The sequence below is a fragment of the Vibrio aestuarianus genome (genome assembly GCF_028858425.1).
Lineage (GTDB): Bacteria > Pseudomonadota > Gammaproteobacteria > Enterobacterales > Vibrionaceae > Vibrio > Vibrio aestuarianus.
Genome location: NZ_JAKNYQ010000001.1, coordinates 1,841,973 through 1,899,643, shown reverse-complemented (window position 1 = coordinate 1,899,643; position 57,671 = coordinate 1,841,973). Strand labels below are relative to the sequence as shown.

The window sequence follows — 57,671 nt, the reverse complement described above, 5'->3', positions numbered from 1 at the left end:
GATCGACAAAGATCGTGCCGATCTTCGCATCCATGTTCGTTTACACAAAGAGAAAGCCATACTCGGTATCGATATGGTTGGTGGTGGCCTTCATCAACGCGGTTATCGTCCAGAAGCGGGTCGTGCACCGCTTCGTGAAACGCTCGCGGCAGCGATTATCTTACGCAGTGGGTGGAATGAGACTAAGCCACTTCTTGATCCTATGTGTGGTTCAGGAACTTTATTGATTGAAGCCGCTATGATGGCCGCAGGAATGGCACCTGGCGTTAAGCGTGCTAAGTGGGGCTTTGAAGCGCTAGAAGATTTCGATGCAGAGCTTTGGGCCCAAATCAAATCAGAAGCGAATGTACAAGCCAGACGTGGTGTCAAAAAAGTTGACTGTAAGTTTTTTGGCTTCGATAACGATGCTCGTGTATTACAAACCGCTAAAGACAACGCACGTCGCGCCGGTGTTGAAGATTTAATTACCTTCCAACTCGGTGATGCTGCACTAATTAAACGTCCAGCCGACTTTGAAGACGGGGTGGTTATTTGTAACCCACCTTATGGTGAGCGTTTAGGCACACATCCTGGCTTAATTGCGTTATACACGGCATTTGGTGGACAATTGAAAGCAGAATTTGGTGGTTGCCAAGCTTCTATCTTCTCAAGTTCAGATGAATTGCTTAGTTGCTTACGTATGCGCGCTGAGAAGCAGTTCAAATTGAATAACGGTGCGTTACCGTGTCACCAAAAAAACTACTCAATTTCAGCTCGTGTGGTTGATACTGTAAATGGCTCTCAACAAGAATCGCTAGTGGCACCTGATTTCTCGAATCGATTGAAGAAAAATATCGCGAAAATAGGCAAGTGGGCAAGACGTGAAGAGCTCGATTGTTACCGTATCTACGATGCGGACTTACCGGAATATAATGTGGCTATTGACGTATACCTTGATCACTTAGTGATCCAAGAATATGCCGCGCCTAAAGATATCCCAGAAGAGAAAGCGAAACGTCGCTTAACGGATATTATTCGTGCCGCCATTCAAGTGACTGGTACAGAAGCCAACAAAGTCGTACTTAAAGTGCGTGAGAAGCAAAAAGGGCGCTCTCAGTACCAGAAAATGGGGCAAGTTTCAGAAACCATGCAGGTTAACGAATACGGGGTTAAGTTAATTGTTAATTTGCATGACTACCTAGATACTGGGCTGTTCTTAGATCATAAACTGACTCGGCGCCGTTTAGGGCAAATGGCGAAAGGCAAAGATTTCTTAAATCTATTTGCTTATACCGGATCAGCAACTGTGCATGCTGCTTGTGGTGGTGCTAAATCAACCATGACGGTGGATATGTCGAAAACCTATTTAGAGTGGGCTAAAGAGAATTTGAAGCTAAATGGTCAAATTGGCCGTCAGCACCGCTTTGAACAGGCAGACTGCTTGCAATGGTTAGATAACGCCAAAGAGCAATTTGATCTCATTTTTATTGACCCGCCAACGTTTTCGAACTCTAAGCGCATGGAACAGACCTTTGATGTCCAACGAGATCACATCAAATTGATGGAGAACTTGAAACGTATTCTGCGCCCAGATGGCATAATTGTTTTCTCAAACAATAAACGTCATTTTAAAATGGATTTAGACGCGCTTGCAGAGCTCGGATTGGAAGCCAAAAATATTTCGGCGCAAACACTACCTTTGGACTTTGAGCGTAATAAGCAGATTCATAACTGTTGGACTATTGCACACGCAAGCAACGAATAGGGTATAAAGTTGTTCACTCTTTATAGCACGGAAGGATGCCATCTTTGTGAGATGGCATTTGAGCTAACTCAGCAAGCCAAGATTAGTCATCAAGTCGATATTGTTGATATCGCCTTTGATGATGAGCTCTTTTCTCGTTACGGTGTCACCATTCCTGTGTTGAAATATCAACAATCGGAATTGAATTGGCCCTTTGACTTACAAAAATTACTTCATTGGTTAGAAAATAATGGCATTAATCACCATCCATAATGGTCAACTTGCATTTGGTGACCACCCTTTACTTGACCATGCAGATTTCGCATTGCAAGAAAACGAACGCGTTTGTTTAGTTGGCCGAAATGGTGCCGGCAAGTCGACAATGATGAAGGTTCTTGCTGGCGACATCGTAATGGATGACGGCAAAATGCAAGTGACGCAAGATGTTGTCGTTTCCAGATTAGAGCAAGACCCACCTCGTGATGAAGCCGGAACCGTTTTTGACTACGTGGCTGGTGGTTTGGCTGAAGTGGGCGAGTCTCTTAAGATCTACCAAGATCTTCTCGATCTGATTGCGGTAGACCCAAGCGAAAGCAATATTAATAAATTATCTCGAGTGCAAGAACAGCTAGAGCATACTGGTGCATGGCGCTTTGAAGACCGAATTCAAAATGTAATGGCTGCTCTCAAATTAGACGGTCATACCAAGTTGACTGATCTTTCTGGTGGTTGGCAGCGCAAAGCCGCTTTGGCAAGAGCATTGGTTTGCGATCCTGACGTGTTATTGCTGGACGAACCAACGAACCACCTTGATGTGACAACGATTGAATGGTTAGAAGGCTTTTTGAAGGATTTTCGAGGTTCGATTATCTTTGTATCGCATGACCGTGCTTTCATCCACTCCATGTCGACGCGCATTGTTGATCTCGACCGTGGTAAATTAAGTTCTTTCCCTGGTGATTATGATCAATATTTAGTCGCCAAAGAAGAAGCACTGCGCGTTGAAGAGATGCAAAACGCAGAATTTGATAAAAAACTCGCCCAAGAAGAAGTCTGGATTCGCCAAGGCATCAAAGCGCGTCGCACGCGTAACGAAGGGCGTGTTAGAGCTCTGAAGAAGCTGAGAGAAGAACGCAGTGATCGCCGCGAAGTTCAGGGCAAGGCGAATCTACAAATCGATGACGCGGCTCGTTCAGGTAAAATTGTGTTTGAAGCTAAAGATATTAGTTACAGCATAGATGGGAAAAACATTGTTTCTAACTTCAGCTTTAACATTATGCGTGGCGACCGAATTGCGCTTATCGGCCCGAATGGTTGCGGTAAGAGTACTTTGTTAAAACTACTATTAGGTGACCTACAGGTTCAAAGTGGCAAACTACATTGTGGTACCAAGCTCGAAGTCGCTTACTTTGATCAGTATCGTGAAATCCTCGATCCAGAAAAATCGGTGATTGATAATTTGGCCGATGGTAAACAGGAAGTGATGGTTGGTGGTCGTCAACGTCATGCGTTAAGTTATCTGCAAGACTTCCTATTTGCGCCTAAGCGCGCACGAACGCCAGTGAAAGCACTATCGGGTGGTGAAAAGAACCGCTTGCTATTAGCTCGTATTTTTCTTAAGCCAAATAATTTATTGATTCTAGATGAACCAACTAACGACTTAGATATCGAAACATTGGAACTTTTAGAAGATTTGCTTGCCAACTATCAGGGTACGTTGCTGTTAGTCAGCCACGATCGTCAATTTGTTGATAATACAGTGACAACCAGCTGGATTTTTGAAGGTAATGGTAAAATTGAAGAATTTGTTGGTGGTTACCATGATGCTCAGCAACAAAGGGCGCAGGTTCTTCAAACTCGAGTTGTTGAAAATGTGAGCAAGGTTGAGAAAGTGGTTGAGGAAACTCCCAAAACCGCATCAATTAAAACCAAGCCTAAGAAATTATCTTATAAACTGCAGCGAGAGTTAGAAGGGTTGCCAGCCAAACTAGAGCAACTAGAAGACGAAATTTCACTGCTTCAAGAACAAGTGAACGATCCTGAGTTTTTCATGCAATCTGTAGAAAAGACACAGCCCGTTTTAGATAAGTTAACTGCAACAGAGCAGGAACTTGAAATTGCGTTTGAGCGCTGGGAAGAGCTCGAAGCGATGCAACAGGAAAGTTAATCATTAATGAGTAGTACAACATTTAAAATGAGCGCAATTGCAGTCAGCATTTTGGCTGCAACGCAAGTACAGGCAGCTTTATATCAAGTTGTAGAAGTATCACCTAACTTTACGGCCAATGAATATTATGGCCGTGCCATACAAAAAGATACGGTTTCGTCGAATGCATTAGGTTGTTTTACTTCTGGAAGCAGTTGTAGCAATTTTGCGCTGGGTGGCGATACACTAAATGGTTCGGACGGTATCTCATATCGTGATGAAGTGCCATTTAAAATGGACAATCGTTTCGTTTATCAAGATCGCGATGACTTAGAAGATTATTGTTTCTATGAACTGGGCTATGCGACTTGTGAAGCATGGGCTGATAAGCAGTGGCACGGTTTTGATTATAATGGCGTGGAAACGGGTGGTTTGAAGCGTGAGCGTGATGCTTGGGATAACGCGAATTACACATCGAATGCTTCTGCTTTTGTAGACACCGCCAAAAAATCGCCAACCATTAATGCTATCGTTGGTTCTAGTGATCCTATTGCAGGGACAATGAATACGGTCATTACTGCTATTGATGGTGTGACTCCGATAGGCATTACCAGTAGTGGCTATGCTCAGGAAGGCAATAATTACGCCTTAGGCTATCGCCAACGCGGTTTCTATGGTCAAGCAATATTAAATCCACCAACAGATACGTCTATTGTTAGCGATACTAACAATAAAATTGTTGAGAAAATGGGGCGAACATTCGCTTATGATCTATTCGATAATGGCACAAATGAATTCGTAGTCGGCAGTGCATCGGTAAGTCCTTATAACAGCAACGACGACGATAAAAATTACAATGGTGATGTTAGTTACTGTGTGAACGACAGTGTTGATCCTCAAACGACTCGTCAGTGCCAAAACTTTGCTTTTGCAACTCAAGCTTATATGTGGGACGCCACCAGTCCAACAACTGGTTACCGCGTAACAGGTTGGAGTGGCGATGTTACTGCCAATAGGGACGATTATTCTGCGGAAGCCAGTGTTCGTGGTGCTGCAATCGCTGATTCTGGCAACTATGCGACCAAACCAGTAATGGTAGGCTTTAATAGTTACCGTGATGGTGATAGTGATCAATTAAGAATGCAAGCAACGGTGTTTTACCCGAATAGTAAGTATGATCCGGTAAATCCAGTTCATGATATGTGGGACAGCAAAGTCATTTCAGGAACCGAATTGAAATTGGACAACGATCTTATCTACTCAAATTCGATGGCGACGGATATCAACAAGAACCTAATTGTTGTTGGTGAGTCTAAACGTCGTGGTGATAGACCTGAAAACCGCGCAATAGCGAACCGGATTTTCATCGCAGATGCGAACACTGGCAGTCCTGTGGCAAACTATTTATCTGGCGGCATTTTCTTTAGTGGTGCTGGTGGTGAGGCTAATGCAATCAACAATTATAATGAAGTTGTTGGTACCATCGATGCCGAAACCTCAAGTGAATATGAAGGTAAGCAACGTCGCCATCGTGGATTTATTTATCCTTATAATGGTACTGGTAGTGAAGCTGACCGCATGGCACTTTTCAAAAACCAAGCGTGGTGGCTCGACGACCTGACCAATGATGGGAATGCTAAGGGTGACAATAACCGGTATCGGATCTTTGAAGCCTCTGATATCAATGATGATGGTGTGATTGCCGCTACTGCCTTTAAGTGTTCTGGTGGGTATGATGACACTTCTCATAACTCATACTGTTCTTCCGGAACAGAAGCTGTCGTTGCCATAAAACTGGTTCCTATTGCTGGCAGTACAGCTGACGATATTGTGGTGCGTAATACTGATTTACCCGATGTTGAACGTAAAGGTGGCAGCCTTGGTTGGCTGACTCTGACATTGATTGGGTTGCTTGGGTTCCGTAGAAAATAGTCATTTTATGTAAAGAAGAGCGCAGGTTCACAAATTTGGATCTGCGCTTTTTTGTTGCTTGTGAAAGTTGAAATTTTGAGCAATTATTAATTGTGGCTTAACAAAACTGCCACGTAGATTTAATAGTTGTATGTAAGACACAAGTTACTGTATGAGGACTACACTATGATGAAGAGACAAAAGCGTGATCGCCTTGAAAGAGCACAGTCTCATGGGTACAAAGCTGGCTTAAACGGACGTTCCGTAGAGGCTTGCCCTTATCAACAAACAGACGCTCGTTCATATTGGCTAGGCGGTTGGCGTGATGCCAGAGATGACAAACAAGCTGGTCTCTACAAATAAACCCCACATACATGCAAAAGGATTTGAAGCCCCGGAAGGGGCTTTTTAGAGCTCACTTGAAGCACTATAACTAAATCCATTGGTAACAATAAAGCGACTCAAATGAGTCGCTAGACTTTAGAATTCATTGAATTAAAAAGCAGAAGTATCTTGGAATAGACCGACTTTCAAGTCTTTTGCCACATAGATTTCTTTACCGTCAACTAGCACTCGGCCATCGGCCAAACCCATCACCAGTTTGCGGTTTACAACACGCTTCATGTTGATTTCATAGGTCACTTTCTTAGCAGTAGGTAGTATTTGACCTGTGAATTTTACTTCGCCAACACCAAGTGCTCTGCCTTTTCCTTTGCCGCCAACCCAACCTAGGAAGAAGCCAACGAGTTGCCACATTGCATCTAACCCTAAACAACCAGGCATTACTGGGTCACCAGGGAAATGGCAGTCAAAGAACCAAAGATCAGGAGTGATGTCTAATTCAGCAAGAATAAGGCCTTTACCGTATTCACCTTCAGTTTCTGACATTTTAGGGATACGATCCATCATCAGCATATTTGGTGCTGGTAGTTGAGGGTATCCTGGACCAAAAAGCTCACCACGGCTGGAAGCTAAAAGGTCATCACGGTTGTATGAGTCACGTTTATTCTGCATTATTAATTACTCCAATTTTTGATAGGGGGGATATTAGTGAACGCGTGTACGCTAAACAACTCCGATCAGTACTAAACAAACCAGTTTTTGATGCGTTCTACGATCCCTTGCGATAGTTCATGTCTTTCAAAGTTTTCAATACGTTGCGCTATTTTATTGATGATACTATCTTCATCATCGCCTCTAAATGGTGTTCCCATCAAAATTGGTACGGCTTCATCTACAGTTGAGACCGGCCAAATATGAAACTCCCCACGCTTAATGCTATTTACCACATCTTTATGAAGAGCAAGATGTTTCAAGTTGGTTGTCGGTAAAATAACACCTTGTTCACCAGTAAAACCCTGATACTTACAAACGTGATAAAAACCTTCAATTTTTTCATTTAGACCACCGACCGCTTGAACCCGACCAAATTGGTCGACAGCACCAGTAACAGCGATCTGTTGGTTAATTGGATGTTCAGCGAGTGCGCTGACCAATGAGCAAAGCTCGGCAAGCGAAGCGCTATCACCATCAACTTCACTGTACGACTGTTCGAACACAACAGATGCTGAGTAAGGGAGCGGGGCATCTAAATTCATCGAACTGCTCAAGAAAGCTTGCATGATCATCATGCCTTTCGCATGCAAATTACCGCCAAGCTCCGCTTTACGTTCAACATCAGCGATGTCACCATCACCAAAGTGTATGACACATGAAATGCGCGCTGGTTCACCATAGGCTAGTGGGTGGCCTGCTACATCAATGACCGTTAAACCATTTACCTGACCAACTTGTTCACCTTGTGTTTCAATGATCACTTGTCCGTCAATAATGTCGTCAAGCGCACGTTGTGGCAGATAGGATTCACGGAAGTATCGTTTATCAAGAGCAAGTTCAATATGTTCATCAGCGATTGTTTTAAAATTAGATTCTAGGGCCGCTTCTTCAAGTAGAGCGCGATGCCACATAACACATAAAGGTGCATAATGTTGGTCTTCAGTAAAACGGGCTCCTGCGGTCATTAGCGTAGTGATCGCATTTTCTGTTAATGCTGGCAAACCATAAGTTTCTGATATCCAACGTAAGTAGGCTAAATAAATAGAAATCGTTTGCTCATCAATCTTCAGATCTAACTCCAATTCGCTATAAAAGCACAAACTAGAGTGGATATCAGCATCCATATAATCGACATCACCTAATTGATTACGATCTCCGAGAATGACAAGTTTAATGTCGTAGGCTTTTGTTATGGGAGATTGAATAGGAGATTTAGGATCACAGTTTATTGGGCTGACATACTCTCCTAGAACCGCCGCTTTCAGCATTGGCCAACAAGTAGGATTCGCCAGTAATAAGTTTGCAGAGACCAGTAAAAAACCACCATCAGCTTTATCGAGCAACCCTGGAACTTCATTAATAATATGACCATCTTCGGCTTTAAATTGTCCGAAAATCGTCTTTACATCAATAGATTCAGTACAGATGACTGGAGCAGATTTTATTAGCGATTGAATTTTATTGCCTACTAAGTGGCGATAAATTGAGTTATCTGGCGCATTGATCAGCATCATGCGAGTGAAGCCTTTAAGTTGCACAAACTGCGCAATAGCACTTGTTAGTCTTGGTTGAGTTTCAAATAAATCTAAAGGGGGAAGACTAGGGTATTGGGCTAGTTGTGAATTAAATTGATCATACTGAGGTGTGACAGAACGCCAGATATTTTGAGTCATTGAGATACAATATTGATTAAAAGAATCCAGATTATATAGAAAAAGCGTAGTGTCTAACAGCATCATTATTATGATTGATCTTGTTCTCTTTTTTGCATCCAAAAATTGAACAAATTGAAAGCCTGGGTTACGCTGTCACCCTAACTTTGAATGGATTGATGACATGAAATATCAGCAGCTCGAAAACTTGGAATCTGGTTGGAAGTGGCAGTACTTAATCAAAAAATGGAAAGATGGTGATGCCATTACTCGCTATATAGACAAAAGTGAAGCCAAGGTTGCTATTGAACAATTACAACAGATTGAGCACGAGCCAACCTTAGTATTGAAATGGATAGAGCAACACATGGCTCTTGATCTTGACAACAAGCTTAAACAGGCAATCAGAGCGAAGCGAAAACGTCATTTTAATGCTGAGCAGCTTCACACAAGAAAAAAATCCATTGATCTTGATTATCGTGTCTGGGAGAAGCTTTCTTACCGCGCAAATGAGTTAGGTTGTACATTGTCTGATGCCATCGAGTATTTGCTCAGTGAAGCTTCACGTAGCGAAAAAGCAAGCAGAACTGTTACTAGCTTGAAAGAAGACTTAAGTAAATTGTTGTCTGAATAAGGAATGAATATGTTGTATGTGATTATTATTGCTGCCGTTGTCATATTTTGGTTGGTTGCTGTAGATAGACCTGTATTGAAGGTGAAATTTAAAGATGGAGCAATTATCCAGTCAAAAGGTCATTTTCCACCAAGTTTTAAGCATAATGTTTCTGAGATCGGTGATGTGACTGCATTTGATGGTGAGTTGAAGGTGTATCAACAACGTACTGGTATGAAGCTTGTTTTTTCAAAGCAAGTACCAAAGAAAATTCAACAACGTATTCGCAATGTTTTTCCTCACCAGGGATTTACTAGTAAAGAATCACGGACGAAGAAATCACATTGAGTATGTTTCAAGTTTATGAACAAGAGATTCTAGTAAACATGAGCATTAGCAGCGGATCATTGGATCATTGCGCTGGTGCGTATTATGTATATTATGTTAAATATGTATGTATTGGATTCAATATACGTGTCTTTATTACCCCTTCGGTGTCCTCTCTTTTTTTATTAAACATAACCGTTATTTACCATAAAATACCTAATAACCATATAGTTACAGTTTTTAACTATATGGTTATTAGACTATGTTAGATACGCACACAATACTTTTTGAATCTCTTTACTGCGTATTGGTTTCGCAACAAAATCATTCATTCCGGCTTGTAAACATTGCTCTTTGTCTTGTGTCATTGCGTGTGCCGTCAGTGCGATGATTGGTACTTGAACCTGCTGTTGTCTGATTTTGATTGTCGCAGCAAGGCCATCCATTACTGGCATCGATATATCCATTAATATTAAATCAATCGTGCAGCTATGCTCTCTAACATACTCGACGGCTTCTTGCCCATTATTGACTATTGTTACCTTGTAACTCATCCTTTCTAGCAATAGTTTGATTACCATCTGGTTTGTTTTAGTATCTTCAACAACTAAGATATGCGATGTCTTTTGATTTGAGCTTCGGTAATCTTTTATTGGTAAGGTGGCTTTCTGCTCTTCTGTAGACTTTGCTTCCAAGGGAATCGAGATTGAAAAAGTGCTTCCTTGGCCAATGGCGCTGCTGACGGTTATCTTGCCGCCCATGAGTTCAACTAAATGTTTGGTTATTGCAAGCCCAAGCCCAGTACCACCATAATTTCTTGTGATTGAACTATCAGCTTGAATGAATGGCGAGAAAAGAAGCTCTTGGCGGCTTTGATCAATACCAATCCCCGTGTCGGTTACAATAATTTGTAAAGTATGATTTTTGGTGGTTTTCAGGTGTACGTTTACACCGCCGCTATGAGTAAACTTGATGGCATTACCAACCACGTTGAATAAAATTTGTGAGAGCCTGACTGTATCTATAAGGTATTGATGTCGGTGGCAGACTTTATTTGATACATGAAATTCAATATTTTTGTTTAGTGCTACATTTCTATGGTAATTCATCGTGCTAGTTAACTTGTCGCCAATTAATTGCCAGTTACGTTGTAACTCGAAATGACCCGCTTCTATCTTGCTTAAGTCTAAAATATCATTGATGATGACGAGTAATAGCTCGGCCGAGGTTTCCATTTGTCCCAGCAGTTCTACATGTTTGGTCGCGCAGTCATCGCGAAGGATGTCGATAAGTCCTAGAACGGAATTAAGTGGTGTACGAAGCTCATGACTCATCATTGCTAAAAATTGCGATTTTGATTGATTAGCCTGTTCTGCCAATTGTTGAGCAATGGATAACTCTCGTGTTTTTAATTCAACCAGTTTCTGCAGTCCATCTTTATGCTCAATATCACTAATCGCCCTTTCTAATAAAGGTCTAAACCTCATTAATGTGGCTTTTTTTTCTAAGCTAAATTGCCCTTTTTGAGCACCTAATAGTAACATTACTGAATCACTAGTTTGCGCTTGTATACCAGTGATCAATGCTGACTGAATTTGATTTTTTAGCTTAGGGACTAGGCTCTGAAATTCGTCTTGTTGATTGGGTTCAAATAATATAATGCACTCACCGTTTAAAACCCTTTGGAACTTAACCCCATTGAGCCATTGCTTTTGCATAAACAGAGGATTAGAGGAAAGTAACGTAATAAATTGATTCGAATCTTTACTTTTTGATATGACGATAAAGTCATCGTAATCGATGTAGTGGCTCAGAACTTTTTGCAGCTCTTCAAAAATTTGATACTTATTCTCTGCTTTACTGAATGCAGAAAGTGAAGCAAGAATGACTTTGTTCTCTTCAGCGAGTATTTGTTCTCGCTCTTGGCTCTGTTGCAATTCAAGTAAAGTTTCATTGAGTTGCTCAAGCAATGTAGTGCTCATCTTCACTCCAAGTCGTAAAATATGACCGATGAAATCATCAAGTTTCCATGCGCATTTTCACCACCAATGAATCTTCCTTGTTCACCAAAAGTAAATGGGCAAATAAAAGGATAGTCACCAATTTGTGCTTTGATTTGCTCATGAACTTTAGTGATATCTGATCCGAGAGTAAGCATTGAACCTGCGCAAAAAATCGCAATGGCACCTAAAATAGCGGTATCGTGATAGTTCCCAGTATTTACTTGTTTGAAAACCCTTGAGGCTCGAGTAATAAGCTGATCTCTTGAACCGGTCATTAATGTAACTTCATCACCTTCCGTAATATCCGTAAAAAGCTCTAACGCGCCACTTCTAGTCATCCTAACTGGATGCGATAGTTTGTAGTAAGGCTGTTGGTACAAGCTGCCAGCAATCCGACCCAATGGAAAACGTGTTACATCTTCAAAAATGTACTGCTCGCATATGTTCACGCTAGAATGATCACTAACCCACTCTTTATATAGTCTTTTAGCGGGTTCGTTGTCTATTTCTAAAATATAACGCCCACTAGCCTTAGTCACTATTCCAGAAAACTCGGTTGGTGAATAACCGGCACTAAAGCCTGTGTTTAAAGGCTTTGACGGAAAGAAAAGCTGAACGGCAAAACCATCTTTCGTTGCGCCAGCCTCAGTGAAAATAGACCAATTCCCTTCAATCTGATTATCTGCGGCTGAGCCACCAATAATGGGGATCTGTGTTCCGAATTTATTGTCAATAGATTGAATTAAACGTTCTTCATGCCCAGGTGTTGAATGCAAAACAATTAAACTAGGAACCTCGCCTATTCGGTTGGCATTAACCAATGCGTGATCTAATACTTGGTTGACTGTAGTTTTGATATCTTTCGGATTTGCCAAATCGGCAAAACCAGTACCAAATGCGCTAAAACTATTATCGTAAATTAATATCACGCCAATCACAGGCCCTTCAATGAAGCCATACTCTGTCATGACTCCTCGGCAGGAAGAGCATCCAATAATTGGAGTTTGAGGTAGATGTTTCGCAAGTTCTGATGACAAAAGGTTGGCTGAGTAATCTTCTGTGTAGTAACAAACGATACTCGATAAGTTATCTTTTTCTACAGATAATAATAATTCTTCAATTGCTTGAATAGGATCTGTTTTTTGAGTTGTTTTGGTAATAAGCCGCATACTGCATATGTATGTAGTCGTGTCCTGAGCTATTTATACTTTATATTGAGATTTGTATAAAATGATAAGTTGAACTCTTTAAGGCTTGTCTCGTATTTCATTCATTTTCTTACAAGAAAACTACATTTACTTTTCGATTATGCTGAATTTGACTGGGCTATTTAACGAGTTTTGTTGAATTAGCCAATAGTCAGCATTGTGCGTAATTATGCCATTTGTTTGTATATAAACTTTAGGTGAAAACGGCGACAAAACAAGCTGCAGTGGGTTATCAGCACTTTTTTCGATGGTAATTTTCTCACCATTTACAAATACGGAACAATTGGGGTTTGGGTTGCAAGTTTTTTGTTCGAGATTGTTATAAGAAAGAGTGCGCCATATGAAGGCGCCCATAAGAATTATTAGTGTGATGGTTATTTGAGCAAGTCTGTGTTTTGTAAGCTTTTCTGCAGCCATTATTGTGTGTTCCTCGTGTAACAAACTTCAAAGTTTTGAAATAAAAGAGCTAATCCAGACCAACTGTAAGGTTACTACTCTGTCATTGAATTGTTAATTGCAGTATAGTTGCGTGTTGAAAATGCCACTTTTTTTTAAAGTCAGCAATAGTTAATAACGTTTTGATAAAACTCTATTTCTATTGTGGATTTGGGGGGCATTACGACAAGTGTCGTGTTGGAAGTAAAGTGTAGTTAATTAGAAATTGGAAGCATGCAAATGAGCCAAGAAAAGCAGCTTGAACAAAACTATAACTATACAGTCGTCCGTCAGTTTACCCTAGTGACTATTCTCTGGGGAATTGTTGGTATGGCTGTTGGTGTTTTGATTGCCGCTCAATTAGTTTGGCCACAGCTAAACTTTGATACGCCGTGGTTGACGTACAGTCGCTTACGTCCTCTGCATACTAATGCGGTTATTTTTGCGTTTGGTACAAGTGCCCTATTTGCAACATCTTATTATGTTGTTCAGCGTACCTGTCAAACTCGTTTATTTGGTGGTCCTCTTGTTCCATTTACCTTCTGGGGATGGCAAGCAATCATTGTATCTGCAGCGATAACATTGCCTCTCGGGTATACCTCGGGCAAAGAATATGCTGAATTAGAGTGGCCTATTGATATTGCCATTGCGCTAGTATGGGTTTCTTATGCTGTCGTGTTCTTTGGAACATTAGTCAAGCGTAAGACTTCTCACATCTATGTTGCAAACTGGTTCTTCGGTGCCTTTATCCTCACTGTTGCTGTTTTGCATATTGTAAATAGCATGGCTATTCCTGTCTCTATGGGTAAATCATATTCGATTTATTCAGGTGCTGTGGATGCAATGGTCCAGTGGTGGTACGGCCACAACGCAGTAGGTTTCCTACTGACGGCTGGTTTCCTAGGTATGATGTACTATTTCGTACCTAAGCAAGCTGAACGCCCTGTTTACTCATACCGTTTATCAATCGTCCACTTCTGGGCTTTAATCTCACTCTATATCTGGGCAGGTCCACACCATTTGCATTACACGGCTCTACCGGATTGGACTCAGTCTCTGGGTATGGTGATGTCACTGGTGCTATTTGCGCCATCTTGGGGTGGGATGATCAACGGTATTATGACCTTGTCAGGTGCATGGCATAAACTCCGTTATGACCCTATTTTACGATTTTTAATCGTGTCACTCTCTTTCTACGGTATGTCGACTTTCGAAGGTCCAATGATGTCAATTAAGACAGTCAATGCATTATCGCATTACACTGATTGGACCATTGGTCACGTTCACTCCGGTGCGTTAGGTTGGGTTGCGATGGTTTCTATCGGTTCGGTTTATCATTTGATCCCTCGCCTATTTAATCAAGAACGCATGTATTCGGTAAGTCTAATCAATGCTCACTTCTGGTTAGCTACTATCGGTACAGTTCTTTACATCGTAGCAATGTGGATCTCAGGTGTAATGCAAGGTCTAATGTGGCGCGCGGTTAACTCTGATGGCACGTTGACGTATAGCTTTGTTGAGTCAGTACAAGCCTCTTACCCGTTCTATACTGTTCGATTCATTGGTGGATTTATCTTCTTATCAGGTATGTTCCTAATGGCTTACAACACGTATAAGACAATCAGCGCACCTAACGATAGCTTAAAAGCTATTCCGCAACCGGCATAAGGAGATTGAAAGAATGAGTTCTAATTCTAAAAATCGCCATGAGATCATTGAACGCAATGTTGGTTTGTTGGCTATCTTTATCATTTTCGCGATCAGTTGGGGTGCTTTAGTTGAAATCACACCATTGATTTTCCAAAAGCAAACAACTGAACCAGTAGAAAACCTTAAGCCTTATACTGCCTTACAACTTGAAGGTCGCGATATCTATATCCGTGAAGGTTGTAACGTTTGCCATAGCCAAATGATTCGTCCATTCCGTTCTGAAACTGAGCGATATGGTCACTATTCGGTTGCTGGTGAAAGTGTATGGGAACATCCATTCTTATGGGGTTCTAAGCGTACTGGTCCAGATTTGGCTCGTGTTGGTGGTCGTTACTCTGATGAATGGCATCGTGCTCACTTAATGGATCCTCGTGAGCTCGTGCCTGAATCAAACATGCCCGGTTTCCCTTGGTTAGCGAAGAACGTCTTAGACGGCGAGTTAACGCAGAGCAAGCTTGAACTGTTCCGTAACCAGTTTGGTGTCCCATACACGGATGAACAAATCGCGAATGCGGCGAAAGATGTAGAAGGTAAAACTGAAATGGATGCAATCATTTCTTATCTTCAATCTCTTGGTCACGCAATGAAGTAAGGAGGAATTATGGATATCGGTACTATTCACAGTATTTGGACCATAGTGTTGTTTGTGTGCTTTATTGGTGTGGTTTGGTGGGCCTACGGTAAAAACCGTAAAGCTCGTTTTGACGAGGATGCCAACCTAATTTTTGCTGATGAACCACCAAAAACCTCTAAAGAACAAGGAGTGACTAAGTAATGACTACATTTTGGAGTCTTTGGATCATCGTAATTACCGTTGGTACATTACTTGGCTGTGCAATTGTTCTTGTTTGGTGCCTAAAAGATAAAATGGGTGTCGAAGAGGGTTCTGACATGGGGCACGAATACGACGGCATTCGTGAGCTAAACAACCCGTTGCCAAAGTGGTGGACATATCTGTTTGTGAGTACTTTTGTTTTCGCAGCAGTATATCTAACGCTTTACCCTGGCCTTGGCAACTTTAAAGGTGTGCTTGGTTGGCAGAGTTCAGACCAAAAGGTTCGCTCTCTTGAAGAATCAAAAGCATCGATTGAAGCATCACAGCAAAACAAAGTTCTCGTGCAATACGCTAAAGAGCTAGACGATGCAGATACCTACTTTGGCGAGGCATTCAAACGCTTAGCTTACAATGGTGATTCTGAATTACGCCCTATTCCTGAAATAGCAGCCGATTCTGATGCATTGAAGGTTGGTCAACGTTTGTTTCTTCAAAACTGTTCGCAATGTCACGGCTCAGATGCTCGTGGTCAGCGTGGTTTCCCTAATTTAACGGATAACGCGTGGTTGTATGGCGGAGAACCGGAAGCGATTGTTACCACCATCAGGCATGGGCGTATTGGTCAAATGCCTGCGTGGAAAGATGCGCTTGGCGAACAAGGTGTTAAAGAAGTGGTCAGCTATGCGCTTAGCCTTTCTGGTCGTTCTGTGAATGCAAGAGAAGCCGAAGCGGGTAAAGCGCGCTTTGTTGTTTGTGCTGCTTGTCATGGTACAGATGGTAAAGGTAACCCAGCGGTAGGTGCACCAGATTTAACAGACCAATATTGGTTGTTTGGTGATTCACGTGCAGATGTGACTCAAACTGTTATGTATGGCCGCTCTGGTGTTATGCCTGCTTGGATTGATATCTTAGGTGAAGACAAAGTTCAACTTGTTGCAGCTTACGTTTGGAGCTTGAGTAACACTGATAATAAGTAACATTTCAATAACAGCCCCTTTCTAAGGGGCTGTCTTTCCTTTATTTTATTAGCCTTCTTTATTTTGTTGTTGAGAACTTTTTTATGGTAAAGCCTTGGTATAAACAATTTTGGCCGTGGTTCCTGATTATTCTGCCACTGACTGTTGTGGTATGGACAATTGCGACGGTGATCGTTTTTTCTCAGAATTCAGTGTCATTAGTCACTGAGGATTACTATAAAAAAGGTAAAGGCATTAATATCGATCTTTCGAAAATCAACGAAGCAAAAGCACTTCACTTAAGCTCAGAGATTTATTCTGAAGGTAACGATATCGTTTTCAAATTTAATAAGGGTAAGCTTGACCATTACCCAGCAATTAAAATGATGTTTGCTCACCGTACATTGCCTGACCGTGATTTTACTCAGTTAGTGACATCTGACGCTCAAGGTACTTACCGTATTACCCTTCCTTCACCGCTGCAAGGACCTTGGTTTATTGAGTTAACACCGCATGATGCTGAGTGGTTAATTCAAGGTCGTGTTACTTTCCCTGTCGCTACTTCAACTCAATTAATGAATTAAAATTATGTGCAAAGCGTGTTACCACTGTGGTGAAGATGTACCAGCCAACACGGATTATAAAGTTGAAATTTTAGGTGAAGAAAGGGACATGTGTTGTCCAGGATGTGAAAGCGTCGCTCAAACTATTATTGATAGCGGTCTTGTTTCCTACTATCAGTACCGCACCACTAAAGCGGATAAAGTTGATCTTGTTCCTGAACAACTTAAAGCCTTAATTCATTATGACAATGATGACGTGCAGTCAGAGTTTGTGCACAACCATGACGGCACCTCGGAGGTCACTTTGTCGCTTGATGGCGTTTCTTGCGCCGCTTGTGCTTGGTTAATTGAGAAACAGCTATCAAACAAAAATGGTGTGCTCTCTATCCGTGTTAATACCACAACTAACCGAGCATTATTAAGTTGGGACAAAACACAAACACGTCTCAGTGAACTTCTTTCTGTTATCCATAAGTTAGGCTACAAAGCTGCCCCGTTTGAAGCGGATGCTCATGAAGCTGAGTATCATCGCTCAATGAAACAATACTTATATCGCTTAGGTATTGCAGGCTTGGCAACAATGCAAGTGATGATGTTGGCTGTCGCTCTGTACCTTGAAGTGTTTGGTGATCTTGACTCCGAGTTCCGTAATTATTTTCGTTGGGTAAGTTTGATCTTTGCAACACCTGTATTGCTCTATTCTGCACTGCCCTTTTATTTAAATGCATGGCGCAGTCTTAGAGGCCGAACTCTTGGAATGGATGTCCCGGTTTCTATTGCATTAATTTTTGCTTATGTGGCGAGTTTGGTTGCGACCGTAACAGAAAAAGGAGAAGTGTTTTTTGAATCGATTTCAATGTTCACCTTCTTCTTGTTGGTTGGCCGCTTTTTGGAAATGAGAGCTCGTAGAAAAGCTGCCGCTGCAAGTGGAAACTTGCTTAAGCTCATACCAGCTATTGCCAATACACTTGAGGGTGAACAGGTTCCTGTTAAAACCTTAAAACTTGGTGACAAAATCAGAGTGTTACCAGGAGAGCACGTTCCGGCCGATGGTGTTGTCTTAGCTGGTCGCATTCATATCAATGAAGCGATGCTCACTGGAGAATCTGTCCCTGTTGTTAAGAAAGCAGGCGATGCAGTTTTTGCTGGTACATTAAACGGTGATGAATCGTTTGAACTAGAAGTCACAGCGTCTAAAAAAGACTCCGTTATCTCCAAAATAGTGAGACTGCAAGATGAAGCACAGATGTCGAAGCCTAAAATTGCCGAGATTGCTGATGTAGTGGCACGATACTTTGTGGCCATTTTGCTAGTAATCGCAGCGGGTACTTGGTTGTACTGGCATCAAACCAAGCCGGAAGACGCGTTTTGGATTATGTTAGCCGTTTTAGTGGCCACTTGCCCATGTGCCCTATCCCTTGCCACCCCGACGGCAATAACCTGTGCGACATCTCGAATGGGTGATTTTGGTATTTTGCTGCGTAAAAGTCACGTGTTCGAAACGCTTTGCAAAGTGAATCATTTGGTTATCGATAAAACGGGGACATTAACCCATGGTGATATCGAAATCAGCGGTGTTGAGGTTGTTAGCGATATTGATAAAAATACATGTTTAGCGCTAGCGGCATCATTAGAAAAACATGCCAACCACCCCATCGCACGTGCTTTCCGAAGTTATAGCGATGAGCAGTATTCGGTCGATGATGTTCAAAATATCATTGGTTCAGGTATTGAAGGTCGCTACCAAGATAAAGTTATTTGTATTGGCAGTGCAGAGTATGTACTGGGAAATACGACCAACCAACAGCCAAACAGCATCTATCTGTCACTCGGTGGCCAGCATATTGCTACTTTTACCTATCGAGACCCTATTCGCCGAGAAGCCAAGGCATTTATCGACCGTTTTCATAACGAAGGGATAAAGATAACGTTATTAACGGGTGATTCAGAGCTAAATGCAAACCATGTCGCCTCAGAGATGAACATTGATACTGTCGTCTCCGGTGCAAAACCTGAAGATAAATTGAACTACTTAAAGTCGCTACCAAGCAGTGATGTTTCGATGATGGTGGGTGATGGTATTAATGATGCACCGACACTCGCAGGGGCTCATTTATCTGTTGCTATGGGCGGTGGTACCGATGTCGCTAAAGCATCAGCCGATATGGTTCTGCTCGGTGATAAGTTAGATAAATTGCTGGAAGCTAGGGTTTTGGCTATCAAAGCACGCAAAATCATCCGAGAAAATTTAGCTTGGTCATTGGGTTATAATTTAGTGATTTTGCCGCTAGCGGTATCTGGACTTGTTGCACCTTATATTGCCGTTGTTGGCATGTCGGCGAGTTCTATTATCGTTGTTTCTAACTCGTTGCGGCTATTAAAGAATCAAGGTAAGTAAATGGAAAGTCTTTATATACTCATCCCTATTGCTATCGTACTTGTAACAGTTGCTGTTGTCATTTTCCTATGGGCAGTCAAAAGTGAGCAGTTCGAAGATTTAGAGCGTCAAGGCCACAATATCTTATTTGACGAGGATGAAAAACTAACCTCAAAAGAAGAAAAAAATGACGCCTGATTGGATTGGTGCATTTGTGATTGGTTTGCTTGGTGCGGGTCACTGCATGGGAATGTGTGGCGGTATTGCATCGCTGCTAACCCTTGGACAAACTAAAAACGCTCGTCTTCCAGTGCTGCTTCTGTTCTACAATTGTGGGCGTATCGTTAGCTACATGTTAATCGGTGGTTTATTAGGCGGCCTTGCTGCCTCTATGTCTGAGCTATCGATGCTTAATCATTCCTTGGTTTGGTTAAGATTGATTGCAGCTTGTTTAATGATTGTGCTCGGCCTGTATGTTGGTCGGTGGTGGTTTGGACTATTAAAGCTTGAAAAAATGGGCCAGCAACTATGGCGTATAATTTCTCCTCTTGGTAAATCACTATTACCTCTTAAAAAGTCGTGGTACGCCGTGCCTTTTGGATTCATCTGGGGATGGCTACCTTGCGGCCTCGTCTATTCAGTTCTCACTTGGTCTGTAGTTTCAGGCAGTGCGCTATCTGGTGCTTTTGTCATGGGGGCTTTCGGCCTAGGAACGCTGCCCGCCATGCTGCTGGTAGGTTACGGAGCCCATCAATTAGAAAAAATTCAACAATCTACAATATTTCGTCATTTTGCTGCGATTTTTATCATATCTTACGGCCTATATACGGCATATGGTGCAGTGAGTATTTTATCATCTACATGGTAGATGACTGATTATATGCGGCTTTTTTAACTATCCTTTAGGGTTAAGGAATGCTAAAATATTGATGTATATCAAATAGTGAAAGGTTGTTATGATTTCTGAAAAGCCTGCGGCAAAGCGCATTCAATCTGGTGGTTGTGCAATTCACTGTCAAGATTGCAGTATTAGCCAGCTTTGTATTCCCTTTACACTCAATGAATCTGAACTTGATCAGCTTGATCAAATTATTGAGCGCAAGAAACCGATCCAAAAAGGACAAGAACTGTTTAAAGCCGGTGATGACCTTAAGTCTCTCTATGCTATTCGTTCGGGTACAATCAAAAGCTATACCATCACAGAACAAGGTGATGAGCAAATTACCGCATTCCATTTAGCTGGTGATCTGGTTGGTTTTGATGCCATTACTGAAGACTTGCACCCAAGCTTTGCACAAGCACTAGAAACCTCTATGGTGTGTGAAATTCCATATGAGATTCTCGATGACCTTTCTGGCAAGATGCCAAAATTACGTCAGCAAATTATGCGTTTGATGAGTAATGAGATTAAAGGTGATCAAGAGATGATTCTTCTGCTTTCAAAGAAGAATGCTGAAGAAAGGCTTGCTGCTTTTCTATACAACCTCTCTACCCGCTTCTCTCAACGTGGTTTTAGCCCGAGAGAGTTTCGTTTGACTATGACACGCGGTGATATTGGTAACTACCTTGGCTTAACCGTTGAAACGATCAGCCGTTTGCTAGGCCGCTTCCAAAAATCAGAGATTCTGAGTGTGAAAGGAAAATACATTACTATCCTTGATCATGATGCATTGATGGATCTCGCTGGCGTATCGAAAGAAACTAAGTAACTTCAATGATGTAGCCCTTAAATGAGCTACATCATACTTCTACTAAAATCCCAATGTATTTGCTAAAACTCTCGTCTGTTATAAGCTAAAGTAACATTAACACCCTTCTCCACACTTAAGGAGTTGTTATGAGTATTTACAGCAAAATTTTAGTTGTTGCCGACATTAATCATGACGAGCAACCAGCCCTTGCTAGAGCGATGCAACTGGCCAAACAGAGCTCCTCTACTAGCCATATTACTTTTTTCCTATCAATATATGATTTCTCCTATGATATGACCTCCATGCTCTCTCTCGATGAGCGTGATGCGATGCGTCGTGGTGTGATTCACCAACGAGAGCAGTGGATGAAGAATGTGGCAGGACCTTATATTAATGGGTCCGTTCAATTTGATGTTAAAGTTGTCTGGCATAACCGCCCTTATGAAGCAATCATTGCTGAAGTGTTTGCTGGTGAGCATGACATATTGATCAAAAGCACGCGCAAGCATGATATTTTGGAATCGGTCATTTTTACTCCGACGGATTGGCATCTTTTACGCAAATGTCCAACCCCTGTCCTACTGGTAAAAAATGCAGATTGGCCGGAAAATGCCAATATTATTGCATCAGTTCATGTGGGGTCTGAAAACCCAACCCATTTAGATCTGAATGACTGCATGGTCGAACAACTTAAAAGTTTGACCGCTCGTTTGGGTGCGACAGCTTACCTTGTCAATTCATACCCAGTCACTCCAGCTAACATTACTATTGAATTACCAGAGTTTGACCCAACAACTTACAGCGATGCCGTTCGTGGGCATCACTTAACATCGATGAAAGCGTTGAGACAAAAACACGGTATTGATGAATCCCAAACTCTGGTTGAACAAGGCTTACCCGAAGATGTCATCCCTCAGTCAGCAGAAAAATTGAATGCAGCGATGGTTATTCTAGGAACCACTGGACGTACCGGTTTGTCAGCGGTGTTTATTGGCAACACCGCTGAGCAAGTGATAGATAAAATCAATTGTGATGTTTTAGCGCTAAAACCTAACGGTTATGTCAGCCCATTAGATCCTAAAACTGCAATTTAGTCTCATTAATCATCAACTATCTGCTCCCCTTTGCTAAGGTAAAGGGGATTTTTTACATTCTCTGTTTGTTAGAACTAGCATCTGAGCTATTTATCCGTATCATACGCACTTCATTTTGTTTTGAGATTAAAAGACAACAAGCTGATGACAGAGCAAACTCAAGAGCGCACTAAGGCTCAACAATACAATTTCAATAAACTTCAGAAGCGTATTCGCCGTAATACTGGTCAGGCAATTGCTGATTTCAATATGATCGAAGATGGTGACCGTATCATGGTATGTCTCTCTGGAGGCAAAGATAGCTTTACCATGCTTGAGATTCTGATGAGCCTTCAAAAAAGTGCTCCTGTCTCCTTTGAACTTGTTGCTGTGAACTTGGATCAAAAACAGCCAGGATTTCCAGAACATATTTTGCCTGAATACTTAGACAAACTCGGTGTTGAGTACAAAATTGTTGAAGAAGATACCTATTCGATCGTTCAAGATAAAATACCAGAGGGGAAAACGACATGTTCGCTTTGTTCTCGTTTACGTCGTGGAATTTTGTATCGCACCGCTAAAGAAATTGGCGCAACCAAGATAGCTCTAGGCCACCATCGTGATGATATTCTTGAAACTCTGTTTTTGAATATGTTTTACGGCGGTAAGATCAAAGGCATGCCACCAAAGCTAGTGTCAGACAATGGTGAGCATGTGGTGATTCGTCCGCTTGCCTACTGTCGTGAGAAAGACATCATCAAATATGCTGCAATGCGTGATTACCCAATCATCCCTTGTAATTTATGTGGTTCTCAACCGAACATGCAGCGTCAAAACATCAAGCAAATGTTGAATGGTTGGGACAAACAGTTCCCTGGTCGTATTGAAACCATGTTTAGTGCGATGCAAAATGTCGTGCCAAGTCACCTAGCCGATTACAACTTGTTTGATTTTAAATCGATAAATCGAGATTCGGGTGTTATCAATGGTGGTGATATTGGTTTTGATAAAGAAGAAATGCCAATTCCTGTAATTAATGACGAAGACCGAGTCATGGAGTTTGATCCAAACTTAAAACTCGATGTGACTAATCTCTGAGAAATCGACTAAAGAATAGAACGTTGCCGTACAGGGCTGCTTATTAGCAGCCCTGTATTGATTTTACTTCTTAGCATTGGGAAGGTAAGGCAAAACTCGGACGGTTTGCTCTGGTAGCTGCATGTAGCCACCATTACCGATTTGCTCTACCGCTACTTGAGCTTTACCGTTTTTTATCGCAATAGTTTGACCGTTGCTCAGCACAATATTTGAGTCAAGATTATTAGCGAATTCAAGTGTTACACCCGATACATCCGGTGTAAACCAACTGGCAAACATCCCGCCGAGCTCTTCAAGTAAGCTTTGCATTTGAGGGAGCAATGTAGCCACTTGCTCATAACTTACCTGCCCTTCAAATGGCGTTTTAGTCATTACTACAGTTGAAAAATCACAACGCATATCCTGTGGAGTATCAACAAAGATCAAAGGATTGGCTTGGCGTAAATTGTCATCTAAGGGCAATAAAAGCTCATGGTTAATGCTGGTACTAAGTTCCTCGTAATGCTTTTCTTTTTCCATCCACGCTTTTTCTATTGGGCAGAGTTTTTTGGTTTGCGCGTTGACGAAAAAGAAACCGACTTTGACATCTTTATAATCATCTTTCACGTTGTTCTTCAACTGAGAAAACAGTTTAGAGTACGTAAACATATATTCTTGCGCTTGAATCGGAAATGAAACACTAGCGCTAAACACCAAAGTCGTAAGTAGAGTTAAGGGTAATTTTTTCATTGTTATTATCTATTCTGTCCAAAATTGTTGGTTATGGCGCATCATCGATTGAAGATCTTGAACATAGGCTTCACCTCGTTCTGAGTATTTTAGTAACCCATTGACCATTTCCATGGCACTGTCAGCGCTAAGTAGGTTTGCATTGTTTTCTCTAAGTCCGTAACGAATTTCACGTAAATCGTAGTACGCGGCATTTCTATTCACGTTCATAAAATAACGATGAATAGATTCTTGTACTGAGCTAAAGCTGGCGACTTCATGTGTCATACCTTCCCCACGTTTGAGTGGAATAAGACCACAACCCTCACTGTAACACCACTGACCAAAATAGTTGTTCCCCTCTGTAGCAAAGCGAGATGTCCCCCAAGCTGATTCATTAGCCGCTTGAGTCAGAACCAATGCTTCAGGCAACACATCAACACGATGAAGCATGTCGTCTATCCATTTCTGATCTACGCCTTGCTCATTAAGTGACAAATCGTAATTTTCTGCCAGTTTTTTAGCTTGCTTTATATTGTCATTAGAGAGTTTATTCGCGAGGAAGTTATCCTTAATATTGTTAAGGTTTTCTCTTTCTTGTAGGACTCGTCTATTTTCCCAAGCAATACCGGGTTTTAAAAATGAGAAGAAGGTGTGCTTTTTCTCACTGATATCGGTTATTTCAGTAAAGTTGGGAGCTTTACCAACAATATGTGCATCTTGTAACTCAGGAACATCATGGTAATACGTAGTCTCTGTTGAGGTTTGTTGTACATAATATACGCTACAACTCACAGCAATGAGGCTGAAAGTAGCTAATAAAATTATTTTACGCATTGAACACCTGTGAGTTATTGTTATCTGATTGATTTGTAGCCACTATTTTGAGTTTTATTCCAAACATATTGCGATAAATGATGCCTTTTGCATGGAAAAAGAAAGGCAATACAAAAATGAAACCGATGCCATAAAATAGAGCAGCAGTAATGAACATCACCATAACGACAAGATAAATCATTGCGATAGGTACGATTTTTTTGTTTACCGCTCGCAATGATAAAAGCAGTGATTGCATTGGTGGCACTCGCTTTTCACAAATCAGCAAGATGGAGTTACTGAATGCCAATGACAGGTAAAGAGAAAGTAGCGGAAAAATCATTCCAGCAATCCCTTGTAGCACCAAGCTAAACAGTGTTGCTAAAATAACCGGAATGGTAAACTGCAAACCTTTGGCAATATGTCTAGGCTGCGTTTTTAGCCCTGCCGCATGGCTCATTGCCATTAAGCTCACGCCTGCAAAAATGGGTGCACTGACCACTTCGTAACTAAAATTAGCTACGAAAATAGCTTCAACGATACTTTGAGTAAATCCATCAGGTTTTTGTAATGCATCTAAAATAATAGATGGCTCACCTAATTGCAGTTTTAATGCAATATAAAAGATAGCTAACTGTACAAACAGAAGAATGACAATTGCTGGTGTAAAAGAGATAAATTGCTTAATTGTGCAGTCCCATGCTTCTTTAAGGACTGCTCCAGCCTTAATATCACAGTCCCCTTTTAGAGCGCGTTCTACGCTTCCGCCTAGGTTGAAATCTTTTTCGATATCGTTATTCATAAAATGTCCTAGACAGCAATAATAATTCTGCTGTCTGAATTGAGTCACAAAATTCGTTTCATTATACCGCAATGCAGTTTAGTCCAAAATCAGAACTCGAAACTGATCTTGCATTATGAGTTATTTGGTTGATAATTAATCAATTTGATACATTTAATCATGGTCGAATGACTATGGTAAGCAATCTTAGCTAAGACCTACAAAACTTTTTCTGTATCAAGATAAGAAAAAACTTTGAATTCACTCTTTTGATGATTATGATTCGCGCCTCAAGCGCATATGGCAGCAGGCCGTATCATAGGCATCCCTAAGAACAAGGTGGGAGAAAAACAGACGTTGAACGCAAAAAAATCAGTAGGAAAACCAGTAGTTCGTCTTTCTGGTATTAGTAAAAGTTTCGATGGTAAGGAAATCATCGGCGGGTTAAACCTTGATGTTAATCACGGTGAATTTTTAACGATACTTGGACCTTCTGGCTGTGGTAAAACAACAGTATTAAGAATGATTGCAGGTTTCGAAACTGCTGATAACGGAAATATCATTCTTGATAATCAAGATGTCACCCAAATTCCTGCTGAACAGCGACACGTTAACACGGTATTCCAAAGTTATGCTCTGTTTCCGCATATGACTGTGTTTGAAAATGTTGCGTTTGGCTTACGTATGCAAAAGGTCCCTACTGCAGACATTGAACCTCGTGTAATGGAAGCACTACGTATGGTTCGCCTAGACAGTATGGCACAGCGTAAACCTAGCCAACTCTCTGGTGGTCAACAACAACGTATAGCGATTGCGCGAGCTGTCGTGAATAAGCCTAAAGTGCTGTTACTTGATGAGTCTTTATCGGCACTTGACTACAAATTACGCAAGCAAATGCAGATGGAATTAAAACAACTGCAACGTCAGCTTGGTATCACCTTTATCTTCGTAACGCACGATCAGGAAGAGGCACTATCAATGTCTGATCGCATCATTGTTATGCGTGACGGGAAAATTGAACAAGATGGTTCTCCACGTGAGATTTATGAAGAGCCGAAAAACCTATTCGTGGCACGCTTCATCGGCGAGATCAACGTATTTAATGCTGAAACGCTAGAGCGCATTGATGAGAAACGCATTCGAGCCCATATCGAAGGTGTTGAATCCGTGGTGTATCACGACCAAGATGTACAACCCGGACACAAATTACAAGTATTGTTGCGCCCTGAAGATCTTCGCATCGAAGAAATCAAAGAATCGGAAGAAAGAGGCATTGTGGGCCACGTGACAGAGCGTACCTACAAAGGAATGACTCTTGAATCTGTCGTTGAATTAGAATCAGGCATGCGTGTGACAGTAAGCGAATTTTTCAACGAAGATGATCCTGATGTTGATCACTCTCTTGGTCAAAAAGTCGCAATAACTTGGGTGGAAAGCTGGGAGGTAGTACTCGATGATGAGCAAGAAGCTTAGTCTTCAAAATGCTATTATCACACTGATTGTTGGGTGGTTAGTACTGTTTGTATTGATCCCAAACCTAATGATTATCGGTACTAGCTTTTTGACTCGTGATGAAGCTAATTTAATCGAGCTTACATTCACACTGGATAACTATACGCGTCTACTAGATCCACTGTATGCCAAAGTGCTAATGCACTCTTTTTATATGGCTATTGTGGCAACCTTGCTGTGCTTAGTTATCGGTTATCCGTTTGCTTATATTGTTGCCAAGATGCCTGCAAAATGGCGTCCTATCATGTTGTTCTTGGTGATTGTGCCCTTTTGGACCAATTCACTGATCCGTACTTACGGATTAAAAATTGTTTTAGGCACACAAGGTATCTTAAACCAAGCATTACTTGGTTTAGATATTATTGATAAACCATTACGTATTATGTACACCGAAACCGCTGTGATGATTGGTTTAGTTTATATCTTGCTTCCTTTTATGATTCTTCCGCTCTATTCAGCGATTGAAAAGTTGGATGGTACTTATATAGAAGCAGCGCGCGACCTTGGCGCCAATAAACTTCAAACCTTGCTAAAAGTTGTTTTGCCACTGACGATGCCTGGCATTATTGGTGGTTGCTTACTAGTGTTACTGCCTGCATTAGGAATGTTCTACATTGCTGACTTGTTAGGTGGAGCGAAAAACTTATTGATCGGTAACGTAATTAAGAGTCAGGTTCTTAATGCTCGCGATTGGCCATTTGGCGCTGCGACCAGTATTGCCCTCACTCTTGCTATGGCGGTGATGCTGTATGCTTACTACCGTGCTGGTAAGTTATTGAATAAGAAAGTGGAGCTAGACTAATGGCAAAAACAATTAGATTTAGCTTTATGAGCTTGGTATATGCATTTTTGTATTTGCCAATCATTGTGCTGATCGTTAACTCATTTAATGAAAATAAGTTTGGTATCAAATGGGGTGGATTTACCACTAAGTGGTATCACGCTTTGGCTGCCAATGACAGCTTGGTTCAAGCCGCCTGGCATTCACTCAATATTGCCGTGTTTTCAGCCACCGCAGCAACCATTATCGGTAGCCTAACGGCTGTTGCCCTATTCCGTTACCAATTTAAGGGAAAGCGTGCAGTTAATGGCATGTTGTTTGTTGTGATGATGTCCCCAGATATTGTCATGGCAATTTCGCTACTTGCACTATTCTTAGTATTAGGTGCTCAGTTAGGTTTCTTTACGCTGCTGATTGCCCACATTACTTTCTGTTTACCTTTTGTTGTGGTGACAGTTTATAGCCGCCTCAACGGGTTTGATGTGAAAATGCTAGAAGCGGCAAAAGATCTGGGTGCTGGTGAATGGGTTATTTTGAAAAAAATTATCCTGCCACTGGCTAAACCTGCGGTTGCAGCTGGTTGGTTGTTGAGTTTCACACTGTCTTTAGATGATGTGATCATTAGTTCGTTTGTGACCGGCCCTACTTATGAAATTCTACCGTTAAAGATTTACTCAATGGTTAAAGTGGGTATTTCTCCGGAGGTAAATGCTTTAGCTACGGTAATGTTGGTTGTTTCTTTGCTACTGGTTATTGCATCACAGTTGGTAGCCAAGGAAAAAGTACAGTAGAATTGCCAAGTTGTAATACTTTACACGAAACAGAATGGCAGTCAGTCATTCTGTTTTTCTATCTAACGCCTACAACGTAGGCAACGTTTGGTTTGGAGCTAACGTCAATGAAAAAATGGGCTACTCTATTAGCTGGTAGTGCATGTGCGCTTTCTTTGTTCTCTGGAGCAGTAACAGCGGACGAAAACAAGGAACTAGTATTCATGAACTGGGGGCCGTACATCAATAGCAGCCTCTTAGAACAGTTTACTAAAGAGACCGGCATCAAAGTGATTTATTCAACTTATGAGTCGAATGAAACTTTGTATGCAAAGCTAAAAACACACAATGAAGGTTACGATCTTGTGGTTCCATCTACCTACTTCGTGTCAAAAATGCGCGATGAAGGCATGCTACAAAAGATCGATAAATCGAAATTAAGTAATTTCCAAAACCTTGATAGCAACTATCTAAATAAACCCTATGATCCTAATAACGATTATTCGATTCCACACGTAGTTGCTATCACTGGCCTAGCCGTTAATACTGATATGTACGATCCTAACGACTTCCAAAGTTGGGGTGATCTCTGGAAACCGGAACTAGCTAGTCAGTTGATGCTAATGGACGATACTCGTGAAGTTTTCCATATTGCACTTCGTAAGTTAGGTTATTCTGGTAACACAACAGACGAAAAACAAATCGATGAAGCTTACGCTGAACTACAAAAGTTAATGCCAAATGTATTGGTCTTTAACTCAGACAACCCTGCTGCACCTTATCTTTCTGGTGAAGTAGGCTTAGGTATGTTGTGGAATGGTTCTGCTGCTGCTGCGCAAAATGAAGGTTTACCCATTAAGCTAGTTTTCCCTAAAGAAGGTGGTATTGGTTGGGTTGATAACTTCGCTATCAGCTCTGGTGCGAAAAACGTAGAAGCAGCACACAAGATGATCGATTTTTTGCTTCGTCCTGAAATCGCTGAGCAAATTTCTCGTGACACTGGCTATTTAACTGGTGTGAAAGCTTCTAATGAGAAATTCAAAGACAGCCCTGCTCTGTTCCCATCTCAAGAAGATTTAGATCGAGTTGAGTGGCAAGCCGCTGTCGGTGATAAAACTGTAAAATATGAAGAGTACTTCATGAAGCTAAAAGCTGGCCAATAATTCGTTAAAAAGTAGGAAATAGGCAGCATTCGCTGCCTATTTTCGTTTAAAATGATATACTTTGTGCTTTCGCATCACGCACTCTTGCCTAGTTAGCTTTGGCACCGACTAAAATGGAACCGTAATGAAAAGTAAATTGTATGCAGGCGCACTATGCGCAGCGACTCTATTCACTACCCCTGCAATGGCTGCAGACCAAGAACTTTATTTCTATAACTGGTCTGAATATATCCCCCGTGACGTACTAGAAGACTTTACCAAAGAGACCGGCATTAAAGTCATCTATTCAACCTATGAATCCAATGAAAGCATGTATGCTAAATTGAAAACTCAAGGTTCGGGTTACGACCTTGTCGTCCCATCTACTTATTTTGTATCGAAAATGCGCAAAGAAGAGATGCTGCAGGAAATCGACCATTCTAAACTCGCGCACTTTGCTGACCTTGATCCTAATTACCTAGACAAGTCTTTTGATCCAAATAATAAATATTCAATTCCTTACATCTGGGGGGCAACCGGTATTGGTATTAATACTGATATGCTAGATAAGTCATCTATTAAAAATTGGGGTGACTTATGGGATGCGAAATGGGAAGGTCAATTGATGATGATGGATGACGCTCGTGAAGTCTTCCACATTGCGTTGAGTAAATTAGGTTATTCAACCAATACCACCAACCCAGAAGAAATTAAAGCGGCTTACGAAGAGCTGAAGAAACTTATTCCTAACGTACTGGTGTTTAATTCCGACTTCCCGGCTAACCCTTATTTGGCTGGTGAAGTCTCATTAGGAATGCTTTGGAATGGTTCGGCTTACATGGCACGTCAAGAAGGTGCATCAATTGATATTATCTGGCCAGAGAAAGGGGCAATTTTCTGGATGGATAGTTTAGCAATCCCTTCTGGAGCCAAAAATGTTGAAGCAGCTCATAAGATGATCGATTTCTTACTACGCCCTGAAAATGCAGCGAAAATTGCTCTAGAAATTGGTTACCCAACGCCAGTTAAAACCGCGTATCAGTTATTGCCAAAAGAGTTCGCCAATGATCCAAACATTTTCCCTCCGCAATCAGTAATGGATAGCGGTAGTTGGCAAGATGAAGTGGGTGAAGCGAATGTGCTTTACGATGAATACTTCCAAAAGTTAAAAGTAAACAATTAATTTAAGAAGTAGAAAAGCGGCATTAAGCCGCTTTTCTGTTATAGCAACAATTAACACGCCCTAATTTAGGCGTGTTTCTTTTTTGGCATTTCTAGCGCCAATAACTCTTCCACCAGTTGCGGTACTTCGATGCTGGCTTTTCCATAACGCTTTTCTTCGAATTCACTTTCAACTGCGCTTGGCTCTAGATTGATTTCAATGGTATGTGCTCCGTGCATTCTTGCATCATGTACAAAACCCGCGGCTGGAAAAACAACGCCAGAAGTACCAATAGAAATAAAGAGATCTGCCTCTTCTAACGCTGAATAAATATCTCCCATACGCAATGGCATTTCTCCAAACCAGACAATATGTGGTCGCATTTGCGCTGGGAACTGGCAGCAATGGCAAAGTTCGCCAGTCAATATGTCATCTTTATGCTCAATTACTTGATTAGAAGCACTACAGCGTGCTTTTAGCAGTTCGCCATGCATATGAATCACATTGGTGCTGCCTCCTCGTTCGTGGAGATTATCAATGTTCTGGGTAATGATTGTCACCTTCCCTTCTGACTCTTGTTCTAGCTTACCCAAAGCGATATGCGCTGCGTTCGGCTGGATAGCATCGGATTGGAGTTTACGACGTCGTTGATTGTAGAAGTCTTGAACAAGATCAGGGTTGCGTGCAAAACCTTCTGGCGTGGCAACATCTTCAATTCGGTGGTTTTCCCACAATCCGTCTTGAGCTCGGAAAGTTTTGATGCCTGATTCGGCTGAAATACCAGCGCCAGTGAGGATAACAATATTTTTGTAGGGGAAATTCATGCGATGTCCTTATTGCTAACTTTCTTGCTAGCTTAGCACTGATGCAATAACAACAATAGTTTTGAGGATTAGACCATAGTATAAAACGGCTATGAATTTGGCTAATTTTGTGACTTAAGCGAAGTGAAAGTACCCCTTCACCTCGCTCGATATGATTAATCTTCGTTGAGAGATGAGATTTTGTGAATGGCTAAATCTGCACCATTAAATTCATCTTCTTCTGAGAGGCGTAACCCTGTCAACGCGTTTAGCGTGCCATAAACTATGGCCGCGCCAACAACAGCGACAATAATACCTAGTAGTGTTCCAAGTAGCTGTACGGTCAAACTTACGCCCCCAAGGCCTCCTAAAGCTGTTTGCCCAAAAATACCGGCAGCAATTCCCCCCCAAGCACCACATACACCGTGTAAGGGCCATACGCCGAGTACATCGTCGATTTTTGTTTTATTTTGCAGTTGAGTAAATAGCCAGACAAACAGTACGCCAGCCACAGCACCAGTCACGAGTGCACCAAGTGGATGCATCAAATCTGAGCCGGCACAAACGGCAACTAAACCAGCCAAAGGACCATTATGGATAAAGCCTGGGTCATTTTTACCAGCAATCAGTGCCGCTAAAATACCACCGGTCATCGCAAGTAAGGAGTTCATGGCGACGAGACCACTAATACCATTAAGTGTTTGGGCTGACATCACGTTAAAGCCAAACCAACCGACACAAAGAATCCAGGCACCCAACGCCAAAAATGGAATATTTGAGGGGGCAAAGTTGGTGTGCTTCCCTGCGCGAATTCGTCCTTTACGCATGCCAAGAAATATGACTGCAACTAGTGCAATCCAACCGCCGACAGCATGTACAACGACCGATCCTGCAAAATCATGAAACCCTGTGCCAAATTGAACTTCAAACCAATTCTGGACACCAAAGTTTCCATTCCAAATCATGCCTTCAAAGAAAGGATAAACTAGACCGACAGTAAAAAAAGTTGCTATGAGAATAGGATAGAAACGCGCCCTTTCAGCAATACCACCAGAAACAATCGCAGGTATCGCTGCTGCAAAAGTCAATAAGAAGAAAAACTTAACCAATTCATAACCATTTCCTTGAGAAAGCGTCTGCGCATCAGCAAAGAAGTTCGCACCGTATGCCACCCAATAGCCAATAAAAAAGTAGGCGATGGTTGAAACCCCGAAATCAGCAAGAATCTTCACCAAGGCATTCACTTGGTTTTTCTTACGAACGGTTCCTACTTCCAGAAAAGCGAATCCGGCGTGCATTAAAAACACCATGATTGCACCGAGTAATAAAAAAAGGGTATCTGAACTTTGGGTCAGGGCTTGTACAGCACCTTGTACCTGACTTACGGTTTGAGTCATCTTAGTGATTCTCCATCAATGTTGCGCACCAATCCTGTGCTACTTGATTATCACTTCACCAAATCGGGGAAATGCTTGTATTAGCCAGCTTTTCAGCAAGATTTGTTCCGAAAATAGATAGATGAATCAATAAAAATAAAATGCAAGCTAACCTAATGAATAATATTAAATTATTAGTTATATATATCAATTAGGCTTATTGTCGAAATGGATGATATACCTCATCTGTTGCACCAAATTGGATCGCACGCCCCTTTTTGATGCGCACTAATATATGGCGTAAAAAAGCCCAGCATGAAGCTGGGCTTATAGATTATAGGTTGGGCCCTTTAGAGGGCTGATGAGGCTGGTTATTCCTCAATTGCTGCATACCTTGTACTATTCTAGCAAGCCAAACTAGGATGGCTAGTAGAGCAAAGATGGCACCGATGATAGGGATTACATAACTTACCGTGTCAATCCATGAGCTTTTATACCAATAGTCATTGAGCCCAACCAAGACACCATTTGAAGTGGCAACGGTGACTAGCAGTACAACAAAGAATGTCAGGTACAAAAAGAAGCTACGAATAAGACCGTAATAATGGGAATTAGCAACCTCACCATCTTGATTTTTATCAAGCCGATATCCTGCATAAATAATGGCAATCACCCCTGAAATTAAACAAGTAAAAGGCGTGAGTAAACTTGCGATATAGACAAACCATATGCTTTTTCGGTTATTGCACATAACGTTATTGTTCATGGGCTTTTTCCCCCTTCACTGGCTCATCACTGCTTGCCGTTCCTTCATGTTTTGCATTTTGCATTTCGGCATACCAGAGGTCATGGTGTTCCTTCGCCCAGGTTTCGTCGACTTCACCCGTAACCATACCTTCTAATGCCCCCTCCATTCCAAATAAACCAATATAGATATGGAAGATGAAGCCACAGATTAAAATAAGCGCTGAGAACATGTGAATGAGGTTTGAAAATTCCATGTCACGTCGAGTTTGTCCGAAGATCGGGAAGTCTAATACCAAGCCACTGATTGCAGCCACTGTGCCAAAGACAATCAATAACCAGTAAATGACCTTTTCAGCACCATTAGAAAATTCTGCAGAAGGGTGACTTCCTTTATACTTGCCAACCATCCCTCCAAATTTCATAAACCATTTGATATCTACCATATTGAATAATGACTTACGCCACCATTTTAATAACATGCATATCAGCAGGATGAAAAATAGAGGTCCCATATAGTTGTGGTATTGTTTGGCAATGAATATCACCCATCCCCATAGTTCAGTTGGCACATACGGTTTTAAAAAGTGTTTACCATAAACCAGCATTAAGCCACTAAATGCAAGAGTCAAAAAGGTGAACGCCATGCTCCAATGTAATGCTCTGTCCCATCGAGACCAGCGTTTGATCTTCTTGCCTGTGCGCGGAGCACTAAGCATCAATGGTCCAACCAATACGTATGCCAAAATGACCATGGTAATACTACCGAAAATGGCGATAGCGCCCGCAGGAGACATCCATTTTTCTTTAAGTAAAAACCATGCCTCCCCTGGGGCGCTGATCAACATGCCATGTTCTGGTGATTGCGATGTGGTGTAACCCACTTCACCTTGCCTCACCTGTTGCCAAAAATCAGCACCAGCCAATTGCGTCATTTCTCTTTCAACCACAGGAGTGGTTTCATCTTTAGCAAAGCTAGGCGATGAACATAGCATCGCTAGTGCTGCCAATACAGGCAGCATAGCGAGAGTTGCACGTTTTATGCGTTGTAACATACTCCTCTCCATCTTTAGCTTTTACTAGCGTCGTAGGAAAGGTCTTCACCGTCTGTCCAACCAGCGCCTTTTGCTCCACGTTCTACGACACGTTGTCGAAAAATATCAGAGACTTTCTCTGCGTCACCAGCAATCAAAGCTTTTGTTGAACATAATGATGCGCACATCGGTAATTTGCCTTCAGCAATACGGTTTGCACCATATTTTTTACGCTCTTCCTCTGAACCAGGCTCGGTATTTGGCCCACCAGCACAGAATGTGCATTTGTCCATTTTCCCGCGTTCACCAAAAGCTGATTGTTTAGGAAATTGAGGCGCACCAAACGGGCAGGCAAACAAACAGTAGCCGCAACCAATGCACAGGTCTTTATTATGGAGCACAATTCCATCTTCAGTGTGCTCAAAGCAGTCTGCTGGGCAAACCGCCATACAAGGTGCGTCAGTACAATGCATGCAAGCCACTGAGATCGAATTTTCTCCTGGTTCACCATCGTTTAATGTAACGACTCGGCGGCGTTGAATACCCCACTCCAGTGCATCATCATTTTCATTTTTACATGCGGTGACACAGCCATTACATTCGATGCAGCGCTTGGTGTCACAAAGGAATTTCATTCTAGCCATTTGTAAGCTCCTTACGCTTTGCGAATGTTACAGAGAGTGACTTTGGTTTCCTGCATTTGTGTTACAGGGTCGTAGCCATAGGTTGTAGCAATGTTTGCTGACTCACCGATCACATATGGGTCGGTGCCTTCAGGGTATTTATGGCGTAGGTCTTCACCTTGGAACTTACCGCCAAAGTGGAATGGAATGAATGCCATGCCTGGTTTGACACGACGAGTTACCATGGCTTTGACATGAATTCTGCCTTTCTCAGCTCCTTCAACCCAAACCATTTCTCCATCTTTGAAGCCTAAATCATTGGCATCTTTGGGGTTTACCTCAACAAACATTTCTTGTTGTAGCTCGGCAAGCCATGGGTTTGAACGCGTTTCTTCACCACCGCCTTCGTATTCAACTAAACGGCCTGATGTTAGGATGATCGGATACTCGTTAGATTTATCTTGCTGTTGAATCGATTTATACAAAGTTGGCATACGGAAAATTGCGTCTTTGTCATCCCATGTTGGGTAATCAGCAATTAAATCACGACGAGGGGTATACAGTGGCTCCCGGTGCAAAGGTACACGGTCTGGGAATGTCCATACAATGGCGCGAGCTTTTGCATTACCAAATGGAATACAGCCATGTTTGATCGCCACACGTTGGATGCCACCTGACAAGTCAGTCTTCCAGTTTTTGCCTTCTGCCGCAGCTTGTTCTTGTGCGGTTAAGTCACCCCACCACCCTAATTGTTTTAGAAGCTTATCAGTAAACTCAGGGTAACCATCTTCAATTTCACAGCCTTTAGAATAGCTATCGACGGCTAATAAACTTTTACCCTCAAATTCCACGCCAAAACGTGTTCTGAAGTTACCGCCACCTTCAGCTACTGGTTTAGACGTGTCGTAAAGGATATGTGTGCCAGGGTGTTTCATTTCAGGCGTTCCCCAGCATGGCCAAGGTAAACCATAAGTTTCACCATTAGCAGGCCCACCTTCTGCTTCTAATGTCGTCTTATGGAAGGTATGCCAGTTTTGTTGGTGTGCTTTCAAACGCTCAGGGCTTTGGCCGGTATAACCAATAGTCCACATTCCTTTATTGAATTCACGAGTGATATCTTCAATAACAGGCTGATTGTTTTCAACACGGATGTTTTTGAATAATTGCTCGGAGATTCCGAGCTTTTTACTCATCAAATACATGATTTCATGATCAGGCTTTGACTCAAAAAGAGGTTCAATAACTTGATCACGCCATTGAATCGAACGGTTAGAAGCCGTGACACTGCCGTAGGTTTCAAATTGAGTGGTCGCAGGTAGAAGGTAAATACCATCAGTGCGATCATTCATAATAGCGGCAACGGTTGGATACGGGTCAACAATCACCATCATATCGAGTTTTTGCATCGCTTTTTTCATTTCAACACCGCGGGTTTGCGAGTTAACTGCATGACCCCAATAGAACATAGCGCGAATGTTTTCACGTTGCTGAATGTTATCTTTGTTCTCTAACACGCCATCGATCCAGCGAGAAACCGGAATACCAAAGGTATTCATTGGTGTCGCACCGCCGTAAGTACCGCTGTCGAATCGATCTTTTATCCATTCGAAATCAAGGTCCCATACTTTTGCCCAGTGACGCCATGCGCCTTCAGATAGGCCATAATAGCCAGGTAAGGTATCAGATAGCACACCTAAATCAGTTGCACCTTGTACGTTGTCGTGACCACGGAAAATGTTTGCACCACCGCCAGATTTACCAATATTACCTAAAGCTAGCTCCAAGACGCAGTAAGCACGAGTGTTGTTGTTACCTGTGGTGTGCTGCGTACCTCCCATACACCAAACAATGCATCCAGGGCGATTTTCAGAGAGTATTTTTGCAGTTTGGTAGACTTCTTCTTCACTAACACCTGTTACACGCTCGACTTCGACTGGTGTCCATTTCGCGACTTCATCACGAATTTCATCCATACCAAATACGCGCTGGCGAATGAATTCTTTATCTTCCCATTGGTTTTGGAATACGTGCCATAACACGCCCCAAATAAAGGCAACATCACTTCCTGGACGTAGTGATACGAAATGATCCGCTTTTGCTGCTGTGCGCGTACGACGAGGATCCGCGACCACGATTTTACAGCTGTTTTTTTCTTTGGCGATCAGGATATGCTGCATTGCAACCGGGTGCGCTTCTGCTGGGTTTGAGCCAATGAACAGCATCGATTTACAGTTATGCATGTCATTAAATGAGTTTGTCATGGCACCGTAGCCCCATGTATTTGCAACGCCAGCAACCGTTGTTGAGTGGCAAATACGAGCTTGGTGATCGACGTTGTTGGTACCCCATAATGAAGCCATTTTGCGGTACAAGTAGGCTTGCTCATTACTGTGTTTCGCGCTGCCTAACCAATAGACGGAGTCCGGGCCAGATTCTTTGCGAATGTCTAATACTTTGTTGCCAATTTCTTCTATTGCTTGATCCCACGACAGTTTTTTCCATTTGCCGTTTTCAAGTTTCATTGGGTATTTTAAGCGTCTTTCACCATGACCATGTTCACGCAGGGCAGCGCCTTTAGCGCAATGTCCACCAGCATTAAATGGGTGATCAAATGCAGGTTCTTGACCTGTCCAGACCCCATTTTGCACTTCGGCATAAATACCGCAGCCCACCGAGCAATGAGAGCAAATAGTGCGCTTCACTTCAGTTTTTACCGTAGGATCAACACTTTTAGCTTGTGCTTTTTTCATCATGCCGGGAGTAAATAAAGCCGCGCCTGCAACTGCACCACCAGCCGCTAATGAGCTGTTTTTCATAAAAGCACGACGACTAATGCCTAGTTTGTCATGCTCTTTCATTACGCTATCGGAGCGTTTTGATAATTTCATTGTCAGTTGCTCCTACAGAGTGTCGTAATAATCACGAATATGTTGAGTTTCGTGGTAACCATTTTTCTTTACATCATCATTGTTTGGAACCACATGTTCAGAAGCCACTGCTGTTTGAGCAGTGCCTGATACCACTGCTCCCACGACAGCTGCTGTACCTAGCCCTTTGAGTAAGTCTCGACGGCTGTTATCAACTTCTTTATCTTTCTTCATTGAATGCTTCCTCTGCCCGTTTTAAACCGGCTATCTATGGATGCTAACGACGCATCTCTTTTGCTATACCTTTTCTACCTGTAACTCCAAGTGATTTGGGTATATAAATTAGTGACTCTGAAGTGAGTCTGTTAAATTTTTCACATCAATTTTGATGGCGGTCTTCGCGCCTTCAGGAGCTTGGGTGAATTTCACCTGCTCAATAGTTAAAAAGGTGTCCATTAAATTGGCCACACTGAGGTAAAACTTGGCATAACTTGCTTGCCTTATTTGCTCAACTAATTTGTTAAACCAAGGCCCAATATGCTGATTAAAAAACATTTTCTGCTGCTCTTCTGGCTGTTCGCATAGATAGCTCATGACTTCACAAATTGCAGAGATATGATCTTCAGGCTCTTTCACCCCCTCAGCTCTTTCAAAACCAAGTGTAAGTAGGGTTTGTCTTAGTTGTGCAAGTGGCTTTTCCATTAAGGAACCAGTCAGATGCCAAGAGGCGAATGGAACGACTTCTCCGCGGCCAATACCAATAAAGAGATTTTGAAATTCGTCATCGGTATCAACAGCATGACTGGCTGAGTTCTTTAACTCGAGCCATGCTTTTGCCATATCAGTATCGTTATTTTCAATGTCTAACTGAGTGAGAAAATCCATTAACTCTGCGCTCGGTTTTTGTCTAAGCAGCATTGCAAGCAGTAGATAAATCTCAAAACGTACTGATTGTCCTAAATGAGTTAAGTCGTCTGTTTTGTGTTCCACGTTAGTTATCCTTAGTAGTTCAACTGTTGGTGTGGATCTTCTGCCATGCCTTCGAAAATATCGACCACTCGGCAGTCCTCACACATCGCAATACGGTTAAGTGCTGCAGCATCTGCGAACTGAGAGTGACCGCGTAACTTATTTTGCAGCATGGTGATCATCGATTGCGGGGCAAAAGGTTTATGGCAGCGTAAACATTCGGCAGGTTTTTCGGCATGGAGTGTTTGGACTTGTTGACGAGACGCTTTATCCCAGTTCATTTGTGGCGTCAGTGATAACGCTTGTTCTGGACAGGCTTTGGCACACAAACCACATTGAATACAGTCTTGTTCAATAAAATGAAGGGTTGGCGAATCCCCCGAATGATGCAGTGCCCGGGTTGGACAAACCGCCACACAACTCATGCAAAGTGTGCAATCTTGAGTGTTGCAGCTTACTTTCCCATAAGATGCAGTGCTGGGTAGTGCCACTATGTTATCTTCAGGAATACGAGATGTCGCTAAGGCGTCAAGTGCGGTAAATAGCCGTTGGCGTTTATTACCTTCTAAATCCCCTAAAGCGAGATCAAAAGATGTGTCCATTAATGTTGGAGGCCCTTCACGCAGCGTTTCTAAATAAAGAATATCAACGCTCTCTTTGGTAATACCAAGTTGTGTAAGCAGAATTTGAGCCATTTCCACTTCTTGATTAAGAATACGAATAATGGTTTCAGGCATGTGACGGCTAGCTGCAAACAGCACTTGGCTTGCGCCATTAACAAGCGCAGCAAACCAAGTATCAATACCCACAGATGGAAGTTCTTCAACGATAACGGGAATGACGTTATCTGGTAAGGCTTGTAATGCCATTAGGTTATAGCTTTCATGGCGAGAACTGCAGATCAATACAATTGGGTTGATACCGCCAGCTGACTCATAGTTAGCTAAAAGTCGTTCTACAAACTTTTGCGTATCAGTTGGATTTGGTAATGCATAATGGATAGCTTCTGTTGGACACGATGTCGCACAAGTTCCTATACCTTGACAAAGGTAAGGATTAATTTGGATATGGTGCCCGGTTTTATCATTACCCTCACTGGTCAAGGCTCCTGCTGGACAAGCATCAACACATCGCTCGCACCCTTTTACACCGCGTGAACTATGGGCGCAAAGATCAGTATCGAGGCGAAAATATTTTGGTTTATCAAAGGTGCCCATTAGCGTTGGAATTTCACTAAGCGCATCTGCCAAGGTTGGATAACCACGACCAACCGGATAATAACCGGGAACAGGCACTTCTTCTGTCATAAAACCGTTCAAAGACAAGTCGAGAACAATATCAAAACAGTCGAGCGCAATCGCCACTTTCGCAAGATTATGACTTGCACCACGATTTTCGACATTAACTTGAAACGCACCGAGAAAACCCGACACTTCAACCGTGTCGGCAAAATAAAGGTTAGGATGTGTTCCAGGTTCACCATCTATAGAAAGAAGTGTCAGTGAGGTCATACTCGACAGTTGCTCTGCGGTACGAATGATGATGGCTGTAGGGCCTAGAATGAGAGTATGACCGCCACTTTCATAGCTTACGGTCGGTGGGATCAAATTGGTGAGTTCAACCGTATGCTCAATGGCATACGCACGGGCGTTACCATTTTTTGATGTCGCTTGCTGTAAGAATTGTTTTAGCATTGCTCAGTTCCATTTAGAACACTGATGTTCGATTAATATGAACTTAGCAAATACCATTCCATAACTAATTTACTTATTTATCAGAGGATTAATAAAAATAGAGCACTGTGATAGTAAACCCACACATAAAGTGCGACATTTTGTCTCGGTAATGACTCATGGTGAGTAAGTCAAAATGTACCGACACTTTATGTGGTATTTTTTGTCTCTGTCAGCTGTTGAGCGTTTTCTACTATAATTTCATCCCCTTCAGCTGCATTTTCTGCATCAGCGATGTTCTCGTCGTTGGTTTCCTCGTTTTCTTCATTCATCCAGTCGCGAAGTTTTGCAACGACCTCTGTCGACAGGTTGCTGACTTGATTAAAGTCTTGGTTGTAATCATCCAACATATCGATTTCACTAAAATCGCCATTTAAAAACAATTGACGCAATGCCGCTTTCTTAACACTGGCCTCTGCTGTAGAGGTCAACAGTGTAGCGATGCTGTTTTCGTTGTCTGACGAAGTTGTTTCCTCTTCTTGAGTTATGCTGAGATCAATCGACTCTTCCCCACTGAGATCAATTTCAGATTCAGGTTCGGCCTCAGACAATTTTCGCTGTGACCATCTTGATAAAAATCCTTTAGTTTCCGCTGGCACGCCCTGCTCCTTTACGTTTTTTACGACGCTGTTCTAATAGCTCACCATGACGCCCAATAAAAGCTTCCATCCATGCTTGTACTGCAAGTGGCATGTCGTTGGATAGTACCAGGTAGTCGCCATCCATATAGCGTGAAGCGACGTTTTGTGAGGCGGTTAGTTTGACTATTTTCGGCTCTTGGTCGGTGTCAATATTTTCTAAAACAAGAAATAGCTTGGGTTGCTGAGAGCTTAAATTAAAACGGTAGTCACTCCTTTCATCTCGGTAGAGTTCCAAGAGCGAAATTGTAGGAGATACCGCGGTCGGTTGGAGATTGAACCCTACAAGCTGCCATTGTTTCGTCACCCACATGCCAGCGGTAATGTCATGTGCAATGAGGTCGCATTCGATTGGCCATAAGAAATCACTCTTTCCTGCGCCTAGAAGTTCTGATGAAGATGTAGACATGTCTCACCTACTTAAGTTATTAATTAAACACGTAACAGCAAGAATTACGCCACCTATTCAGCATAACGTACTTGTCTTCTTCACAACTGTATTAAAGATTAGACTTTATCCAATTTCTAGTGGCCTTATTTTCATTAAACAGTGGAATAATAATTGCTTGCCAAAACGCAGTCAGAGATTTGATCATTCACTCCAATAAATAGGATCACACAGTGGGTAAGCCAACCATAATTAAAACTAGCGATAACCCTTTACAAACCATAGAAGTAGAAGTGTTTGATGAATACGGTGAAAAATTGACTCAGCAAATTGCCTGTGAACGGCCATTAACCGTGATGTTAAATTGGAAAGAAATTGTGACCTTGATGACGTTAGGATCTCGTCCTGAATCATTGGTGCTTGGTTACTTGAAAAACCAAAGCTTTATATCTGATCCTACCGCGCTTGAATCGATTATTATTGATTGGCAAACTCATTCGGCCGCAGTAATCACTAAAGAAAATATTGATCATTTGGATAAAGCGTTAAAGAAAAAAACCGTCACATCTGGCTGTGGACAAGGCACGATGTATGGCAACGTGATGAAACAACTTGAAAACTACCAAGTGCCACAAACCCCACTTAAACAGTCAGAGATTTACTCGGCCTTAGAGGCTCTTACCCACTATAACGACACTTATAAAAAAGCGGGTGCCGTTCATGGTTGTGCCATCTGTCAAAGTGACAAGGTGCTTTCTTTTGTTGAAGATGTTGGTCGTCACAACGCTGTAGATACGTTAGCTGGTGAAATGTGGCTAAACCAACAAAGTGGTGAGGATAAAATTTTCTACACCACAGGGCGACTAACGTCTGAAATGGTGATTAAAGTCGCGCAAATGGGTATTCCTGTATTGCTGTCTCGTTCTGGTGTGACGCAAATGGGGTTGGATTTAGCCAAGCAATTTGGTATTACCACTATCGCTCGTGCTAAAGGGTTGCGCTTTCAAGTATTTACTGGGGCCGAGAAAATCAGCTTTGATGTAAAAGGCTAAGCTTATCAATTCAATCTAAAAAAATAGCCCAGTATTCGACTGGGCTATTTCGTTTTCCTCGCTATACCCTTCCTACCTGCAACTCCAAGTAGTTTGGGGGAAATTAACCTATTAGAAATAGAGGTTAAGCGTAAAACTGATTTATTAGCTATTGCTGCGAGAGTTTAAAAACTCAGCGTAAGTACCTTTGAAGTCAGTGATCTTATTGTCACGAATTTCAATGATACGGGTTGCTAATGAATCTACAAACACGCGGTCATGTGAAACGAAGAACAGTGTGCCTTTGTAAATTTCTAATGCATTGTTCAATGATTCAATTGACTCCATATCCATGTGGTTGGTTGGTTCATCCATCAACAACATGTTTGGTTTATGCATCATGATTTTACCAAGTAGCATACGCCCTTGCTCACCACCAGAAATCACTTTGACTGATTTCTTGATATCATCTTGACCGAAGAGCATACGGCCAAGGAAGCTGCGAATCACTTGTTCATCATCACCTTCTTGACGCCATTGACTCATCCAATCAAATAAGTTCATGTCTTCAGCGAAATCATGCGCATGATCTTGAGCATAATAACCAATGTTAGAGTTTTCTGACCATTTGTATGAACCAGAGCGTGGTTCAATGACACCGGCTAATGTGTTCAACAACGTTGTTTTACCCACGCCGTTTTCACCGATAATCGCTACACGCTCACCCACTTCAAAAATAGCGCTGTAGTTACTGAACAGGTCATCTTCAAAACCTTGAGTTAGGTTTTCAATTTCCAATGCGTTACGGAACAACTCTTTAGACTGCTCGAAACGAATGAATGGGTTTTGACGACTTGACGCTTTCACTTCATCTAATTGGATTTTATCGATCTGCTTAGCACGAGAAGTGGCTTGTTTTGCTTTCGATGCGTTTGCAGAGAAACGCGCGACGAACGTTTGAAGCTCAGCGATCTGTGCTTTCTTCTTCGCATTGTCCGACAACAGACGCTCACGCGCTTGTGATGCCGCTGTCATGTATTCGTCGTAGTTACCTGGATAAACACGTAGCTCGCCGTAATCTAAGTCAGCCATATGAGTACATACGCTGTTGAGGAAGTGACGGTCGTGCGAGATGATGATCATGGTGCAGTTACGCTGGTTCAAGGTATCTTCTAGCCAGCGAATAGTATCCATATCCAAGTTGTTGGTTGGTTCGTCAAGTAGCATGATATGCGGGTCAGCAAATAGAACCTGTGCCAATAGCACACGCAGTTTCCAACCTGGAGCCACTTCGCTCATCAAACCAAAATGCTGTTCAACAGGAATACCTACAGCAAGCAACAATTCGCCCGCTTTAGACTCGGCCATGTAGCCGTCCATTTCAGCGAATTCGGTCTCAAGGTCAGCAACCTTCATGCCGTCTTCTTCGCTCATTTCAGGAAGAGAATAGATACGGTCACGCTCTTGCTTTACTTTCCACAATTCTTTATGACCCATAATAACGGTGTCAATAACAGTGAATTCTTCGTAAGCAAACTGGTCCTGATTCAGTTTCGCTACGCGTTCATTCGGATCGTAGCTAACATTACCACTCGAAGGCTCAAGCTCTCCGCTTAGAATCTTCATAAATGTTGACTTACCACAACCGTTAGCGCCAATCAGGCCATAGCGATTACCTTCGCCAAACTTAACGGAAATGTTTTCAAACAGTGGCTTAGCGCCAAATTGTTGAGTGATATTTGCGGTGGAGATCAAAACCAGTACCTTAATAAATGTGAATTGTGTAAAAAACTGCGCAACGTTACTTGTTCAAGCTCTGAACTGCAAGCGATGTTTTTGTTTGCAAAACAGCCTGCCAATGATATGGAGCCTGATCATTGTACGGCACTTCATAAGTGAGACAACGATAAACTTCTGGTTGTGTTATAAGGCTTAACACTGTTTTTATTACTAAGTTCCTATTTTTCTTCAATATATCGGCTAAACTTTTATTCGATATATTCATTACTGATAAGTGATTCTATGCGTTTTCTATTACGCTTTTTATTTTTAGCTGTGGTTGTTTTTGCTCAATCTGCACAGGCAGAATGGGAGTATGATTTCCAAGCGACAACATCAAAGGCCAATTATACCGCTAATCAGCTTGCTAGCGAAGTTAGCCAACTTCCAGAACCACTCTTTATGTCGGGTGATGAGCGAGCGAGAGTGCAGCATTTGTTGTCGCAGGTACTTGCTGAGCAAGGCAAGCAAATTCAGATCTTTGAATCTCAGCTTCACCAGTATCGGCAAGGTAATCGTGATGTCGTCTGGTCAGCAATTGAATCAAGCTATTTAACCTTGAATAGTCTCAGTTTAAGCAAGCAACGGTTGTTACAACTGACAAGTGATACGACACGTGAACAACTGACTGGTTTTGGGCCATATGGCGTTAAGCAGGTGAAGCAGGAATGGCAGCTAACGCAATTGAATGCCGAATACTTGTTGTATTTTCAGTTGCGTAGTTTTAAATCATTGCTCAGCGATCTTCTTATCTCTCCTATCCCCGTCATTTGGGCAACACTTAAAGTGTTCTTCTTTTATTTGGTCTTGACTTGGTGGCTGACAAACAGTCGACGTCTTATCTCCACCTTTCACCAAACTCAGATCAAAAACCGTGATAATCCAGCACTGTGGATACGTATTATTTGGTATTTAAGCCGAGCAAATCAAGCGTTGGCCTGGTTGATTACAATTACGTTATCGCTACAGGTTTTATCACAGATACCAAGCTTACAGCATTTAATTGTCCTCGAAATTTTCACGTGGTGGATCTTGGGTGGTTCAATTGCAGTCAGTTTCATTTTGGAATTTGTGTCCCGTAGTTCACGCTCAGCGAACAAAGAAGTGACCGCGCTACGTTTATCCACCATTCGCCGTTATGTTTGGAGTACGATAATCGCGGGTGTTATTTTGCAGATCTCAATGCGAACCCTAGGCAAAGGTACTATTTATTACTGGATAAACAGCGCACTATTTTTCTGGTTTGTACTGGTGACCATTTCGGTATTACAACTGTGGCGAGAAAAAGTGTTTACTGAAGCGAGTAAGTTAAATGAACGCCCGCTTCTTGTGGCATGGGCTATCAGCAAAAAAGACAGTTATGTGTTACGAATCGTTGCTACAGCGATTACCGCTATTTGGCTCTTATTACATACCCTAAAGCACAAACTCATTTCCGCCCTATCCGAATATACTTTTTTTAGCCAAGCGCTCGCTTATTTGTTTCGCATCGAGGTTGCAAAACAAACCGGTAATGCCAATGGTAGTCAGAACTTGGTTCGAATTAAAGGTGAAGAAAATTTTAATTACGTTCTTCCTGGGTCTATCGACAGTGAGTTAATTGACTACGCGGGCGATGAAATCAAGCAGCTTTCTAAGTATCTAATGACCGATAGTCCTGCGGTTTGCGTTGTCTCCGGTGAACGTGGTGTGGGCACGACAACGTTGCTTTATACTCTTCTGCATCGAGTCAAAAATGCAGAGCCAATCTACCTAAGTTGCCCTTACTCAGGTTTTAATGAATTGCTCTCATTACTGGCTCTCAACTTAGGGTTAGAAGAAGACGCAAGTGAAATTCAAGTCTTGGCATATCTACGAAAAAGTGAGGTTACTTATTTCATTGCTGTTGATAATGCACAACGTTTAGTGAAACCGATGGTCGGGGGGCTTTCTGGTTTAATCCGCCTAACAAACTTGCTTCGCCGCTCTAAAAAAAATCATCGAGTGGTGATGGCTATCGCCAAAGCGAGTTGGCGCTTTGTGGATAGAGCCAGAGGGGAGCGATTGTTATTTGATTGGGTTAGTTTCTTACCACGTTGGAACGAAAAGCAAATTCAGCAATTATTGGATAGCCGTATCAATCGAGATATAGAGACGCCAATCAGTTTTGAAGGATTGGTGGTTCCTAAGCAATGGGATCAAGAAGAAATAACCGAAGAAGAACGTGCAAAACAAGGATTCTATCGAATTTTGTGGCATTACTCCGATGGCAACCCTACCGTGGCGCTGCGTTTTTTCCGTCTATCATTGAATCGCAATAAAGAAACCGATCAAGTAGTGGTTCGTCTTTTTCACGCTCCAGAATCTCAAGAATTGGAGAAAATGCCCAAACCGATGCTGGCGGTACTCCGGTCTATCGTGCAGCTTGAAATTGCCTCACCAGAAGAACTATCTGAATGTACTCAGTTGAGTATTTCAGAAGTCATTGGGACTCTCCGTTACTTTCAAAGCCGTGGGTTTATCGAATGGAATGAGGACAAAGCAAGGATCTCAGACCACTGGTTCCGCCACATTACCAATGTGCTCGACCGTCAACATCTGCTGGTGAAATAAAATAATGGTTAATGTACTGATGAAAAAAGTAATAATTATTGGAGCTAGCCTGTTGTTTGCTGCTCCATGTTTTGCCACTGAAGAGATGGCAAATGCAGAACATATACAACAGTTCGCCAGTTTAATTCGTTGGAGTGGTGTCTTCTTCTCACTGCTGGTCATCGCATCGACTTGGTTACTGCTTAAGTTTATGAATTCGATGGTAGAAAGTATTGGCCGCCAATTTGTGCAATACCGAATGTTACTGCAAAAGCTTCAGTCATTTTTGCAGTTTTTTATCTACATGACGGCCGGTTTAGTTGTGTTTATGATGAGTTTTCGTATTAATGATCAAATACTTGCATTAATAGGTGGTACGCTTGCCGTTTCTGTGGGCTTTGCGCTGAAAGACTTAGCCGCATCATTCATTGCCGGACTAACGGTTATGATCGACCGCCCATTTCAGGTGGGTGACCGTGTCACATTTGAAGGGAATTATGGTGATATCATCACCATCGGTTTACGTTCTGTTAGGATGCGAACTCTTTCTGACGACATCATCACGATTCCCAACAACAAATTCTTAAATGAAGTCACCGTCAGTGGTAACTATGGCGCTCTCGATATGCAGGTGGTGATCCCATTTTATGTTGGAATGGATGAAGACATTGTCATGGCGCGAGACTTAATCCAAGAAGCTGCATCATCGAGCCGTTATATCCACTTACCCAAGCCCGTAACCGTGTTAGTCAAACAGACAATCACTGATAACTACTTAGCCATACAATTAACTTGTAAGGCTTACGTGGTCGATACCGCTTATGAAAAGCTTTTCGAAACGGACATTACCCTGCGTGTGATGAAAGAGTTTAAAAAGCATGGCATTAAGCCGCCAAAAATTGCGGTGTACGCCAGTTAATTTCTCCTTTATTCCATTATATAAAACCCTAAACGCCTCCTTAATCAGAGGCGTTTTTTCAACTGACTTGAGTAACAAATAAATCGCTTTCCATCTTCCGTGGTAAGTAGACACTAAATACACTACCAGATCCCAATACTGAACGGACTTCAATATGCCCTCCCGTTTGGCTAAGAAGGCTTTGAGATACGGAAAGTCCTAAGCCAGTACCATCACGCTTGGTGGTATAAAAAGGGTCAAAAATTCGTTTGATATTTTCAGGTTTAATGCCACAACCTTGGTCTTGAATATGGATGATAGCACCGATACTTTCTTCATTTTTGTACCAGTCTTCACTGTTAATCGTTAAACAGCCGCAGCCATTCATTGCATGGATACCATTCATCATCAGGTTGACTAAAATTTGCAGAAGTTGATGCCGATTCACTTCAACCGATGAATGTGCTTTTAAATCAACATTAAACTCAATATCACGCTTATTGGTTCCGGTTTTAACTAGCGTAATACTTTCTTCAATAATCGGGTTGATGTGTTGCCACGTCACCTGATCTTGAATGCCGCCTTGCCGACTGTATTGCAGTAGACTACGAGTAATGTTTCGTATCCGATCTATTTGCAGCATGATCGCATCGAGCTCTTCTTCGACACGCTGTGTGTCGTCACCAAGTTCGAATTTTATCAATTCGGTATTGCCCAAAATCACAGCAGTTGGGTTATTGATCTCATGTGCAATTCCAGCAGTTAACTCACCTAATGAAGCAAGTTTTTCGTTGATGATGAGTTTATCTCGTGTTTGATTAAGCAATTTAATGTGGTGCTCCAATTGCTCGGTTTTTTCACGCAAGCTCAATGTTCGCTCATTCACCTTCTCTTCCAATTCAAACGCAGCTTGGCGTATTTCTTCATTTTGCTGTTGCAGAAGATCAAGCATGTTGTCGAATTGCTTAGCTAACTGTGTGAGCTCATGTTGGTCATCAAACCCAAGCTCTCCAATACGTTGGTTTTTACCCAAACGTACCAGCTTAACTACTTTATGGATCTGCTCTATTGGTCGGAATAAATCTCGTGAGCCTTTGTAAACAAACCACGTTGATAGAATCAGTAGCAGAACCGTTGTAACACCAATTTCAACGATGTTGGTTAAGTAGGCTTCCACAAACGGCCACATTAAATAACCGGTATAAAGCATACCAATAACATTATCATACTGATCTTTGATCGGTTGATAGGCAGTGATATACCAAGCGTCATAAACATACGCACGACCAACCCACTCTTGGCCTTCTCCCAAAACCCTTTGCTTCACATCCGAAGAAACGCGAGTGCCAATCGCCCTGCCCGCGTGTTGAACACTATCTAACGGAACATTGGTACTTACACGCAACTCATCTAAGAAAACAGTCAGGGTGCCCAAAGGCCTTAAACTATCGAGCTTGCTTGGATAAATCAGATCGCGGATTTGATCGACTAATACCGTGCTGTTATTTAGCAATAAGCCACCATCTAAAAATCCGATAATGTCATTGTGTTGATTTTTAATCGGTATTACGGTGCGACTGACCAACCCACGAGTTTCTATTTGCTTGTCATTGAGGATGGGGGTTTGAGCCCGTTTTGCGAGGTCATTACCCAGTTGTTTTAGCTCTTGTTCCGTTAATACATCAAAAAAGGATTCTTGCTTGGTCAGATCAAGGTAGCGGAATTTTTTCTCTAGAGTATCGACACTTTCGTAACGCAAAAAGTCGAGCGAATAACGTTTCTTTTGTTCGCTGACCCACTGATTTAGCTGTTGATATTGTTTAGGATCTCTCACTCGGATGCGGAAATCATAGGACTCAGAAAATGCCTTAACGTAATTGGCTTGTTTTTGCTGTAATAGCCCAATACTGTTTTCAGCCACACCTAAACGTTCAGAGACATCAACCAGTGCACTTTGCCAAGTATAGTGAATCGACCAATAAATACTGATAGTGATCAGAGCAAATAACGTAAAGAAAATGGGCGCCGACGATAAAATCAATAACCGATAACGCACCATGGTTTTAAAACGAAAACGCCATTTTTTCAACCAATGAATATTAATTGGCATCGGCATTTTCCCCACTTTCCCATTCTTTAAACTTACGTTCCAAGGTTTTTCTTGCGACACCCAAATCACGAGCAGCAGCGGACTTATTCCCTTCGTAGCGTTGCACTAATTGTTGAATGTGTGCTTTTTCTACCTCTTTTAATGTCCAATCACACGGGTAACCTTGATAGGTATGTTCTTGATGTGAACTTGTGTCCAAAGTTGATTGGGCAGTCACTGATGGTAATGTCACTATGGATTGTTCCGCCTCACTGAATTCTTCTATTTTAGATAAGGCTTGCGACTCCGTTATTCCATGCATCTCTCGCCAGTAATGGGCAGGTGGTTTACCGAGTAAGATACAACGTTCAATGAGGTTTTTCAGTTCGCGAATATTACCTGGCCAGTCATAGTCTTGAATTGCTGACGTATCTTCATGAGCCCATTTAGGGTCTTGCACACCAAGCTCTGCTGTAAGCATACGAGTGAAAAATGGAACCAATTCTTTGAGATCCGCTTTGCGCTCTCTCAGTGGACTAACTTCAATTTTTAATACATTGAGGCGATAGTAAAGATCGCTGCGGAAGTTGCCACTTGCGACTTCTTTTTGTAAATTTCGGTTGGTTGCAGCGACGACTCGGACATCAATATGAATCTCTTTTTCAGAACCGACGGGGCGAATGGATCGCTGCTCTAATACCCTCAAAAGTGAGGATTGCATGGTAAGTGGCATCTCGCCTATTTCATCAAGAAACAGCGTCCCACCATTAGCGACACGAAACAATCCTTCTCGGTTTTTTTTAGCGCCAGTAAAGGCTCCAGAAGTATGGCCAAACAACTCACTTTCTAACAACTCTGGAGCAATTGCACCACAATTTACGGCCACAAATGGACCTTGACGACCACTGGCTTGATGAACGCCACGAGCCACCAATTCTTTGCCGGTCCCCGATTCTCCTTCAATCAAAACGGATGCTCGTGATGGCGCAAATTGCACAATTAGTTGTTTAAGTTGCTGAGTTTTGTATGAACCACCAATAATTTCGGAGGTACAGTGATGTTTGAAATTGTGTTGCAGTGCGTACTGCATGCGTTCATTTAAACGCTTATCCATGCAACGTTGCACAGCTTGCAGCATTTGACTCAAATTAAACGGTTTTAGGATAAAATCTGAGGCCCCTAATTTTAAGGCACTGATTGCGGTTTCTAAATCGGCGTAGCCAGTCATAAAAATAACGTCAGCGCGTTTATCTGGGTCTTCAAATGCTTCTTTCCATTCAATACCAGAACGTCCTGGCAAATTAATATCCAACACAATCAAATCATAGTGATTAGCACAACGAAGCTCCTCTGCCTCTTCAATACTTCCAGTGCAATCAACTTTTGAAAACCATTTGCCAAGTGCTTTTTTGAGTACGGCTTGCATTCCAACTTCATCATCAACCACGAGGACAGAAAATGCTTGGTATTGCAATGCTGAATGAGTGTCGATGCTGTGGGTCATAAGCTTCTCTTTTGATGTTGTGCCAGATTTTAATGATGGGACAGAGTGTACCAACTAACCACACGTTGAGTGGGTGTATGATGGGACATTTTGTCCAAGTTTCTGAGGGTTGTCACTTAATTTACTGATATGAGACAAAATTATCCGTAAAACCTTTATAATTTCTGGCACCTTGTTTGCTATGTAACATTGATACGCAATATTCAGTTATTAGCTTTACCCTCTTTATCAATGGATATAACAAATGAAAAAAACGGCTTTTACTATCGCAACCGCATCTTTGGTTTTAATCAGCTATTCAGCATCAAGTGCCGAAGATAATTCTCGAATCCGACTGGCTACTACAACCAGCACTTATCACTCAGGACTGCTTGATTATTTACTGCCTCAATTTGAAAAAGAGTCTGGTTATAAAGTCGACGTGATTGCGACTGGTACGGGTAAAGCGTTGAAGATGGGTGAAAATGGTGACGTAGATTTAGTCATGACACATGCACCGAATGCAGAAGCAACTTTTGTTGAAAAGGGCTATGGTGTGTTGCCGCGCAAACTGATGTACAACGATTTTGTGGTTGTTGGTCCTAAATCAGATCCAGCGCAGATTACACAACAGAAAGCATTGACGGAAGTGTTTAAAAAAATCGCCAACACAGGGGTTACGTTTATTTCACGTGGTGATGATTCTGGAACACATAAAAAAGAACTGGGCATTTGGGCACAGGCCAACATTGAGCCTAATTTCGGTGGTTATCGCTCCGTTGGGCAAGGTATGGGACCTACGTTGAATATGGCTTCGGAAATGCAAGCTTATACATTAAGCGATCGTGGCACATGGCTCGCCTACACCAATAAATTAGACTTAAAGATTTTATTCCAAGGGGATAAAAACCTGTTTAACCCCTATCAAGTTATTCTTATTAACCCCGAGCGTTACCCAAGTACCAATTATCAAGGTGCTAAAGCGTTCAGTGATTGGTTGGTTAACCCAAAAGGTCAAGCGTTGATCAATGCGTTTAAATTAAATGATCAGCAACTCTTTGTTGCTAATGCAAACGAGTAACAAACGCAATGAGCCTTTGGCAAACAACGTTAGATGCACTTGCTTTATTGGCGAGCTTTGATAATCAGCTGTGGGAGATCGTTGCGGTCTCCTTTAGTGTTTCTCTCACTTCAATTTCATTAGTTTTATTGCCTGCAGTTTTGCTCTCTTTTACTCTGGCTTACTGTGATTTTATTGGGAAATGGGTACTGCTTTCGCTTATTAATACTCTACAAGCGATACCTACAGTCGTGATTGGTTTGCTGCTTTATATGTTGCTTTCACGTTCTGGACCATTAGGTGATTGGCAGATGCTATTTACCCAAAAGGCGATGATTTTAGGACAAATGCTGGTTTGTTTTCCCATATTGGTGTCGATGATGCATGGTGCTTTACAAGCCAGTGATCGTCGCGTCGTAGAAACAGCAATGACTCTGGGAGCATCGTTGCCGCGCATTGCCGCAACGGTGATCTGGGAAACCCGTTTTCCACTGCTTGCTGCAACCATCGCTGGCTTTTCACGAGTTGTGACTGAAGTTGGCTGTTCGATGATGGTCGGTGGCAATATTATGGGGCTTACGCGCAACATCCCCACCGCTATCGCGTTAGAAAGCAATAAAGGTGCATTTGCGCAAGGCGTTGCATTAGGAATGGTGTTACTCTCATTGGCCTTAATTCTAAATTTCATGCTATCGAGTATGCGTGGTAAAGGTTACATGAGAACGTAAGGAAAGCTATGACGGTTAATATCACAGCACAACAACTCTCAATGCGTTTTAAAGATCGTGTTCTTTTTCATATCCCTACGTTATCAATAGGCCCAAACGATGCCATTTATTTAAAAGGCGATAACGGTGTAGGTAAAACAACACTACTGAAAATTTTATCGGGTCTTCTCAAACCGACTACCGGCTATTTAAATAATCCGTCATCACGTTGGTATCAATATTTTGGCTTTAGGCAGGCTCAGAAGGATGTCATTTACCTTCATCAATCCCCTTACCTATTTGATGGCACTGTTTTTCAAAATGTTGTTTATGGCATTCGTTACCAGTCAATATCAGCTAAACACAAACGTGCTGAAGTCATCACCGCCTTACGTATGGTTGGGTTAGAAACGTTAGCAGATGAGCATATCTCCGTGCTCTCTGGCGGTGAAAAACAGCGTGTTGCAATGGCAAGAGCTTGGATTTTAAAACCTTCTATTCTATTGATGGATGAGCCAAGTGCCTCATTGGATCAAGAATCTATTGAAAGATTGGTTATAATGGCCAAGGATTTACTTAAAAGAGGGGCAAGTTTGGTGATCACTAGCCATCAAACCAATGCACTTACCAACCTTTGTCATAAGCAGTGGTGGATCAAAGAAACAACCCTTATTGAATCCCCATTACTGCATCTTATTAAAGAAGATACTCAAGAGAGCGTGTATGTTACTTCCCACTCAAACTAGTTGGGTTATTTTAGCGGGTGGACAAGCTAGCCGTATGGGCGGGCAAGACAAGGGGTTAATTGAACTCAATAATAAACCCTTAGTTAAACATGTTATTGATAAACTAACCCCACAGACCAATACCATTATTATCAATGCTAATCGTAACCAAGAACGATACCGCGACTTCGCGCCGGTGATCTCCGATACTTTCGCTGATTACCCAGGCCCTTTGGGTGGCATTCATGCTGGTTTAAGCCATGCCAAAAGTGATTGGGTTGGTTTTGTTCCTTGCGATAGCCCATTAATTAATGATGATCTTGTAGCTCGGTTTTGTAACGCAGTGCAAGAAACTAGCGATATATTAGTTGCGCACGACGGTGATTATCAGCAGCCAGTTTTTACTCTTTTTCATAAGCGTGTATTGCCAAGACTGAGTGCCTTTTTGCAACGCGGTGATCGCAAAATTATTTTGTTGTATAACGAATGCAACACACATTATGTAGATTTCAGTGATTCACCCAACTGTTTTTTGAACTTAAACACCCCTCAAGAATTAGCTCAATTTGGAACGCTTCAATCATGACTACTGAGAAATTTTCAATTCCTCTGCTTGGCTTTGCGGCCTACTCTGGCACTGGTAAAACCACTTTGCTTGAAGCACTACTTCCAAAGCTTACCAAGTCAGGGTTAAAGCTTGGCGTATTAAAACATGCTCACCACAATTTTGATGTTGATAAACCGGGTAAAGACAGTTACCGCTTGCGTAAGGCTGGTGCATCACAGATGTTGGTGGCTTCTCGCTATCGACATGTAATGATGACCGAAACTGTAGACGCTGAAGCTGAGTTTGAATACTTGCTCTCTCGTTTTGATTGCAATCAATTAGATGTCATTTTGGTTGAGGGATGCAAAAACATTGCGTTTCCAAAGATTGAATTACACCGTGCTGAAGTCGGCAAGCCATGGCTTTACCCAAATGATGATAACATTATCGCGATTGCTGCCGATGAGATGGTCACTAGTTCACTGCCACAGATGGACATTAATGATCTTGATGCTATCGCACACTTTGTCATCAACTATATCCAGCGTTTTAATCGTGCAAAAGTGAAAATGGAAGCCGCTTGTTGTGATGTGCTTTCTCCTGCATTTTTGTCTGTTACTCAAGGGCAAGAAAAAATCTTGTCATTAGTCAATGTTCTTAATGATAAAGAGCAAGTTGCTATTTCATCAACATACAACCGTGTACTAAGCACGACTATTTCCTCCCCAATTAATGTCCCGCAATACACTAATTCAGCAATGGATGGCTATGCGATACGTGGTGATGATTTACAAAAATACAGTTATCAGGTTGTTGCTGAAGTGATGGCTGGGCATGCTTATGAACTGCCGTTGGAAAAAGGACAAGCGGTAAAAATCATGACTGGAGCCCCAACGCCCCTGCATGCAGATACCGTAGTAATGCGAGAGCAAGCTCAACTCAATGGTGACATTGTCACCTTTTCTGGTGCGCAAATTAAACAAGGACAAAATGTGCGTCAAGCTGGTGAAGATTTGGCACAAGGTCAAAACGTCTTTAGCTGCGGACAACGTATCACATCACCAGAGATGGGTATGATAGCCTCTCTAGGGTTTGACACTTGCTCGGTTTATCGCAAGCTTAAAGTGGCGTTATTCTCTACCGGTGATGAAGTTCAAGCTCCAGGAACTATTCAGGCTGTAAACACAATTTATGATTCTAATCGTTTCACGTTGATCGGCCTACTCAAGCAGCTTGGTTGTGAGGTCATTGATCTTGGCATTATTGAAGATAATGAAACGTTAATGATCGATGCATTAAATGAAGCAGCTTTACATGCGGATTTGATTCTTACTTCTGGTGGTGTATCGGTTGGCGATGCTGATTTTATTAAATCAGCATTAGAAAAAGTAGGTTCGATTGATTTTTGGCGTATCAATATGCGCCCTGGTCGGCCATTAGCGTTTGGGCATATAAGCCAAAAACCATTTTTTGGTTTACCGGGTAACCCTGTCGCTGTAATGGTTTCATTCATCAATTTCGTTGAACCTGCGATTCGCAAGATGCAGGGTGAAATCAATTGGCAGCCCTTGAAAGTCAACGCCATTGCTGCTGAACCTATTCGATCACGGCAGGGCCGCACAGAGTTTAGTCGAGGTATTTATTTGTTCAATGAACGTGGGCAGCTAGAAGTGAAAACGACAGGTAAACAAGGTTCGGGCATTCTACGCTCAATGAGTGAGGCGAACTGTTTAATTGAAGTTTCTCCTGCTATTGATACTGTAAAAGTCGGCGAAAGCGTGACAATCATCCCACTTCAAGGCAGAATCTAGCCCCATTACTTATGGGCTACTACCGTGACGGTTTTAGCACCCGATAAGACACAATTTTAAAAGGCTGATGCACAAATATCGGCCTTATTTCTTTTTCCCTACAGGGAATGCTGATTTTAGAGAGATAACCATGGCTCGTACCATTTTGTACACCTATAAAAATGAAGATAAGACGCTGACGTTTTCTTATGAAAAACACCACAATATTCATGAGGCTGTCGCTGAAGCTGAAGGAATAGATATTACTGAGTTTTTGAAAATGGAACAGCAATTAGAAGCTATTTCAGATACGAAAGCAGTGCGTAACTACCGTGACAACCATTTTAGAAAGCTTGGGTTTAGCAAACTGACATTACAACAAAAAGAAAATGTAGGCGTTGGTAAGAAAGGTTCAAAATAACCAATACAGCCAATCGTTGTAAAAACTAACAGTACTTATAAAAACAAAGGGCCTGCGTCATGCAAGCCCTTTATCGTTGATATTGACTATTTGATATTCAAAAATGCAGCGCCACGTACACCACCAGAATCACCATGTTTTGCTTTGATGATTTTTGGGCATTTCGCAACGGAAAGTAGGTGTTTCGGCACACGTTTCGGCATTTCTTGATAGATAAGATCGAAATTTGATAAACCGCCACCTAGGGCAACTACGTGAGGGTCGTTGGCAGTGAATAGATTTGCAAAACAGATAGCGAGCAATTCCATGAAACGCTCAACATGCTCAGTCGCTTTGCTTTCACCTTGTGCATTGGCGTTAATGATGTCGATCGCTTTCTTTTGCTCACCGTAGTAGTGCTCATAAA

Annotated in this window: 54 protein-coding genes and 2 pseudogenes (2 of these 56 cut by a window edge); 32 read left to right on the top strand and 24 right to left on the bottom strand. The window is 42.1% G+C overall.

All coding sequences use genetic code 11. From position 1 onward, the window contains the following. The 5 genes from rlmKL to rmf all read left to right on the top strand — a co-directional run. Nucleotides 1-1,744: the 3' portion of a bifunctional 23S rRNA (guanine(2069)-N(7))-methyltransferase RlmK/23S rRNA (guanine(2445)-N(2))-methyltransferase RlmL gene (gene rlmKL, locus MCT08_RS08835; protein WP_274678265.1), read on the top strand. The gene continues 386 nt to the left of window position 1, outside the view; 1,744 of the gene's 2,130 nt are visible here — the last part of the coding sequence; the start codon falls outside the window, past its left edge; its stop codon occupies nt 1,742-1,744. Nucleotides 1,745-1,753: 9 nt separating this feature from the next. Further along, complete coding sequence (locus tag MCT08_RS08830; protein WP_141652889.1) at nt 1,754-1,996, top strand: glutaredoxin family protein; 243 nt, start codon at nt 1,754-1,756, stop codon at nt 1,994-1,996. Then, on the top strand, nt 1,974-3,890 hold the full coding sequence (locus tag MCT08_RS08825) for an ABC transporter ATP-binding protein (protein WP_053311556.1): 1,917 nt from the start codon (nt 1,974-1,976) through the stop codon (nt 3,888-3,890). Before MCT08_RS08830 ends, MCT08_RS08825 begins: the two co-directional genes overlap by 23 nt. Before the next feature lie 6 nt (nt 3,891-3,896). Then, on the top strand, nt 3,897-5,801 hold the full coding sequence (locus MCT08_RS08820) for a DUF3466 family protein (protein ID WP_274678264.1): 1,905 nt from the start codon (nt 3,897-3,899) through the stop codon (nt 5,799-5,801). 168 nt (nt 5,802-5,969) lie between these two features. Next, entirely contained in the window at nt 5,970-6,143 is a 174-nt protein-coding gene (gene rmf / locus MCT08_RS08815; protein ID WP_010320553.1) for a ribosome modulation factor, read from the top strand. Between the two features lie 132 nt (nt 6,144-6,275). Here the strand turns inward: rmf and fabA are convergent, their stop codons facing one another. Together fabA and MCT08_RS08805 are read right to left on the bottom strand one after the other, a co-directional pair. Beyond that, entirely contained in the window at nt 6,276-6,794 is a 519-nt protein-coding gene (gene fabA, locus MCT08_RS08810) for a bifunctional 3-hydroxydecanoyl-ACP dehydratase/trans-2-decenoyl-ACP isomerase (RefSeq protein ID WP_053311554.1), read from the bottom strand. A 71-nt stretch (nt 6,795-6,865) separates the two neighbouring features. Continuing rightward, entirely contained in the window at nt 6,866-8,509 is a 1,644-nt protein-coding gene (locus tag MCT08_RS08805; RefSeq protein WP_053311593.1) for a S16 family serine protease, read from the bottom strand. A gap of 163 nt (nt 8,510-8,672) precedes the next feature. On the opposite strand from MCT08_RS08805, the gene matP reads away from it, so the two are divergent. Beyond that, the gene (gene matP, locus MCT08_RS08800; RefSeq protein ID WP_053311553.1) at nt 8,673-9,122 is read left to right on the top strand and encodes a macrodomain Ter protein MatP; all 450 of its coding nucleotides are present in this window, start codon (nt 8,673-8,675) and stop codon (nt 9,120-9,122) included. Between the two features lie 9 nt (nt 9,123-9,131). Then, a complete protein-coding gene (locus MCT08_RS08795) occupies nt 9,132-9,449 on the top strand; it encodes a DUF3634 family protein (protein ID WP_274672123.1) in 318 nt (105 codons plus the stop codon). Nucleotides 9,450-9,688: 239 nt separating this feature from the next. Here the strand turns inward: MCT08_RS08795 and MCT08_RS08790 are convergent, their stop codons facing one another. From MCT08_RS08790 to MCT08_RS08780, 3 genes are all read right to left on the bottom strand, one after another. Continuing rightward, nucleotides 9,689-11,410 (bottom strand): response regulator, encoded by a 1,722-nt coding sequence (locus tag MCT08_RS08790; protein ID WP_274678263.1) that lies wholly within the window; start codon nt 11,408-11,410, stop codon nt 9,689-9,691. Between the two features lie 2 nt (nt 11,411-11,412). Further along, entirely contained in the window at nt 11,413-12,600 is a 1,188-nt protein-coding gene (locus tag MCT08_RS08785; protein WP_274678262.1) for an FIST signal transduction protein, read from the bottom strand. A gap of 126 nt (nt 12,601-12,726) precedes the next feature. Beyond that, nucleotides 12,727-13,056 (bottom strand): hypothetical protein, encoded by a 330-nt coding sequence (locus MCT08_RS08780; RefSeq protein ID WP_274678261.1) that lies wholly within the window; start codon nt 13,054-13,056, stop codon nt 12,727-12,729. A 258-nt stretch (nt 13,057-13,314) separates the two neighbouring features. On the opposite strand from MCT08_RS08780, the gene ccoN reads away from it, so the two are divergent. The 11 genes from ccoN to ttcA all read left to right on the top strand — a co-directional run bounded on the left by ccoN (nt 13,315) and on the right by ttcA (nt 23,317). Beyond that, nucleotides 13,315-14,742 (top strand): cytochrome-c oxidase, cbb3-type subunit I, encoded by a 1,428-nt coding sequence (gene ccoN, locus MCT08_RS08775; protein WP_053311549.1) that lies wholly within the window; start codon nt 13,315-13,317, stop codon nt 14,740-14,742. A gap of 13 nt (nt 14,743-14,755) precedes the next feature. Next, nucleotides 14,756-15,376 (top strand): cytochrome-c oxidase, cbb3-type subunit II, encoded by a 621-nt coding sequence (gene ccoO / locus MCT08_RS08770; RefSeq protein WP_274678260.1) that lies wholly within the window; start codon nt 14,756-14,758, stop codon nt 15,374-15,376. A 9-nt stretch (nt 15,377-15,385) separates the two neighbouring features. Further along, entirely contained in the window at nt 15,386-15,559 is a 174-nt protein-coding gene (locus MCT08_RS08765) for a CcoQ/FixQ family Cbb3-type cytochrome c oxidase assembly chaperone (protein ID WP_053311547.1), read from the top strand. Next, complete coding sequence (gene ccoP / locus MCT08_RS08760; protein WP_053311546.1) at nt 15,559-16,536, top strand: cytochrome-c oxidase, cbb3-type subunit III; 978 nt, start codon at nt 15,559-15,561, stop codon at nt 16,534-16,536. Before MCT08_RS08765 ends, ccoP begins: the two co-directional genes overlap by 1 nt. 83 nt (nt 16,537-16,619) lie before the next feature. Next, complete coding sequence (locus MCT08_RS08755; protein WP_168522217.1) at nt 16,620-17,099, top strand: FixH family protein; 480 nt, start codon at nt 16,620-16,622, stop codon at nt 17,097-17,099. Between the two features lie 4 nt (nt 17,100-17,103). Then, nucleotides 17,104-19,476 carry a heavy metal translocating P-type ATPase gene (locus MCT08_RS08750; protein WP_274678259.1) on the top strand — a complete coding sequence of 791 codons (2,373 nt, stop codon included), beginning with the start codon at nt 17,104-17,106 and terminating at the stop codon, nt 19,474-19,476. Beyond that, a complete protein-coding gene (gene ccoS / locus MCT08_RS08745; protein ID WP_053311543.1) occupies nt 19,477-19,653 on the top strand; it encodes a cbb3-type cytochrome oxidase assembly protein CcoS in 177 nt (58 codons plus the stop codon). Next, nucleotides 19,643-20,323 carry a sulfite exporter TauE/SafE family protein gene (locus MCT08_RS08740; RefSeq protein ID WP_261915513.1) on the top strand — a complete coding sequence of 227 codons (681 nt, stop codon included), beginning with the start codon at nt 19,643-19,645 and terminating at the stop codon, nt 20,321-20,323. Before ccoS ends, MCT08_RS08740 begins: the two co-directional genes overlap by 11 nt. Before the next feature lie 88 nt (nt 20,324-20,411). Beyond that, nucleotides 20,412-21,164, top strand: coding sequence for a fumarate/nitrate reduction transcriptional regulator Fnr (gene fnr, locus MCT08_RS08735; RefSeq protein WP_053311541.1), 753 nt, complete (start codon nt 20,412-20,414; stop codon nt 21,162-21,164). Nucleotides 21,165-21,292: 128 nt separating this feature from the next. Continuing rightward, a complete protein-coding gene (uspE, locus tag MCT08_RS08730; protein WP_274678258.1) occupies nt 21,293-22,240 on the top strand; it encodes a universal stress protein UspE in 948 nt (315 codons plus the stop codon). Nucleotides 22,241-22,384: 144 nt separating this feature from the next. Next, nucleotides 22,385-23,317 carry a tRNA 2-thiocytidine(32) synthetase TtcA gene (gene ttcA / locus MCT08_RS08725; protein ID WP_053311539.1) on the top strand — a complete coding sequence of 311 codons (933 nt, stop codon included), beginning with the start codon at nt 22,385-22,387 and terminating at the stop codon, nt 23,315-23,317. Nucleotides 23,318-23,380: 63 nt separating this feature from the next. Here ttcA and MCT08_RS08720 read toward each other — a convergent pair whose 3' ends face one another. From MCT08_RS08720 to MCT08_RS08710, 3 genes are read right to left on the bottom strand one after another with little or no spacing between them, the layout of a single operon-like run. Continuing rightward, nucleotides 23,381-24,046, bottom strand: coding sequence for a DUF2987 domain-containing protein (locus MCT08_RS08720; protein ID WP_053311538.1), 666 nt, complete (start codon nt 24,044-24,046; stop codon nt 23,381-23,383). Nucleotides 24,047-24,055: 9 nt separating this feature from the next. Further along, nucleotides 24,056-24,862, bottom strand: a complete 807-nt coding sequence (locus tag MCT08_RS08715) for a glucosaminidase domain-containing protein (RefSeq protein ID WP_274678257.1) — start codon at nt 24,860-24,862, stop codon at nt 24,056-24,058. After that, nucleotides 24,855-25,643 carry a DUF2189 domain-containing protein gene (locus MCT08_RS08710; RefSeq protein WP_053311536.1) on the bottom strand — a complete coding sequence of 263 codons (789 nt, stop codon included), beginning with the start codon at nt 25,641-25,643 and terminating at the stop codon, nt 24,855-24,857. Before MCT08_RS08710 ends, MCT08_RS08715 begins: the two co-directional genes overlap by 8 nt. 318 nt (nt 25,644-25,961) lie before the next feature. Between MCT08_RS08710 and potA the strand changes: the two genes are divergently transcribed. The 5 genes from potA to MCT08_RS08685 all read left to right on the top strand — a co-directional run bounded on the left by potA (nt 25,962) and on the right by MCT08_RS08685 (nt 31,010). Further along, nucleotides 25,962-27,095 carry a spermidine/putrescine ABC transporter ATP-binding protein PotA gene (gene potA / locus MCT08_RS08705; protein ID WP_053311591.1) on the top strand — a complete coding sequence of 378 codons (1,134 nt, stop codon included), beginning with the start codon at nt 25,962-25,964 and terminating at the stop codon, nt 27,093-27,095. Continuing rightward, entirely contained in the window at nt 27,079-27,936 is an 858-nt protein-coding gene (potB, locus tag MCT08_RS08700) for a spermidine/putrescine ABC transporter permease PotB (RefSeq protein ID WP_171375537.1), read from the top strand. The genes potA and potB overlap by 17 nt, the downstream gene beginning before the upstream one ends. Then, nucleotides 27,936-28,706: a spermidine/putrescine ABC transporter permease PotC gene (gene potC, locus MCT08_RS08695; protein ID WP_053311534.1), complete on the top strand. Its 771-nt coding sequence runs from the start codon at nt 27,936-27,938 to the stop codon at nt 28,704-28,706. The genes potB and potC overlap by 1 nt, the downstream gene beginning before the upstream one ends. A 107-nt stretch (nt 28,707-28,813) precedes the next feature. Next, nucleotides 28,814-29,848, top strand: a complete 1,035-nt coding sequence (locus MCT08_RS08690) for an extracellular solute-binding protein (RefSeq protein WP_168522203.1) — start codon at nt 28,814-28,816, stop codon at nt 29,846-29,848. Nucleotides 29,849-29,972: 124 nt separating this feature from the next. Further along, nucleotides 29,973-31,010 (top strand): extracellular solute-binding protein, encoded by a 1,038-nt coding sequence (locus MCT08_RS08685; protein ID WP_053311532.1) that lies wholly within the window; start codon nt 29,973-29,975, stop codon nt 31,008-31,010. A 65-nt stretch (nt 31,011-31,075) separates the two neighbouring features. Here MCT08_RS08685 and cobB read toward each other — a convergent pair whose 3' ends face one another. From cobB to MCT08_RS08630, 11 genes are all read right to left on the bottom strand, one after another. Beyond that, a complete protein-coding gene (gene cobB, locus MCT08_RS08680; RefSeq protein ID WP_053311531.1) occupies nt 31,076-31,813 on the bottom strand; it encodes a Sir2 family NAD+-dependent deacetylase in 738 nt (245 codons plus the stop codon). Nucleotides 31,814-31,968: 155 nt separating this feature from the next. Further along, nucleotides 31,969-33,189 carry an ammonium transporter gene (locus tag MCT08_RS08675; protein ID WP_274678256.1) on the bottom strand — a complete coding sequence of 407 codons (1,221 nt, stop codon included), beginning with the start codon at nt 33,187-33,189 and terminating at the stop codon, nt 31,969-31,971. Between the two features lie 313 nt (nt 33,190-33,502). Then, on the bottom strand, nt 33,503-33,919 hold the full coding sequence (locus MCT08_RS08670) for a hypothetical protein (RefSeq protein WP_274678670.1): 417 nt from the start codon (nt 33,917-33,919) through the stop codon (nt 33,503-33,505). Nucleotides 33,920-33,923: 4 nt separating this feature from the next. Beyond that, entirely contained in the window at nt 33,924-34,967 is a 1,044-nt protein-coding gene (locus tag MCT08_RS08665) for a formate dehydrogenase subunit gamma (protein WP_274674687.1), read from the bottom strand. Between the two features lie 14 nt (nt 34,968-34,981). Next, complete coding sequence (gene fdh3B / locus MCT08_RS08660) at nt 34,982-35,590, bottom strand: formate dehydrogenase FDH3 subunit beta (RefSeq protein WP_053311528.1); 609 nt, start codon at nt 35,588-35,590, stop codon at nt 34,982-34,984. An 11-nt stretch (nt 35,591-35,601) separates the two neighbouring features. Then, entirely contained in the window at nt 35,602-38,457 is a 2,856-nt protein-coding gene (locus MCT08_RS08655; RefSeq protein ID WP_168522199.1) for a formate dehydrogenase subunit alpha, read from the bottom strand. Between the two features lie 12 nt (nt 38,458-38,469). Next, nucleotides 38,470-38,670, bottom strand: a complete 201-nt coding sequence (locus MCT08_RS08650; RefSeq protein ID WP_053311526.1) for a twin-arginine translocation signal domain-containing protein — start codon at nt 38,668-38,670, stop codon at nt 38,470-38,472. Between the two features lie 108 nt (nt 38,671-38,778). Further along, entirely contained in the window at nt 38,779-39,354 is a 576-nt protein-coding gene (locus MCT08_RS08645; protein WP_274678669.1) for a TorD/DmsD family molecular chaperone, read from the bottom strand. 83 nt (nt 39,355-39,437) lie between these two features. Next, nucleotides 39,438-41,099: a 4Fe-4S binding protein gene (locus MCT08_RS08640; RefSeq protein ID WP_274678255.1), complete on the bottom strand. Its 1,662-nt coding sequence runs from the start codon at nt 41,097-41,099 to the stop codon at nt 39,438-39,440. Between the two features lie 188 nt (nt 41,100-41,287). Further along, a complete protein-coding gene (locus MCT08_RS08635) occupies nt 41,288-41,737 on the bottom strand; it encodes a DUF3306 domain-containing protein (RefSeq protein ID WP_274672667.1) in 450 nt (149 codons plus the stop codon). Next, entirely contained in the window at nt 41,721-42,185 is a 465-nt protein-coding gene (locus MCT08_RS08630) for a DUF3305 domain-containing protein (RefSeq protein WP_168522195.1), read from the bottom strand. Before MCT08_RS08630 ends, MCT08_RS08635 begins: the two co-directional genes overlap by 17 nt. 212 nt (nt 42,186-42,397) lie before the next feature. Between MCT08_RS08630 and MCT08_RS08625 the strand changes: the two genes are divergently transcribed. Beyond that, nucleotides 42,398-43,216 (top strand): formate dehydrogenase accessory sulfurtransferase FdhD, encoded by an 819-nt coding sequence (locus MCT08_RS08625; protein ID WP_053311521.1) that lies wholly within the window; start codon nt 42,398-42,400, stop codon nt 43,214-43,216. Nucleotides 43,217-43,360: 144 nt separating this feature from the next. Here the strand turns inward: MCT08_RS08625 and MCT08_RS08620 are convergent, their stop codons facing one another. Further along, a complete protein-coding gene (locus MCT08_RS08620) occupies nt 43,361-44,950 on the bottom strand; it encodes an ABC-F family ATPase (RefSeq protein ID WP_053311520.1) in 1,590 nt (529 codons plus the stop codon). A 267-nt stretch (nt 44,951-45,217) separates the two neighbouring features. On the opposite strand from MCT08_RS08620, the gene MCT08_RS08615 reads away from it, so the two are divergent. Both MCT08_RS08615 and MCT08_RS08610 read left to right on the top strand, forming a co-directional pair. Continuing rightward, nucleotides 45,218-47,566, top strand: a complete 2,349-nt coding sequence (locus tag MCT08_RS08615) for an AAA family ATPase (RefSeq protein WP_274678254.1) — start codon at nt 45,218-45,220, stop codon at nt 47,564-47,566. Between the two features lie 19 nt (nt 47,567-47,585). Next, entirely contained in the window at nt 47,586-48,464 is an 879-nt protein-coding gene (locus MCT08_RS08610) for a mechanosensitive ion channel family protein (protein WP_171980528.1), read from the top strand. Between the two features lie 58 nt (nt 48,465-48,522). On the opposite strand, the gene MCT08_RS08605 is transcribed toward MCT08_RS08610, so the two are convergent. The 3 genes and pseudogenes from MCT08_RS08605 to MCT08_RS08600 all read right to left on the bottom strand — a co-directional run. Further along, nucleotides 48,523-50,553, bottom strand: coding sequence for a sensor histidine kinase (locus tag MCT08_RS08605; RefSeq protein WP_274678253.1), 2,031 nt, complete (start codon nt 50,551-50,553; stop codon nt 48,523-48,525). Further along, nucleotides 50,543-50,761: pseudogene (locus MCT08_RS18680) on the bottom strand (helix-turn-helix domain-containing protein); the annotation flags it as partial. The gene MCT08_RS08605 and the pseudogene MCT08_RS18680, both read right to left, overlap by 11 nt. An 83-nt stretch (nt 50,762-50,844) precedes the next feature. Next, nucleotides 50,845-52,036 (bottom strand): annotated as a pseudogene (locus MCT08_RS08600) (sigma-54-dependent transcriptional regulator); the annotation flags it as partial. A 244-nt stretch (nt 52,037-52,280) separates the two neighbouring features. Here MCT08_RS08600 and MCT08_RS08595 point away from each other — a divergent pair. From MCT08_RS08595 to MCT08_RS08570, 6 genes are all read left to right on the top strand, one after another. Then, nucleotides 52,281-53,096 (top strand): ABC transporter substrate-binding protein, encoded by an 816-nt coding sequence (locus tag MCT08_RS08595; protein ID WP_274678251.1) that lies wholly within the window; start codon nt 52,281-52,283, stop codon nt 53,094-53,096. Nucleotides 53,097-53,104: 8 nt separating this feature from the next. Further along, nucleotides 53,105-53,803, top strand: coding sequence for an ABC transporter permease (locus MCT08_RS08590; RefSeq protein ID WP_274678250.1), 699 nt, complete (start codon nt 53,105-53,107; stop codon nt 53,801-53,803). 8 nt (nt 53,804-53,811) lie between these two features. Further along, nucleotides 53,812-54,528, top strand: a complete 717-nt coding sequence (locus MCT08_RS08585; protein ID WP_274678249.1) for an energy-coupling factor ABC transporter ATP-binding protein — start codon at nt 53,812-53,814, stop codon at nt 54,526-54,528. Continuing rightward, entirely contained in the window at nt 54,506-55,093 is a 588-nt protein-coding gene (mobA, locus tag MCT08_RS08580) for a molybdenum cofactor guanylyltransferase MobA (RefSeq protein ID WP_168522171.1), read from the top strand. The genes MCT08_RS08585 and mobA overlap by 23 nt, the downstream gene beginning before the upstream one ends. Beyond that, a complete protein-coding gene (locus tag MCT08_RS08575; protein WP_274678248.1) occupies nt 55,090-56,865 on the top strand; it encodes a bifunctional molybdopterin-guanine dinucleotide biosynthesis adaptor protein MobB/molybdopterin molybdotransferase MoeA in 1,776 nt (591 codons plus the stop codon). The genes mobA and MCT08_RS08575 overlap by 4 nt, the downstream gene beginning before the upstream one ends. 130 nt (nt 56,866-56,995) lie before the next feature. Beyond that, on the top strand, nt 56,996-57,265 hold the full coding sequence (locus tag MCT08_RS08570) for a DUF2960 domain-containing protein (RefSeq protein WP_053311511.1): 270 nt from the start codon (nt 56,996-56,998) through the stop codon (nt 57,263-57,265). A gap of 86 nt (nt 57,266-57,351) precedes the next feature. Here MCT08_RS08570 and nagK read toward each other — a convergent pair whose 3' ends face one another. Further along, nucleotides 57,352-57,671, bottom strand: the final stretch of a protein-coding gene (gene nagK, locus MCT08_RS08565; protein WP_053311510.1) for an N-acetylglucosamine kinase. The gene runs 589 nt beyond the window's last position; only the last 320 of its 909 coding nucleotides appear in the window; its start codon lies off the right edge, out of view; it ends in the stop codon at nt 57,352-57,354.

Bases quoted from the DNA above. Each gene is read 5' to 3' on its own strand.
- MCT08_RS08825 (WP_053311556.1), top strand. From the start codon at position 1,974: ATGGCATTAATCACCATCCATAATGGTCAACTTGCATTTGGTGACCAC.
- MCT08_RS08820 (WP_274678264.1), top strand. From the start codon at position 3,897: ATGAGTAGTACAACATTTAAAATGAGCGCAATTGCAGTCAGCATTTTG.
- rmf (WP_010320553.1), top strand. From the start codon at position 5,970: ATGAAGAGACAAAAGCGTGATCGCCTTGAAAGAGCACAGTCTCATGGG.
- fabA (WP_053311554.1), bottom strand. From the start codon at position 6,794: ATGCAGAATAAACGTGACTCATACAACCGTGATGACCTTTTAGCTTCC.
- MCT08_RS08805 (WP_053311593.1), bottom strand. From the start codon at position 8,509: ATGACTCAAAATATCTGGCGTTCTGTCACACCTCAGTATGATCAATTT.
- matP (WP_053311553.1), top strand. From the start codon at position 8,673: ATGAAATATCAGCAGCTCGAAAACTTGGAATCTGGTTGGAAGTGGCAG.
- MCT08_RS08795 (WP_274672123.1), top strand. From the start codon at position 9,132: ATGTTGTATGTGATTATTATTGCTGCCGTTGTCATATTTTGGTTGGTT.
- MCT08_RS08790 (WP_274678263.1), bottom strand. From the start codon at position 11,410: ATGAGCACTACATTGCTTGAGCAACTCAATGAAACTTTACTTGAATTG.
- MCT08_RS08785 (WP_274678262.1), bottom strand. From the start codon at position 12,600: ATGCGGCTTATTACCAAAACAACTCAAAAAACAGATCCTATTCAAGCA.
- MCT08_RS08780 (WP_274678261.1), bottom strand. From the start codon at position 13,056: ATGGCTGCAGAAAAGCTTACAAAACACAGACTTGCTCAAATAACCATC.
- ccoN (WP_053311549.1), top strand. From the start codon at position 13,315: ATGAGCCAAGAAAAGCAGCTTGAACAAAACTATAACTATACAGTCGTC.
- ccoO (WP_274678260.1), top strand. From the start codon at position 14,756: ATGAGTTCTAATTCTAAAAATCGCCATGAGATCATTGAACGCAATGTT.
- MCT08_RS08765 (WP_053311547.1), top strand. From the start codon at position 15,386: ATGGATATCGGTACTATTCACAGTATTTGGACCATAGTGTTGTTTGTG.
- ccoP (WP_053311546.1), top strand. From the start codon at position 15,559: ATGACTACATTTTGGAGTCTTTGGATCATCGTAATTACCGTTGGTACA.
- MCT08_RS08755 (WP_168522217.1), top strand. From the start codon at position 16,620: ATGGTAAAGCCTTGGTATAAACAATTTTGGCCGTGGTTCCTGATTATT.
- MCT08_RS08750 (WP_274678259.1), top strand. From the start codon at position 17,104: ATGTGCAAAGCGTGTTACCACTGTGGTGAAGATGTACCAGCCAACACG.
- ccoS (WP_053311543.1), top strand. From the start codon at position 19,477: ATGGAAAGTCTTTATATACTCATCCCTATTGCTATCGTACTTGTAACA.
- MCT08_RS08740 (WP_261915513.1), top strand. From the start codon at position 19,643: ATGACGCCTGATTGGATTGGTGCATTTGTGATTGGTTTGCTTGGTGCG.
- fnr (WP_053311541.1), top strand. From the start codon at position 20,412: ATGATTTCTGAAAAGCCTGCGGCAAAGCGCATTCAATCTGGTGGTTGT.
- uspE (WP_274678258.1), top strand. From the start codon at position 21,293: ATGAGTATTTACAGCAAAATTTTAGTTGTTGCCGACATTAATCATGAC.
- ttcA (WP_053311539.1), top strand. From the start codon at position 22,385: ATGACAGAGCAAACTCAAGAGCGCACTAAGGCTCAACAATACAATTTC.
- MCT08_RS08720 (WP_053311538.1), bottom strand. From the start codon at position 24,046: ATGAAAAAATTACCCTTAACTCTACTTACGACTTTGGTGTTTAGCGCT.
- MCT08_RS08715 (WP_274678257.1), bottom strand. From the start codon at position 24,862: ATGCGTAAAATAATTTTATTAGCTACTTTCAGCCTCATTGCTGTGAGT.
- MCT08_RS08710 (WP_053311536.1), bottom strand. From the start codon at position 25,643: ATGAATAACGATATCGAAAAAGATTTCAACCTAGGCGGAAGCGTAGAA.
- potB (WP_171375537.1), top strand. From the start codon at position 27,079: ATGAGCAAGAAGCTTAGTCTTCAAAATGCTATTATCACACTGATTGTT.
- potC (WP_053311534.1), top strand. From the start codon at position 27,936: ATGGCAAAAACAATTAGATTTAGCTTTATGAGCTTGGTATATGCATTT.
- MCT08_RS08690 (WP_168522203.1), top strand. From the start codon at position 28,814: ATGAAAAAATGGGCTACTCTATTAGCTGGTAGTGCATGTGCGCTTTCT.
- MCT08_RS08685 (WP_053311532.1), top strand. From the start codon at position 29,973: ATGAAAAGTAAATTGTATGCAGGCGCACTATGCGCAGCGACTCTATTC.
- cobB (WP_053311531.1), bottom strand. From the start codon at position 31,813: ATGAATTTCCCCTACAAAAATATTGTTATCCTCACTGGCGCTGGTATT.
- MCT08_RS08675 (WP_274678256.1), bottom strand. From the start codon at position 33,189: ATGACTCAAACCGTAAGTCAGGTACAAGGTGCTGTACAAGCCCTGACC.
- MCT08_RS08670 (WP_274678670.1), bottom strand. From the start codon at position 33,919: ATGTGCAATAACCGAAAAAGCATATGGTTTGTCTATATCGCAAGTTTA.
- MCT08_RS08665 (WP_274674687.1), bottom strand. From the start codon at position 34,967: ATGTTACAACGCATAAAACGTGCAACTCTCGCTATGCTGCCTGTATTG.
- fdh3B (WP_053311528.1), bottom strand. From the start codon at position 35,590: ATGGCTAGAATGAAATTCCTTTGTGACACCAAGCGCTGCATCGAATGT.
- MCT08_RS08655 (WP_168522199.1), bottom strand. From the start codon at position 38,457: ATGAAATTATCAAAACGCTCCGATAGCGTAATGAAAGAGCATGACAAA.
- MCT08_RS08650 (WP_053311526.1), bottom strand. From the start codon at position 38,670: ATGAAGAAAGATAAAGAAGTTGATAACAGCCGTCGAGACTTACTCAAA.
- MCT08_RS08645 (WP_274678669.1), bottom strand. From the start codon at position 39,354: ATGCTGCTTAGACAAAAACCGAGCGCAGAGTTAATGGATTTTCTCACT.
- MCT08_RS08640 (WP_274678255.1), bottom strand. From the start codon at position 41,099: ATGCTAAAACAATTCTTACAGCAAGCGACATCAAAAAATGGTAACGCC.
- MCT08_RS08630 (WP_168522195.1), bottom strand. From the start codon at position 42,185: ATGTCTACATCTTCATCAGAACTTCTAGGCGCAGGAAAGAGTGATTTC.
- MCT08_RS08615 (WP_274678254.1), top strand. From the start codon at position 45,218: ATGCGTTTTCTATTACGCTTTTTATTTTTAGCTGTGGTTGTTTTTGCT.
- MCT08_RS08610 (WP_171980528.1), top strand. From the start codon at position 47,586: ATGAAAAAAGTAATAATTATTGGAGCTAGCCTGTTGTTTGCTGCTCCA.
- MCT08_RS08605 (WP_274678253.1), bottom strand. From the start codon at position 50,553: ATGCCAATTAATATTCATTGGTTGAAAAAATGGCGTTTTCGTTTTAAA.
- MCT08_RS08595 (WP_274678251.1), top strand. From the start codon at position 52,281: ATGAAAAAAACGGCTTTTACTATCGCAACCGCATCTTTGGTTTTAATC.
- MCT08_RS08590 (WP_274678250.1), top strand. From the start codon at position 53,105: ATGAGCCTTTGGCAAACAACGTTAGATGCACTTGCTTTATTGGCGAGC.
- MCT08_RS08585 (WP_274678249.1), top strand. From the start codon at position 53,812: ATGACGGTTAATATCACAGCACAACAACTCTCAATGCGTTTTAAAGAT.
- mobA (WP_168522171.1), top strand. From the start codon at position 54,506: ATGTTACTTCCCACTCAAACTAGTTGGGTTATTTTAGCGGGTGGACAA.
- MCT08_RS08575 (WP_274678248.1), top strand. From the start codon at position 55,090: ATGACTACTGAGAAATTTTCAATTCCTCTGCTTGGCTTTGCGGCCTAC.
- MCT08_RS08570 (WP_053311511.1), top strand. From the start codon at position 56,996: ATGGCTCGTACCATTTTGTACACCTATAAAAATGAAGATAAGACGCTG.